The 57,671-nt window shown below is 53.4% G+C and carries 52 protein-coding genes and 1 tRNA gene (1 of these 53 running past the window's edge); 26 read left to right on the forward strand and 27 right to left on the reverse strand.

The features are described from left to right. Positions 1–91: 91 nt before the first annotated feature. The 9 genes from fusA to rplJ form a co-directional block, all read right to left on the reverse strand. Positions 92–2,209 carry an elongation factor G gene (gene fusA, locus DS901_RS16780; RefSeq protein WP_113778095.1) on the reverse strand — a complete coding sequence of 706 codons (2,118 nt, stop codon included), beginning with the start codon at positions 2,207–2,209 and terminating at the stop codon, positions 92–94. Between the two features lie 15 nt (positions 2,210–2,224). After that, positions 2,225–2,695 carry a 30S ribosomal protein S7 gene (gene rpsG / locus DS901_RS16785; protein WP_113778096.1) on the reverse strand — a complete coding sequence of 157 codons (471 nt, stop codon included), beginning with the start codon at positions 2,693–2,695 and terminating at the stop codon, positions 2,225–2,227. Between the two features lie 12 nt (positions 2,696–2,707). Next, positions 2,708–3,079: a 30S ribosomal protein S12 gene (gene rpsL, locus DS901_RS16790; protein ID WP_072901927.1), complete on the reverse strand. Its 372-nt coding sequence runs from the start codon at positions 3,077–3,079 to the stop codon at positions 2,708–2,710. A gap of 265 nt (positions 3,080–3,344) precedes the next feature. Then, positions 3,345–4,244: a DMT family transporter gene (locus DS901_RS16795; protein WP_113778097.1), complete on the reverse strand. Its 900-nt coding sequence runs from the start codon at positions 4,242–4,244 to the stop codon at positions 3,345–3,347. A 98-nt stretch (positions 4,245–4,342) separates the two neighbouring features. After that, positions 4,343–5,200 carry a hypothetical protein gene (locus DS901_RS18850; RefSeq protein WP_181820916.1) on the reverse strand — a complete coding sequence of 286 codons (858 nt, stop codon included), beginning with the start codon at positions 5,198–5,200 and terminating at the stop codon, positions 4,343–4,345. Positions 5,201–5,331: 131 nt separating this feature from the next. Then, complete coding sequence (gene rpoC / locus DS901_RS16805) at positions 5,332–9,570, reverse strand: DNA-directed RNA polymerase subunit beta' (RefSeq protein WP_113778098.1); 4,239 nt, start codon at positions 9,568–9,570, stop codon at positions 5,332–5,334. Between the two features lie 280 nt (positions 9,571–9,850). Continuing rightward, entirely contained in the window at positions 9,851–13,990 is a 4,140-nt protein-coding gene (rpoB, locus tag DS901_RS16810) for a DNA-directed RNA polymerase subunit beta (RefSeq protein WP_113778099.1), read from the reverse strand. Positions 13,991–14,234: 244 nt separating this feature from the next. After that, entirely contained in the window at positions 14,235–14,606 is a 372-nt protein-coding gene (rplL, locus tag DS901_RS16815; protein WP_113778100.1) for a 50S ribosomal protein L7/L12, read from the reverse strand. A 68-nt stretch (positions 14,607–14,674) separates the two neighbouring features. Next, entirely contained in the window at positions 14,675–15,187 is a 513-nt protein-coding gene (rplJ, locus tag DS901_RS16820) for a 50S ribosomal protein L10 (protein ID WP_113778101.1), read from the reverse strand. 374 nt (positions 15,188–15,561) lie between these two features. Here rplJ and DS901_RS16825 point away from each other — a divergent pair, with 374 nt between their 5' ends. Beyond that, complete coding sequence (locus DS901_RS16825; RefSeq protein WP_113778102.1) at positions 15,562–16,485, forward strand: MBL fold metallo-hydrolase; 924 nt, start codon at positions 15,562–15,564, stop codon at positions 16,483–16,485. Positions 16,486–16,560: 75 nt separating this feature from the next. On the opposite strand, the gene rplA is transcribed toward DS901_RS16825, so the two are convergent. Further along, on the reverse strand, positions 16,561–17,262 hold the full coding sequence (gene rplA, locus DS901_RS16830; RefSeq protein WP_113778103.1) for a 50S ribosomal protein L1: 702 nt from the start codon (positions 17,260–17,262) through the stop codon (positions 16,561–16,563). Continuing rightward, positions 17,262–17,687, reverse strand: coding sequence for a 50S ribosomal protein L11 (gene rplK / locus DS901_RS16835; RefSeq protein ID WP_113778104.1), 426 nt, complete (start codon positions 17,685–17,687; stop codon positions 17,262–17,264). Before rplK ends, rplA begins: the two co-directional genes overlap by 1 nt. A gap of 290 nt (positions 17,688–17,977) precedes the next feature. Here rplK and DS901_RS16840 point away from each other — a divergent pair, with 290 nt between their 5' ends. Together DS901_RS16840 and DS901_RS16845 are read left to right on the forward strand one after the other, a co-directional pair. Next, a complete protein-coding gene (locus tag DS901_RS16840; RefSeq protein WP_113778105.1) occupies positions 17,978–18,487 on the forward strand; it encodes a cytochrome b in 510 nt (169 codons plus the stop codon). Positions 18,488–18,501: 14 nt separating this feature from the next. Continuing rightward, positions 18,502–19,062, forward strand: a complete 561-nt coding sequence (locus tag DS901_RS16845; RefSeq protein ID WP_181820917.1) for a hypothetical protein — start codon at positions 18,502–18,504, stop codon at positions 19,060–19,062. A 55-nt stretch (positions 19,063–19,117) separates the two neighbouring features. Here DS901_RS16845 and nusG read toward each other — a convergent pair whose 3' ends face one another. The 4 genes from nusG to DS901_RS16865 form a co-directional block, all read right to left on the reverse strand. Beyond that, entirely contained in the window at positions 19,118–19,648 is a 531-nt protein-coding gene (nusG, locus tag DS901_RS16850) for a transcription termination/antitermination protein NusG (RefSeq protein WP_113778107.1), read from the reverse strand. A gap of 191 nt (positions 19,649–19,839) precedes the next feature. Beyond that, positions 19,840–20,040, reverse strand: coding sequence for a preprotein translocase subunit SecE (gene secE, locus DS901_RS16855; protein WP_113778108.1), 201 nt, complete (start codon positions 20,038–20,040; stop codon positions 19,840–19,842). 72 nt (positions 20,041–20,112) lie between these two features. Beyond that, positions 20,113–20,985: a hypothetical protein gene (locus tag DS901_RS16860; RefSeq protein ID WP_113778109.1), complete on the reverse strand. Its 873-nt coding sequence runs from the start codon at positions 20,983–20,985 to the stop codon at positions 20,113–20,115. Positions 20,986–21,025: 40 nt separating this feature from the next. Next, positions 21,026–21,101: transfer RNA gene (locus DS901_RS16865), tRNA-Trp, on the reverse strand. A gap of 125 nt (positions 21,102–21,226) precedes the next feature. Between DS901_RS16865 and DS901_RS16870 the strand changes: the two genes are divergently transcribed. Then, positions 21,227–21,916 (forward strand): lysophospholipid acyltransferase family protein, encoded by a 690-nt coding sequence (locus DS901_RS16870; RefSeq protein ID WP_258546776.1) that lies wholly within the window; start codon positions 21,227–21,229, stop codon positions 21,914–21,916. Here the strand turns inward: DS901_RS16870 and DS901_RS16875 are convergent. Next, a complete protein-coding gene (locus DS901_RS16875) occupies positions 21,890–22,483 on the reverse strand; it encodes a TetR/AcrR family transcriptional regulator (protein WP_113778110.1) in 594 nt (197 codons plus the stop codon). The two genes, DS901_RS16870 and DS901_RS16875, sit on opposite strands and share 27 nt — an antisense overlap. A 96-nt stretch (positions 22,484–22,579) precedes the next feature. Here DS901_RS16875 and DS901_RS16880 point away from each other — a divergent pair, with 96 nt between their 5' ends. The 6 genes from DS901_RS16880 to DS901_RS16905 all read left to right on the forward strand — a co-directional run bounded on the left by DS901_RS16880 (position 22,580) and on the right by DS901_RS16905 (position 29,136). Next, positions 22,580–23,149, forward strand: a complete 570-nt coding sequence (locus DS901_RS16880) for a carboxymuconolactone decarboxylase family protein (RefSeq protein WP_113778193.1) — start codon at positions 22,580–22,582, stop codon at positions 23,147–23,149. 247 nt (positions 23,150–23,396) lie between these two features. Then, complete coding sequence (locus DS901_RS16885) at positions 23,397–24,647, forward strand: sarcosine oxidase subunit beta family protein (protein WP_113778111.1); 1,251 nt, start codon at positions 23,397–23,399, stop codon at positions 24,645–24,647. After that, on the forward strand, positions 24,647–24,934 hold the full coding sequence (locus DS901_RS16890) for a sarcosine oxidase subunit delta (protein ID WP_113778112.1): 288 nt from the start codon (positions 24,647–24,649) through the stop codon (positions 24,932–24,934). The genes DS901_RS16885 and DS901_RS16890 overlap by 1 nt, the downstream gene beginning before the upstream one ends. Then, positions 24,931–27,864 carry a sarcosine oxidase subunit alpha family protein gene (locus DS901_RS16895; RefSeq protein WP_113778113.1) on the forward strand — a complete coding sequence of 978 codons (2,934 nt, stop codon included), beginning with the start codon at positions 24,931–24,933 and terminating at the stop codon, positions 27,862–27,864. The genes DS901_RS16890 and DS901_RS16895 overlap by 4 nt, the downstream gene beginning before the upstream one ends. Then, complete coding sequence (locus DS901_RS16900; RefSeq protein WP_113778114.1) at positions 27,857–28,411, forward strand: sarcosine oxidase subunit gamma; 555 nt, start codon at positions 27,857–27,859, stop codon at positions 28,409–28,411. The genes DS901_RS16895 and DS901_RS16900 overlap by 8 nt, the downstream gene beginning before the upstream one ends. A 95-nt stretch (positions 28,412–28,506) precedes the next feature. Continuing rightward, positions 28,507–29,136, forward strand: coding sequence for a helix-turn-helix domain-containing protein (locus DS901_RS16905; protein ID WP_113778194.1), 630 nt, complete (start codon positions 28,507–28,509; stop codon positions 29,134–29,136). A gap of 5 nt (positions 29,137–29,141) precedes the next feature. Here DS901_RS16905 and DS901_RS16910 read toward each other — a convergent pair whose 3' ends face one another. The 6 genes from DS901_RS16910 to DS901_RS16930 all read right to left on the reverse strand — a co-directional run bounded on the left by DS901_RS16910 (position 29,142) and on the right by DS901_RS16930 (position 34,662). Further along, positions 29,142–30,209, reverse strand: coding sequence for a heme-dependent oxidative N-demethylase family protein (locus DS901_RS16910; RefSeq protein ID WP_113778115.1), 1,068 nt, complete (start codon positions 30,207–30,209; stop codon positions 29,142–29,144). Continuing rightward, entirely contained in the window at positions 30,206–31,189 is a 984-nt protein-coding gene (locus tag DS901_RS16915; RefSeq protein ID WP_113778116.1) for a PDR/VanB family oxidoreductase, read from the reverse strand. Before DS901_RS16915 ends, DS901_RS16910 begins: the two co-directional genes overlap by 4 nt. Continuing rightward, positions 31,186–31,782 carry a dimethylamine monooxygenase subunit DmmA family protein gene (locus tag DS901_RS16920; RefSeq protein WP_113778117.1) on the reverse strand — a complete coding sequence of 199 codons (597 nt, stop codon included), beginning with the start codon at positions 31,780–31,782 and terminating at the stop codon, positions 31,186–31,188. The genes DS901_RS16915 and DS901_RS16920 overlap by 4 nt, the downstream gene beginning before the upstream one ends. An 11-nt stretch (positions 31,783–31,793) precedes the next feature. Next, positions 31,794–32,942 carry an aminomethyltransferase family protein gene (locus DS901_RS16925; protein ID WP_113778118.1) on the reverse strand — a complete coding sequence of 383 codons (1,149 nt, stop codon included), beginning with the start codon at positions 32,940–32,942 and terminating at the stop codon, positions 31,794–31,796. A gap of 135 nt (positions 32,943–33,077) precedes the next feature. After that, positions 33,078–33,248, reverse strand: coding sequence for a hypothetical protein (locus tag DS901_RS18855; RefSeq protein ID WP_181820918.1), 171 nt, complete (start codon positions 33,246–33,248; stop codon positions 33,078–33,080). Positions 33,249–33,276: 28 nt separating this feature from the next. Further along, positions 33,277–34,662 carry an ammonium transporter gene (locus DS901_RS16930; protein WP_113778195.1) on the reverse strand — a complete coding sequence of 462 codons (1,386 nt, stop codon included), beginning with the start codon at positions 34,660–34,662 and terminating at the stop codon, positions 33,277–33,279. A 211-nt stretch (positions 34,663–34,873) separates the two neighbouring features. Between DS901_RS16930 and DS901_RS16935 the strand changes: the two genes are divergently transcribed. From DS901_RS16935 to glnT, 4 genes are all read left to right on the forward strand, one after another. After that, complete coding sequence (locus tag DS901_RS16935) at positions 34,874–35,800, forward strand: class II glutamine amidotransferase (RefSeq protein WP_113778119.1); 927 nt, start codon at positions 34,874–34,876, stop codon at positions 35,798–35,800. Further along, on the forward strand, positions 35,801–36,478 hold the full coding sequence (locus DS901_RS16940; RefSeq protein ID WP_113778120.1) for a GXGXG domain-containing protein: 678 nt from the start codon (positions 35,801–35,803) through the stop codon (positions 36,476–36,478). Between the two features lie 9 nt (positions 36,479–36,487). Continuing rightward, a complete protein-coding gene (locus DS901_RS16945; RefSeq protein WP_113778121.1) occupies positions 36,488–37,831 on the forward strand; it encodes an FMN-binding glutamate synthase family protein in 1,344 nt (447 codons plus the stop codon). 68 nt (positions 37,832–37,899) lie between these two features. After that, positions 37,900–39,225, forward strand: coding sequence for a type III glutamate--ammonia ligase (gene glnT, locus DS901_RS16950; RefSeq protein ID WP_113778196.1), 1,326 nt, complete (start codon positions 37,900–37,902; stop codon positions 39,223–39,225). Between the two features lie 49 nt (positions 39,226–39,274). Here the strand turns inward: glnT and DS901_RS16955 are convergent, their stop codons facing one another. Beyond that, entirely contained in the window at positions 39,275–39,682 is a 408-nt protein-coding gene (locus DS901_RS16955; protein ID WP_258546777.1) for a hypothetical protein, read from the reverse strand. A gap of 160 nt (positions 39,683–39,842) precedes the next feature. Here DS901_RS16955 and DS901_RS16960 point away from each other — a divergent pair, with 160 nt between their 5' ends. The 4 genes from DS901_RS16960 to DS901_RS16975 all read left to right on the forward strand — a co-directional run bounded on the left by DS901_RS16960 (position 39,843) and on the right by DS901_RS16975 (position 44,293). After that, positions 39,843–41,177, forward strand: coding sequence for an NAD(P)-binding domain-containing protein (locus tag DS901_RS16960; protein ID WP_113778197.1), 1,335 nt, complete (start codon positions 39,843–39,845; stop codon positions 41,175–41,177). A 74-nt stretch (positions 41,178–41,251) separates the two neighbouring features. Further along, a complete protein-coding gene (locus DS901_RS16965) occupies positions 41,252–41,608 on the forward strand; it encodes a hypothetical protein (protein WP_113778123.1) in 357 nt (118 codons plus the stop codon). Positions 41,609–41,852: 244 nt separating this feature from the next. Beyond that, positions 41,853–42,584 carry an outer membrane protein gene (locus tag DS901_RS16970; protein WP_113778124.1) on the forward strand — a complete coding sequence of 244 codons (732 nt, stop codon included), beginning with the start codon at positions 41,853–41,855 and terminating at the stop codon, positions 42,582–42,584. 95 nt (positions 42,585–42,679) lie between these two features. Further along, positions 42,680–44,293 (forward strand): tetratricopeptide repeat-containing sulfotransferase family protein, encoded by a 1,614-nt coding sequence (locus DS901_RS16975; protein WP_113778198.1) that lies wholly within the window; start codon positions 42,680–42,682, stop codon positions 44,291–44,293. A 21-nt stretch (positions 44,294–44,314) separates the two neighbouring features. On the opposite strand, the gene DS901_RS16980 is transcribed toward DS901_RS16975, so the two are convergent. Next, complete coding sequence (locus tag DS901_RS16980) at positions 44,315–46,684, reverse strand: DUF1989 domain-containing protein (protein ID WP_113778199.1); 2,370 nt, start codon at positions 46,682–46,684, stop codon at positions 44,315–44,317. A gap of 161 nt (positions 46,685–46,845) precedes the next feature. On the opposite strand from DS901_RS16980, the gene DS901_RS16985 reads away from it, so the two are divergent. Next, positions 46,846–47,688 (forward strand): DMT family transporter, encoded by an 843-nt coding sequence (locus DS901_RS16985; protein ID WP_113778125.1) that lies wholly within the window; start codon positions 46,846–46,848, stop codon positions 47,686–47,688. Positions 47,689–47,790: 102 nt separating this feature from the next. Here DS901_RS16985 and DS901_RS16990 read toward each other — a convergent pair whose 3' ends face one another. The 3 genes from DS901_RS16990 to DS901_RS17000 form a co-directional block, all read right to left on the reverse strand. Then, the gene (locus tag DS901_RS16990; protein WP_113778126.1) at positions 47,791–48,183 is read right to left on the reverse strand and encodes a hypothetical protein; all 393 of its coding nucleotides are present in this window, start codon (positions 48,181–48,183) and stop codon (positions 47,791–47,793) included. A gap of 195 nt (positions 48,184–48,378) precedes the next feature. Continuing rightward, positions 48,379–49,488 carry a Gfo/Idh/MocA family protein gene (locus DS901_RS16995; RefSeq protein WP_113778127.1) on the reverse strand — a complete coding sequence of 370 codons (1,110 nt, stop codon included), beginning with the start codon at positions 49,486–49,488 and terminating at the stop codon, positions 48,379–48,381. Between the two features lie 9 nt (positions 49,489–49,497). Then, on the reverse strand, positions 49,498–50,208 hold the full coding sequence (locus DS901_RS17000; RefSeq protein ID WP_113778200.1) for a GntR family transcriptional regulator: 711 nt from the start codon (positions 50,206–50,208) through the stop codon (positions 49,498–49,500). 130 nt (positions 50,209–50,338) lie between these two features. Between DS901_RS17000 and DS901_RS17005 the strand changes: the two genes are divergently transcribed. From DS901_RS17005 to DS901_RS17035, 7 genes are all read left to right on the forward strand, one after another. Next, the gene (locus tag DS901_RS17005; protein WP_113778201.1) at positions 50,339–51,493 is read left to right on the forward strand and encodes an LLM class flavin-dependent oxidoreductase; all 1,155 of its coding nucleotides are present in this window, start codon (positions 50,339–50,341) and stop codon (positions 51,491–51,493) included. Positions 51,494–51,495: 2 nt separating this feature from the next. Beyond that, positions 51,496–52,386, forward strand: a complete 891-nt coding sequence (locus DS901_RS17010; RefSeq protein WP_113778202.1) for an aldo/keto reductase — start codon at positions 51,496–51,498, stop codon at positions 52,384–52,386. After that, the gene (locus tag DS901_RS17015) at positions 52,383–52,904 is read left to right on the forward strand and encodes a flavin reductase family protein (protein ID WP_113778128.1); all 522 of its coding nucleotides are present in this window, start codon (positions 52,383–52,385) and stop codon (positions 52,902–52,904) included. Before DS901_RS17010 ends, DS901_RS17015 begins: the two co-directional genes overlap by 4 nt. Positions 52,905–52,978: 74 nt before the next feature. Beyond that, complete coding sequence (locus DS901_RS17020; protein ID WP_113778203.1) at positions 52,979–54,238, forward strand: ABC transporter substrate-binding protein; 1,260 nt, start codon at positions 52,979–52,981, stop codon at positions 54,236–54,238. A gap of 23 nt (positions 54,239–54,261) precedes the next feature. Beyond that, positions 54,262–55,326 carry a carbohydrate ABC transporter permease gene (locus tag DS901_RS17025; RefSeq protein WP_113778129.1) on the forward strand — a complete coding sequence of 355 codons (1,065 nt, stop codon included), beginning with the start codon at positions 54,262–54,264 and terminating at the stop codon, positions 55,324–55,326. Continuing rightward, on the forward strand, positions 55,323–56,759 hold the full coding sequence (locus DS901_RS17030; RefSeq protein ID WP_113778130.1) for a carbohydrate ABC transporter permease: 1,437 nt from the start codon (positions 55,323–55,325) through the stop codon (positions 56,757–56,759). Before DS901_RS17025 ends, DS901_RS17030 begins: the two co-directional genes overlap by 4 nt. Then, positions 56,759–57,671 carry the 5' portion of an ABC transporter ATP-binding protein gene (locus DS901_RS17035; RefSeq protein ID WP_113778131.1) on the forward strand. The gene runs 152 nt beyond the window's last position, so the window shows 913 of its 1,065 coding nt (coding positions 1–913); the start codon lies at positions 56,759–56,761; its stop codon lies off the right edge, out of view. Before DS901_RS17030 ends, DS901_RS17035 begins: the two co-directional genes overlap by 1 nt.

Consider the following 57,671-nt stretch of genomic DNA (forward strand, 5'->3'; position numbering starts at 1 on the left):
TCAAACTTTTCCTTAGCCATGATGGCCTCCTTGGATATTCAAATTATGTTGTGCCCCGGGCGCAAACCCGGGGCGCCTAACCCTGGAAGGGTTAAGCGTATTTCTTTTGGATCTCGTCAGACAGGTTCTGCGGCACTGCTTCGTAGTGACCGAACTGCATCGTAAAGTTAGCGCGACCCGAAGACATAGAGCGCAACGTGTTGATGTAGCCGAACATGTTTGCCAGCGGCACAAAGCAGTCAATCGCAATCGCGTTGCCGCGTGTATCTTGCCCCTGAACCATGCCCCGACGTGATGTCAGGTCACCGATGATACCACCTGTATATTCTTCAGGTGTGATCACTTCGACTTTCATGATTGGCTCAAGCAGTTTCGCACCAGCTTTGCGCATGCCTTCACGCATACACATACGTGCAGCGATTTCGAACGCAAGGATGCTGGAGTCAACATCGTGGAATTTACCGTCAAGCAGTTCCACCTTAAAGTCGATCACGGGGAAGCCAGCCAATGGGCCGCTGTCCATGACAGATTTGATGCCTTTTTCAACACCGGGGATGTATTCCTTAGGAACGGCACCACCAACGATCTTAGATTCGAACGAGAAGCCTTCACCAGGTTCCGTCGGCATGATGCTCAGCTTCACTTCACCGAACTGACCAGAACCACCGGACTGTTTCTTGTGGGTGTAGCTGTGCTCAACCGCGTGACCAATGGTCTCACGGTAGGCCACTTGTGGCGCACCGATGTTCGCCTCAACCTTAAATTCACGACGCATACGGTCAACAAGAATATCAAGGTGAAGTTCGCCCATGCCTTTCATGATGGTCTGACCAGATTCGAGGTCAGTTTCCACGCGGAAGGACGGATCTTCGGCAGACAAGCGTTGCAGGGCGAGGCCCATCTTTTCTTGGTCGCCTTTGGTCTTTGGCTCAACAGCGATCTCGATCACTGGCTCTGGGAAGGTCATTGTTTCCAGAACAACAGGTTCGGCGATAGAACAAAGCGTATCACCGGTTGTTGTATCTTTCAGACCACCAAGCGCAATGATGTCACCTGAGAATGCTTCGTTGATTTCATCACGGTCATTAGAGTGCATGATCATCATGCGGCCAACGCGCTCTTTTTTGCCTTTGGTCGAGTTCAGGAAGTTGTCGCCCTTTTCCAATTTACCGGAATAAATCCGTGTAAATGTCAGGGAGCCCACAAATGGGTCATTCCAGATCTTAAACGCCAGCGCAGAGAACGCCATGTCATCATCCGCACGGCGCGCGATGTCACGAACTTCGTCTTCATCGCCGGGTTTAAAGCCCATGTAGTCCACAACATCGAGCGGGCTTGGCAGGTAATCAACAACAGCGTTCAACAATGGCTGAACACCTTTGTTTTTAAACGCAGAACCACCCAGAACAGGCACGAAGGACATAGACAAGCAACCCTTGCGGATCAGCTTGCGCAGTGTTGGAACGTCAGGCTCATTGCCTTCAAGGTATTCCATCATCGCGTCATCGTCCATTTCGACGGCGGCTTCGATCAGCTTGCCGCGCCATTCGTTTGCCATGTCTTGTAGGCTTTCACGAATAGGGGCTTTGATCCAAGATGCACCAAGGTCCTCACCCTGCCACAGCCACTCTTCCATTGTGACGAGGTCAAGCTGGCCTTCCAGCTCTGTCTCGGCGCCAATTGGGATAGCAACCGGAATAGCACGCGCACCAGTACGGTCTTCAACCATGTGAACACAGTTAAAGAAGTCCGCGCCGATCTTGTCCATTTTGTTGACAAAAACCATACGTGGCACTTTGTAGCGGTCAGCCTGACGCCAAACAGTTTCTGTTTGCGGCTCAACACCAGCGTTAGCGTCAAGAACACAGACTGCACCATCGAGAACAGCAAGAGAACGTTCAACTTCAATTGTAAAGTCAACGTGGCCAGGGGTGTCGATGATGTTCAAACGGTGCTTAGGGCTATCCGCAGTTTCACCGTCTTCTGTGCGTTCCCAGAATGTGGTTGTCGCAGCAGAGGTAATGGTAATTCCGCGCTCTTGCTCTTGTTCCATGTGGTCCATGGTTGCAGCGCCATCGTGCACTTCGCCGATGTTATGTTCTTTACCTGTATAGTACAGGATACGTTCAGAACATGTGGTTTTACCGGCGTCAATATGCGCCATGATACCAAAGTTCCGGTATAGTTCGAGAGGATACTCGCGTGCCATTTCAGGTGCTTCCTATTACCAGCGGTAGTGGCTGAATGCTTTGTTCGCATCGGCCATTTTATGGGTGTCTTCGCGCTTCTTGACGGCTGTACCGCGGCCATTGACGGCATCGACCAGCTCGCCAGCAAGGCGTTCTTCCATTGTGTTTTCGTTGCGCTTTTTCGCAGCAGCGATCAACCAACGGATGGCCAATGCTTCGCGACGCTCTGGGCGCACTTCAACTGGAACTTGGTATGTTGCACCACCGACGCGGCGCGAACGCACTTCGACGGATGGTTTGATGTTTTCCAAGCTCTCGTGGAAGACTTCCACAGGGGATTTCTTCAACTTGTCTTCAACGCGGTCGAATGCGTTGTAAACGATGCGTTCAGCTACAGATTTCTTACCATCAATCATGAGGTTGTTCATGAATTTGGTCAGGATGATATCGCCAAACTTTGCGTCTGGCAGAACTTCGCGTTTTTCAGCGGCGTGACGACGTGACATCTATAGTATTCCTTACTTAGGACGCTTCGCGCCGTACTTCGAACGGCGTTGCTTACGGTCTTTGACACCTTGGGTATCAAGCACACCGCGCAGAATGTGGTAACGCACACCTGGCAAATCTTTTACACGGCCGCCGCGGATCAGAACCACTGAGTGTTCCTGAAGGTTGTGGCTTTCACCGGGGATGTAAGAGATGACTTCGAAACCGTTTGTCAGGCGCACTTTGGCAACCTTACGCATCGCAGAGTTTGGTTTCTTTGGTGTCGTTGTATAAACGCGCGTACAGACGCCGCGCTTTTGCGGGCAGCCTTCCATATGCAGCGATTTGGATCGTGTAACTTTTGGCTGGCGCGGCTTGCGGATCAGCTGCTGAATCGTTGGCATCGTTTGATGTTCCCATCTATTCACATGTGTGCCCCCTTGCGAGGGGCGGTTTCAAAATACTTTTCGTCTTCGAAAAGCACAAAAATTCCGCAGTCGAACCCTTACCGGAGGTTCGGTGCGGTTGGGCTACAGAGGAACAAGACAATAGGCGTCCGGTTCTTGACCACTCAACTTTGATATCGGAACAAAAAAGGGAATTCCCCTAGTCCGGATGAGCGGCGTATAGGCGGAGTCGCTGAAGCTGTCAACAGGCGCAAACCCAGTGTTAACGCGGTGATGCCACAGGGTTGCGGGGCACCTGTAACCTGCTTTCGCGGTAAAGTGTGAACAGCCCCGTCGCCACAACAATCGCAGCACCAATCAGCGTCGGCAAATTGGGCCATTCGCCAAAGACAACAACCCCAAGGATCAGCGCCACAATCAGGCTAGTATAGCGGAAAGGGGCGACAAAGCTGATCTCTCCCCAGCGCATCGCGGTCACCGAAAAGACATAGCCGCCAATCAAGAACACCATCGCGCCAAACAGCTGCAATGACGCTTTGGGGGACATTGCTACCGATTCGATAAACAGCATACCAATACCACCGAACAGTGTCACTGCTGCGGCCGCAACAAGCGCCACAAAGACCGAGGGCACATCGCGCGACATTCGCCGCACAACGATATCACGCAGTGTGATACAGGCCACAGCACACAGCGCATACACACTGTAAGAATTGAAATCGCTGCCTCCCGGCTGAATAATCAGAAGCACCCCGGCAAAGCCAACGCTAATCGCCGCCAACCGCCGCCACCCCAATGGTTCACCTAGAAACATCATCGCGCTTAGACTGACCGCCAGCGGTAAAGACTGTAAAATGGCGCTGACATTGGCAATGGGCATATTAAACAGCGCGGTCAGAAAGAAATAGGTGCCGGCCACTTCGGCCAACGACCGGACAATGATCAACCACCATTCACGGCGTGGTAAATCAAACCGTAATTGCCCCAAGATCTTGCACATAATAGCCAAGCATAAAACTGCACCAAGACCACGCAAAAACACCGCTTCAAACAGCGGCATTTCATCGGCCAATGCCTTCATAAAGGCGTCATTGACCGTATAGGCACACATCCCCCCCATCATGAGAGCCGCGCCGCGTAGGTTTTCTGAAAAGGGTGTCATTCCTACGTGCCTATCACAACTTATAGCGGCTCAGTAATGTAAACAGACTGAATCCATCCCAAATGCGGCACACCTATCTCGTTGATTTAAACCTACGGTCATCCACTACTCTTTGCATTCAAAGCAGCCTTGATTTGCACCCGAATTCCGCGCGGTGCTTCTCGTAAGACCTTGCGAAGACGGTGCCGAGAATAGTTTTTTTCTCCCGTTTTTATTCGCTCTAGTATGAGGTCCAATGGAATAGTTGGGTGAACGACCGACTGGTTTGCCTCTGCAATCGGCATCGCTTCGTAGAGATGTGGCGGGTTTGTTTCAAAATAGTTCGGCGAAAACAGATTTGGTAATGAATGGAACAAGTCTTCGAACGATAGATCGTTGGAAATCAGTGCACCCGCCAAGACAGCTTCATCGTTAATACGATAATTTCCCGTGCGTTGCGCCTTTACGCGTAACGGAAGCATTTCATCAATGACATGATCACGAATGCAGGTAACCGCAAAAATGCATCCGCAGTGTGACGTAACTCCTAGATGTTCAAGATCTTTGGAATAGATCTTCGGGGCGTCAGTGCGCCCCAGCGAACAAGCAAGCGCATCGGCTTCGGTCTGCGACAAATGTGATCCAAGTATTTGCGCCGCACTCAGAGTCACGAAGACGTCGCTTTCGATCAAGACATACCAGTTCGCGTCGGGTACTGCCGCACGTGCAGCATAGCAACAAAAATCGCCGCACAGCCAACCCCAGTCTTTTGGCAAAGACGCGATCCCCCAAGACCGCACCAACTCCTCAGTCAATGATATTTTTTGGTGGCCTTGTGTCTCAATTGGCCCTGAGCGTTCATCAACGATCATGGTGACCTCCGAACCAAAGCCATCGGTCAATGTAGCGGCAAGTTGAGCGACCTGCGGTGTGAACGCATGCGTACGGATGAATACAGCAATCTTGTTGTTACGCATATTTTCACCTCCAGATGTGTCGGCGTAGTCGTATTCCGACGGAGCGCTTCGTACCAGATAGCGCGTTGAACCGCCTTACAAAAAAGGCCCCCGCGATGAACGGGGGCCTTTTCTATTTTCTGTTGCGCAGTTTACGCATCGTCGCCTTCTGGCGTTGCAACGGGTGTTGCGAACACATCGTCTTCGCTTGGCGCAACAGGTGCCGCAAGCGCTGCGGCTTGCTCTGCCTCGATCCGGCGCGCTTCAAGCACGACGTTATCGCGATCAACCGCAACTTTGCGCATTTGCTGTGTCGCGCCGCCGGTACCTGCTGGGATCAAACGACCCACGATGACGTTCTCTTTGAGGCCGATCAGTTTATCACGTTTGCCCTGTACCGAAGATTCGGTCAGCACGCGTGTGGTTTCCTGGAACGACGCCGCAGAGATGAACGAACGTGTCTGCAAGCTGGCCTTGGTGATACCCAACAAAATCGGCTCGCCCGTTGCGGGACGGTCGCCGCGCTTCAGTGCCTTTTCATTGGCTTCATCAAACTCAGCCTTATCGACGTTCTCGCCTTTGAGCAGAACAGTGTCACCGCTGTCTTGGATTTCCCATTTCTGGAGCATCTGACGCACGATAACTTCGATGTGCTTATCGTTGATCTTAACGCCCTGCAGACGGTAAACGTCTTGGACTTCGTCGATCATATAGTCAGCCAAGGCTTCGACACCCATAACCGCAAGAATATCGTGCGGCGCTGGGTTACCATCCATGATGTAGTCACCCTTTTGGACAAAGTCACCTTCCACAACCGGGATGTGCTTGCCCTTAGGCACCATGTATTCGACCTTCACGTCTGCATCATCAGCAGATTCAATCGCAATGCGGCGCTTGTTCTTATAGTCCTTGCCAAAGCGCACGTAGCCATCGATTTCAGCGATGATTGCGTGGTCTTTTGGACGACGGGCTTCGAACAGTTCAGCAACACGTGGCAGACCACCGGTAATGTCCTTGGTTTTCGCACCTTCACGTGGAATGCGCGCAACAACGTCACCAGCTTTGACGTCTTGACCGTCTTCGACAGACAGAACCGCGTCAACAGACATGCCGTAGGAAACAGGGTTGCCGTCATCTTTTGAGATAACTTCGCCATCTGCCCCAACAACGATGATCTTTGGTGCAAGTTCATTGCCTTTTGGTGCCGCGCGCCAGTCAGACACGATGCGCTGGGTCATACCCGTTGCATCATCGGTGTCTTCACGGACTGCGATACCGTTTACCAGATCAACGTATTTCGCGGTACCTGATTTTTCGGCAATGATTGGAAGCGTATATGGATCCCATTCGAACAGCTTATCGCCGCGCAGAATGTCCTGACCGTCGGTGACAAAGACCTTAGAGCCATAGCCAACCTTGTGGTTCGCAATCTCGGCGCCTTCGGCATCTGTGATCGACAGGGTCATATTCCGACCCATGACAACCATTTCACCAGCCGCATTTTCCAACAACGTGGCATTGTCGAACCGGATCTTACCCGGTTGTGATGCCTCTTGGAACGACTGTTGGCCACCTTGGGCAACACCACCAATGTGGAAGGTCCGCATGGTCAGCTGTGTACCAGGTTCACCAATGGACTGCGCCGCGATGATCCCGACTGCTTCGCCAATGTTGACGCGTGTACCGCGTGCAAGGTCACGACCATAGCACATTGCACAAACGCCATCTTCGGCTTCACAGGTCAGCGGGCTGCGGATACGCATTTTAGCGATACCAGCGATGTCGATCATGTCAGCCTTGCGTTCGTCGATCAGTTCACCAGCTTCGACGATTACTTCGTCTGTACCTGGCTTGAGAACATCATCAGCAGAGACACGACCAAGAACACGTTCAGCCAGTGAAGATACAACTTCACCGTCGTTGACGGCAGCTTCTGCGGTGATCGCACGTTCCGTACCACAATCAATTTCGCGGACGATGCAATCTTGGGCAACATCAACCAAACGGCGTGTCAAGTAACCAGAGTTCGCAGTCTTCAAAGCGGTATCTGACAGACCCTTACGGGCACCGTGGGTTGAGTTAAAGTACTCGAGAACGGTCAGACCTTCTTTAAAGTTCGAGATGATCGGTGTTTCGATGATTTCGCCGTTCGGCTTTGCCATCAAACCGCGCATACCGCCCAGCTGTTTCATCTGCGTGACCGAGCCACGCGCACCAGAGTGCGCCATCATGTAGACCGAGTTAGGTTCGTTTTCAGCACCAGCCGTATCGTGGCCAGAGTCCGAAATTGTCGACATCATCGCATCAGTGACTTTGTCGTTACACTTTGACCATGCATCAACGACTTTGTTGTACTTTTCACCCTGTGTAATCAGGCCGTCCATGTATTGCTGTTCAAAGTCTTTCACGAGATCGCGTGTTTCTTCGACCAGCGGCCATTTGGTGTCAGGGACAACCATGTCGTCCTTACCAAACGAGATACCAGCCTTAAACGCTTCGCGGAAGCCCATCGTCATGATCTGATCACAGAAGATTACCGACTCCTTCTGACCGCAATAACGGTAGACGGTATCAATGATCTGCTGCACTTCTTTCTTACGCAGCAAACGGTTGACCAAAGCGAATGGTGCTTTTGCGTTCATCGGCAAAAGACCACCAAGACGCATACGACCCGGTGTTGTTTCGAAGCGAACCATCACTTCGTTACCTTCTTCGTCGATTTGCGGCATACGCGCGCTGATTTTGGCATGAAGATGCACTTCGCCGGCGTTCAGCGCGTGTTCGACTTCCTCGATGTCTTTGAATTCCATACCTTCGCCCTTCATGCCTTCGCGCATGATGGTCGTATAGTAGAGACCCAAAATCATATCCTGTGACGGCACGATAATCGGCGCACCGTTGGCAGGGGACAGAACGTTGTTTGTCGACATCATCAAGACGCGGGCTTCAAGCTGCGCCTCGAGTGAAAGTGGGACGTGAACCGCCATTTGGTCGCCGTCAAAGTCAGCGTTAAACGCAGAACAAACAAGCGGGTGCAGCTGGATCGCTTTACCCTCGATCAAGGTGGGTTCAAACGCCTGAATGCCCAAACGGTGCAGCGTCGGCGCACGGTTGAGGAACACAGGGTGTTCGCGGATCACCTCGTCCAAGATATCCCAAACTTCGGGACGTTCTTTTTCGACGAGTTTTTTCGCCTGCTTAACGGTAGACGACAGACCTTTGGCTTCAAGGCGCGAATAGATGAACGGCTTGAACAGTTCGAGCGCCATCTTTTTCGGCAAACCACATTGGTGCAGCTTCAATTCCGGACCAGTCACAATGACCGAACGACCAGAGAAGTCGACGCGCTTACCCAAAAGGTTTTGACGGAAGCGACCTTGCTTACCTTTCAGCATGTCAGACAGTGATTTCAACGGACGCTTGTTGGCGCCAGTGATCACGCGGCCACGACGGCCGTTGTCAAACAGCGCATCTACAGATTCTTGCAACATCCGTTTTTCGTTACGGACGATGATGTCTGGGGCGCGCAGTTCGATCAGACGCTTCAAACGGTTGTTCCGGTTGATCACGCGGCGGTACAGATCGTTCAGATCAGACGTCGCGAAACGACCACCATCAAGCGGCACCAGCGGGCGCAATTCTGGCGGGATCACAGGGATCACGGTCATAACCATCCATTCAGGGCGGTTGCCAGATTCGAGGAAGCTTTCGACGATCTTCAAACGCTTGATGATCTTCTTTGGCTTCAATTCGCCGGTGGCTTCTTTGAGGTCTGCACGCAGCTGTTCTGCTTCGCCGTCCAGATCAATCTGGGACAGCATTTCACGGATCGCTTCAGCACCGATATTGGCTTGGAACGCGTCCATGCCATAAAGATCCTGCGCATCGTTGTATTCTTCTTCGGTCATCAGCTGGCCATAGGTCAGGTCAGTCAGGCCGGGTTCGATCACAACGTAGTTTTCGAAATACAAAATACGCTCAAGATCACGCAGCGTCATGTCCAGCATCAGGCCGATGCGGGATGGCAGCGATTTCAAGAACCAGATGTGCGCAACGGGTGCCGCTAGTTCGATGTGACCCATACGTTCGCGGCGTACTTTTTGCAGCGTGACTTCCACACCGCATTTTTCGCAGACAACGCCGCGATATTTCATGCGCTTATATTTGCCGCATAGGCATTCGTAATCTTTGATCGGGCCAAAGATACGCGCGCAGAACAGACCGTCACGTTCTGGTTTGAACGTCCGGTAGTTGATGGTTTCGGGCTTTTTGATCTCACCGAACGACCATGAAAGGATACGTTCCGGAGATGCCAAAGACACCTTGATTTCGTCAAACGTTTTCGCCGGTGTGAGCGGGTTAAACGGGTTGTTTGTCAGTTCTTGGTTCATTGGGTGACCTTTCCAGGCTCAATGCAATTCAAAAAGGCAGCGTCACGATACATACGCCAGCTCATTAATTTTCCTGTCTCGACGTGACGCATGTCACTCCAGCGCGGACGGCTGGTCGGGGTGCAATGTCGAAGGTCGGCGGAAATACAGGTTCCACTGCAATCCGCCACAGTGACATTCTCAGGGCGATTGGCAACCTCAAATTCTTCGACAACTGACCAACTACACCCGCTCATCGCGGTCGCAGTAGTCAGAAGTAAAACGGTTGCCGGACCTGATTTCACTCCTCATCCTCCGCATCCAGGAGTTCCATGTTGAGGCCGAGGCCCCGGACTTCTTTCACGAGCACGTTGAACGACTCTGGGACACCTGCCTCAAAGTTGTCTTCGCCTTTGACGATGCTTTCATAGACTTTCGTCCGGCCAGCAACATCATCGGATTTGACTGTCAACATCTCTTGCAGCGTGTAAGCCGCGCCATATGCTTCGAGCGCCCAGACTTCCATTTCCCCGAAACGCTGACCACCGAACTGGGCTTTACCACCCAGCGGCTGTTGCGTGACAAGGCTGTAAGGCCCGGTAGACCGTGCGTGGATCTTGTCGTCGACCAAGTGGTGCAGTTTGAGCAGGTATTTCACACCCACTGTTACCTTACGGCTAAACTGTTCACCGGTACGGCCATCAAACAGAACCGATTGACCAGATGTATCAAAACCAGCGCGTGTCAGCGCATCGTTCACATCCAGTTCTTTGGCCCCGTCAAAGACAGGTGTCGCAATCGGCACACCGCGGACGACATTGCCAGCAGCTTCGACGATTTGGCCTTCGTCCATGCCTTCGATGCCTTCGTCATAGACGTTATCGCCATAGACGATTTTCATCGCATCGCGCACAGGTGTCAGATCGCCAGAGCGACGGTATTCACCAAGCGCGTCATCAATCTGGATACCCAGACCACGTGCGGCCCAGCCCATGTGACATTCGAGAATCTGACCGACGTTCATCCGTGACGGCACACCCAGCGGGTTCAGACAGAAATCAACCGGCGTACCATCGGCAAGGAACGGCATGTCTTCCATCGGGACAACCTTGGAAATAACACCTTTGTTCCCGTGACGACCCGCCATCTTATCGCCCGGCTGCAGCTTACGCTTCACTGCAACAAAGACTTTGACCATCTTCATCACACCTGGTGGCAAATCGTCACCACGACGAACTTTTTCGACTTTGTCTTCGAACCGTGCGTCCATTGCCTTCTTCTGGATTTCGTACTGTTCGTTCAGGGCTTCGACGACCTGAGCGTCAGCTTCATCCTTCAGGGCAACCTGCCACCATTGACCACGGCTAAGTTCAGCCAGCGCTTCTTCGGTCACAATCGAATTTGCCTTAAAGCCACGCGGACCTTTGACAGCTTCTTTGCCAATGATCATCGATTTCAGACGCGCATAGATGTTGCGGTCAAGGATGACCATTTCATCGTCACGGTCACGTGCAAGCCGTTCGACTTCTTCACGCTCAATCTGAAGTGCACGTTCGTCTTTTTCCACGCCGTGGCGGTTAAAGACGCGTACTTCTACAACGGTCCCGAAATCGCCCGGTTTCACGCGCAGTGATGTATCACGCACGTCAGAGGCTTTCTCACCAAAGATGGCGCGCAGAAGCTTTTCTTCTGGTGTCATCGGGCTTTCGCCTTTTGGTGTGATCTTACCAACCAGAATGTCACCCGGCTCTACTTCGGCGCCGATGTACACGATGCCAGCCTCGTCGAGGTTACGCAGCGCTTCTTCACCAACGTTCGGAATATCGCGTGTGATTTCTTCTGGCCCAAGCTTTGTATCACGGGCAGCGACTTCGAATTCTTCGATGTGGATCGAAGTGAAGACGTCATCACGTGTGATACGCTCTGAAATCAGGATCGAATCTTCGTAGTTGTAGCCGTTCCAAGGCATAAACGCGACGACCACGTTTTTACCCAAAGCCAATTCACCGATATCCGTTGATGGACCATCGGCAATAACTTCGCCTTTCAGAACCGTATCACCAACCTTCACCAGCGGACGCTGGTTGATGCAGGTGTTTTGGTTAGAACGTTGGAATTTACGCATGCGGTAAATGTCTACGCCTGCGTCGCCCAGTTCCAAATCATGCGTCGCACGAATAACGATACGCTGCGCATCAACTTGGTCGATGATACCCGCGCGTTTCGCCATGATCGCCGCACCTGAATCGCGTGCAACCACTTCTTCGATACCGGTACCCACCAGTGGGGCCTCGGCCTGAAGCAATGGCACCGCCTGACGCATCATGTTCGATCCCATCAGGGCCCGGTTCGCATCGTCGTTTTCAAGGAATGGGATCAAAGACGCCGCAACAGAGACCAGCTGCTTTGGAGAAACATCGATCAAGTCGACATTTTCACGTGGGGCCAGTGTATAATCACCGTTCATACGTGTTGAAACAAGTTCGTTATTGAACCCGCCATCTTCATCCAAGTTCGCGTTGGCCTGCGCAACAGTGTGACGCATTTCTTCGGTCGCAGACATGTATTGAACATCGTCCGTTACCTTACCGTCGACAACCTTGCGATATGGCGTTTCGATAAAGCCGTATTTGTTCACACGGGCAAATGTCGCCAGTGAGTTGATCAGACCAATGTTCGGCCCTTCGGGCGTTTCAATCGGACACATACGACCGTAGTGGGTTGGGTGAACGTCACGGACTTCAAAGCCAGCACGTTCACGGGTCAAACCGCCGGGCCCAAGCGCAGAAAGACGACGCTTGTGCGTGACTTCTGACAGCGGGTTAGTTTGGTCCATGAACTGCGACAATTGGCTAGAGCCAAAGAATTCACGTACAGCCGCAGCCGCAGGTTTCGCGTTGATCAAATCTTGTGGCATCACCGTGTCGATTTCGACAGATGACATACGCTCTTTGATCGCGCGCTCCATGCGAAGCAGACCAACACGGTATTGGTTTTCCATCAGCTCGCCGACAGAACGCACACGACGGTTGCCGAGGTGGTCAATATCGTCCACGTCGCCTTTGCCGTCGCGCAGTTCAACCAGCGCTTTGATGCAAGATACGATATCTTCCTTGCGCAGGGTGCGCATGGTGTCTTCGGCATCCAGATCAAGGCGCATGTTCATTTTTACACGACCAACGGCAGACAGATCGTAGCGCTCTGAATCAAAGAACAGTGTGTCAAACAAGGCTGACGCGGAATCAACTGTCGGTGGCTCGCCTGGACGCATCACACGGTAGATATCCATGAGCGCAGTTTCGCGGTTCATGTTTTTGTCAGAAGCCATCGTGTTACGCATGTAAGCGCCAACATTGATGTTATCGATGTCCAGCACTGGGACCGTGGTGATGCCCGCATCAACCAGATCTTTCAGTGTGCCACCGATGACGTCGCCCGCTTTGTCGACTTCAACAGTCAACTCGTCACCAGCTTCGACATAGATCGCGCCAGTTTCTTCGTTGATGATGTCAGAAGACACGAATTTGCCGATGATCTGCTCGTATGGGACCAGCAGATCCGTCACTTCTCCAGCGTCGATCAGCTTTTTGACTGAACGTGGGGTGACTTTTTCACCGGCTTTTGCAATCACTTCGCCCGTTTTCGCATCAACAAGATCAAACGCAGGGCGGGTGCCACGCACACGCTCTGGGAAGAACTTTGTCTGCCACGCCATCGCTTTGGCATCGAGGTGATACTCAACGGTGTCGTAATAGGCATCCATGATGCCTTCTTGGTCCAGACCCAGTGCATAAAGCAGCGTTGTCACAGGCAATTTGCGGCGACGGTCAATCCGGCAGAACACAAGGTCCTTGGCGTCAAATTCAAAGTCAAGCCAGCTGCCGCGATATGGGATAATGCGGCAAGCAAACAGCAGTTTACCTGATGAATGGGTTTTCCCCTTGTCGTGATCAAAGAACACGCCGGGCGAACGGTGCATTTGGGACACGATCACGCGCTCTGTTCCGTTCACGACAAATGTGCCGTTCGGGGTCATCAAAGGCATATCGCCCATGAACACGTCTTGTTCTTTGATGTCTTTCACAGACTTGTTGCCTGTATCTTCGTCCACATCAAACACGATCAAACGCAGCGTCACCTTCAAGGGCGCGCTATACGTCATGTCGCGCTGCATGCACTCTTCGACATCATATTTTGGCTTTTCAAGTTCGTATTTTACGAACTCAAGCAAAGCGGTTTCGTTGAAATCTTTGATCGGGAACACCGACTGGAAGACACCTTTGATGCCTTCACCGTCAAGCGGTGTGTCACTGTCGCCAGAGCGCAGGAATAGATCGTACGAAGATTTCTGAACCTCAATGAGGTTCGGCATTTCAAGCACTTCACGGATTTTGCCGTAGTACTTGCGCAGGCGTTTCTGACCAAGGAAAGTAGAAGCCATAAGCGGTGTCACCTTTTGTTTGTCTCTCGAACAATGCATCGCCCGGGCCGCGACACATCACCCATTTGACCGGGGGTTTGATGTCTATTCGTGGCTGCCGTCCCACCGGTAGCCTCCCGACATCTCAAACCTACCCAAGGGGTCGGTCAGCACTGGCCGACCTCTAAGACAGGTTCGGCTGGACGCGCATTTCTGCGCGCCCAGCCATATTTTTAAGGCAAATTAATCTTTGCCAAGAACAGGCTTAGGCCAGTTCTACTTCAGCGCCAACAGCTTCAAGCTTCGCTTTAACTTCTTCAGCTTCTGCTTTCGCAACGCCTTCTTTGATCTTGCCGCCAGCTTCAACCAGATCTTTCGCTTCTTTCAGGCCAAGACCTGTAAGACCGCGAACTTCTTTGATCACGTTGATCTTAGAAGCGCCGGCGTTCTTAAGAACGACGTCGAATTCAGTTTTCTCAGCAGCAGCTTCGCCACCTTCAGCTGGGCCAGCCATCATTACGGCGCCACCAGCAGCTGGTTCGATGCCGTACTCGTCTTTGAGGATAGTTTTCAGTTCTTGTGCTTCGAGAAGGGTAAGACCAACAATCTCTTCAGCAAGTTTTTTCAGATCAGCCATTTTATGCTTTCCGTTCGTTTTAAGTGTGTTCCAACGTCAGGGCAAAGCCCCAAGTCAATTCAGATGCTTTATGCAGCGTTTTCTTCGATAGTAGAAAGAACGCTTGCGATGTTCGAAGCAGGCGCGCCAATGGCCCCAGCAATGTTCGAAGCAGGTGCACCAATGCAGCCAACGATAGAAGCAATAAGCTCCTCGCGAGACGGCATACCGGCAACGGCTTTCACACCAGCAGGGTCAAGAGCTGTGTCGCCCATAGCACCGCCGAGAACGACAAGCTTGTCGTTCCCTTTAGCGTATGTATCCACGACCTTCGCAGCAGCGACAGGGTCTTCGGAATAGGCGATTACAGTCATACCCTCGAGGTATTCCGCGATGCTTGCGCATGGCTTACCCTCAAGAGCGATTTTGGCGATCTTGTTCTTGGCAACGCGTACAGAACCGCCCGCTTCACGCATGTTCGCGCGCAGGTCCTGCATTTCAGCAACTGTCATGCCTTCGTAGTGGGCAACCACTACGACGCCAGAGCTTTCAAAGATCTGGCCGAGATCGTCGACCAGCTGTTCTTTTTGTGCTCTATCCACAGTTTTACTCCAAGTTTGGCGCTGGATTAGGCCCAGCACCGGCTCTAATTTTGTCACACGGCAAGCCGCCCGACAGTCTACAGTCCATGCAAACGGGGCGCTCAAATTGCCGAGGCGAGCCTCAAAAATCTGATCTATCCCGCCTCAGGCAGGAATTAGCGGCAAAACTGCCAACCCACCGTCTCGGACGAAACAAAACAGCGCGCGACGAATCGCACGCTGGTTTGCAAGAGTGTTTCTATGGCGAACAATGCCGATTGCCAACCCCAAAATGTACGCCACCCATTCTCACAGAGTTTTGCAAAATATTTCACTAGGGATCGCCCCAAAACACCCTAAGTTGTGGCTACTCACACTCAACACGGAGCCATTCCATGACTTTAATCACACGCCGCACTGCGCTATTCGCTGGCGCCGCTGCCCCATTTGCGATTGCCGCAGCTCCTCAAATGGCTGCAGCCGCGGGTCACAGCGCTGTGCAAAATGCCGTTCAAAACACATTTGATTTTGGAGAGTTTCAAGTATCAACGCTTCTGGCAGGCACACGCGCTGTCGAAGATGTTCAAACAATTTTCGGCATGAACGTATCCGAAGACGAGTTTGCGGCAGTCAGCGCCGAAAACTTTATCCCCGCCGACAAGGCGCAGTTTTTCTTTACGCCAACAGTGGTACGGGCCGCGGGCGAAGTTGTTCTATTCGATACAGGCCTATCTGCCGCAGGCACGACAGCCGCACTTGCCCAAGCAGGAATTGCGCCGGGTGATGTCACGATTGTGGTCATCACGCACATGCACGGCGACCATATCGGTGGCTTGACCGACGATAGTGGTGCTGAGACATTCCCGAACGCCCGCTATGTGACGGGGCAGGTCGAATATGATCATTGGGCCGCCGCCGGAAACGAAGGGTTTGATGCAAAAATGCGTCCGCTCGCGGAAAAGACAAGCTTCATCGGTGACGGCGAATCTGTGGTATCAGGCATCACCAGCGTTGCCGCCTATGGGCACACACCCGGCCACATGGGCTACATGCTTGAAAGCAATGGCGAACAAGTCATGCTGATGGTTGATGCCGCGAACCATTATGTCTGGTCGCTTGCTTACCCTGAGTGGGAAGTACGTTTTGACGCCGACAAAGAAGCCGCTGCCAACACGCGCAAGCAGATTCTCGGCATGGCAGCTGCGGATCGGTTCCCGGTGATTGGATATCACATGCCATTCCCCGGCATGGGCTATGTTGAAGAGGTAGACGCAGCGCGCTTCCGCTATGTCCCAGCGTCCTACCAGCACATCCTTTAGAAGACGCTGCACCTTAAAAGCCAAAGGCGCGCCCAAATGGACGCGCCTTTACTCGTACAAACGTTAGACTTGCGACTAGGCGTTGCCTGTCGCACTTTCTACGCTGATTGATACGCCTGGGCCCATTGTAGAGCTGACAGCGATCTTTTTCATATATGTGCCTTTGGCGCCAGTTGGGCGGGCTTTGCTGACCGCTTCAACGAATGCCAGCATGTTTTCTTCCAACTGCTTGGCAGAGAAAGATGCTTTGCCGATACCGGCGTGAACAACACCGGCTTTTTCAGCTTTGAACTGCACTTCGCCGCCTTTAGCAGCTTCAACAGCGGCTTTGACGTCCATTGTCACAGTACCCACGCGTGGGTTTGGCATCAGATTACGTGGGCCAAGAACTTTACCCAAACGACCGACAACACCCATCATGTCAGGTGTGGCGATACAACGATCAAAGTCGATTGTGCCGCCTTGAACAGTTTCCATCAGGTCTTCTGCCCCGATGATGTCTGCGCCAGCTGCTTTTGCTTCGTCCGCTTTTTCGCCACGTGCAAAGACTGCAACGCGTACAGTTTTACCAGTGCCGTTTGGCAGGTTCACTGTGCCGCGCACCATTTGGTCTGCGTGACGAGGGTCAACACCAAGCTGCATCGCGATTTCGACAGTTTCGTCGAATTTCGCTTTTGCGTTGTCTTTAACCAGTGCAACAGCCTCGGTGACTGATACATTGTGTTTGCCTTCGAATGCTGCGCGTGCGGCAGTTGTGCGCTTACCGAATTTTGCCATTACTTGACCTCCACGCCCATAGAGCGGGCAGAACCCGCGATGATCAGCATTGCGCCTTCGATGGACGTCGCGTTGAGGTCCTTCATTTTGGCTTCTGCAATTTCACGCACCTGTTTACCAGTGATCGAACCAGCAACGGCTTTACCTGGCGTTTGTGAGCCAGACTTCAGCTTTGCGGCTTTCTTGATGTAATAAGACGCAGGTGGCGTCTTGATTTCCATCGAGAATGATTTGTCCGCGTAATACGTGATGACAGTCGGGCACGGGGCACCGTTTTCCATGTCAGCTGTTTTGGCGTTAAACGCTTTACAGAATTCCATGATGTTGATGCCGCGCTGACCCAATGCGGGGCCGACGGGTGGGGATGGGTTTGCTGCGCCTGCAGGAACCTGCAGTTTCAGTTGTCCAACAACTTTTTTGGCCATGGGGCCTCTCCTTTTTCAACTCCCGGTGCGGCGCGCCGCCCGAGACCTACGTTGTGCGGTCAGGCCAGATCACGCGCGCGCGTCTCGCCTCCCACGGGGGATCCTCCCTTGCGGGTGGATTGAGCGTGCTGTTAGTGGAGTAAATCGCACCATGCAAGCTTTTTGCGCGTTTTTTACCTAATCCCGCCGATCCACCTCAGATAACTTCATTTTGATTGCAGGTGGCGTGACAAATACGCGCCGTACGCTAGTGTTAGGTACAAGCAACCGAAGTCACTGCGGCAGCCCCTATGAAGTATACCAAGCCCCAAGTCGTCTATCATTGGCTCACGGTCCTTATGATTCTTGTGATGGTATTGACTGGCCTTGCGTTTCGCTTTGACTGGACGGGAGCTTGGGTCATCCAGGCGCACCAAGTAATCGGGCAAAGCCTTATCTTGGTTTTAGGACTGCGAATCGCATCAAGGGTTGCACTCCGTGCGCTCCACCAAAGCACCCACAAGGTTTGGGAACGGGTTGCCTCCCACGTCACCCATGTGGCCCTTTATATCTGCATGATTGCGTTCGTCGTCACAGGCTATGTCTCCGCATCTGGCTTAAACACCCCCAATTTACTTTGGCCCGTTGACCAAACCTTTGCCCGTTCGGACACGGGCGAGACGCTCCTTGATTGGCACTACTCCCTAAAATGGGTGCTTTTGGGACTTGTCGCACTGCATATCTTGGGCGCGCTCAAACACCTACTCTGGGACAAAGACGATACATTCACACATATGACACTCAGATCCCGAAAGGACTAACTACGATGCATAAAATGACCCGTCGCCAGGTAATCGCCATGATCCCAAGCAGCACGGTTCTTCTTTGCCCGGCTATTTTGAACGCGCAAACGAATATCGCCACTGAATGGGCTGACATCCCGACCACGGCACCTATTGGTGAAAAAAACCTTATCGAAGTGCCTGCTGGCCCAGCAGAAATTGACGTCACGGCGCTTTTGCCCGGTGAAGTCACGGTGGTCGCGCGGCCCACCGATGATGAGTCGTATGCATCAACTGGAATGATCCAATATATTGCGGTCCATCACCGTACTGCCGATCAGATCACCTTTGGTGAAACGAATGACCGTGACGGCGCCATACAGAACCCTGCCTATTTCGTGGCAAACCTCGTATGTACACACCGCGGTAAAGCCATCGGCATCACCGGCAATCCAGAAGCGCCCTTTGCCTGTACGGATCGCGGCGATCGTCATAGCACTGTTTTTGATGCAACTGGGTTAGCCATCTCTGGCGCCTCCGAGGGTGACTACCTATCGATCCCTGAGTATGAGATTTCGGTCACAGATGGCGCCGTCGTGATCCAACTGGCCTGAACGAAAAAAGGGGGCGCATCAGCACCCCCCTTTTAAAATCTTATTTGCAGCGCAGTTACTGCTTAGTAACCTGCGTGAATTCCAGTTCGACTGGGGTTGCCCGACCAAAAATAGATACAGTCACTTTCAAGCGGCTGTTTTCTTCGTCAACTTCTTCAACCATACCGTCGAAGTCTTCGAACGGACCTTCGTTGACTTTGACTTTCTCGCCGATATCGAAGTGGATCAATGTGCGTGGGGCGTCTTCGCCCTCTTGAACGCGGCCCAAGATCGCTTGTACTTCGGCATCACGCATTGGCATTGGGCGGCCTTGCGGGCCCAAGAAGCCAGTGACGCGGTTGATAGAGTTAATAAGGTGGTACCCTTCATCCGACATTTCCATGTGGACAAGCACGTAACCGGGCATAAAGCGACGCTCGGTCGTGACTTTCTTGTTGCGACGAATTTCAATGACTTCTTCGGTTGGCACCAGCACTTCGCCGATTTGCTCGGCAAGGCCTTGCTCTTCCGCTTTCGTCATAATCGCCTCAGCGATTTTCTTTTCAAAATTTGAGAGAACGCTTACGGAGTACCAACGTTTCGCCATGTGTCAAAGCACCTTGTCGTCGCAGGCCCAGATGGGCCGCATGTTCCAATTAATCCCGGCAGGTCATCCGCCAGTCCCGAAAATAAAAGCGGCGTGAAGCTCGATTCGCCGCACGCCAATTTCAGGGTTTTGTGGCTCTTACCGCTGACACCCGCTATTTTCAAGAGGTGACGGGTAAATTCCACAGCAGATTAGTTCCCAAAGTAGTCCAGCACGCCCGTCAATCCGGCACGGATCGCCATATCAACAAGCGAGAAAAAGATCGCAGCAAGCGCTGCGAGGATAAATACCATAATCGTGGTCAATACGACCTCTCGGCGCGTAGGCCATACGACCTTTGAGATCTCAGAGCGGACCTCTTGGAAAAACTTGACGGGGTTGGCGATGGCCATGACATATCGTCCTTTGTGGAAACACCCTGCGACATACGGCGTTCGAGGTCTGAATTCAAGCCCGCAGCCGGATCAATCCACCGCTTGCGACAAGAGGGTCACACCGGGCATTTCACGGATTGCATCAACCTGCGCGCGGTAGGCCATATCGGCAAAATCGTGTTCGCGATCCGAAAACCCATCAAAGCGGGCGAACCCGTTTTCAACAGGAAATGCATTGGCGGCGTCTTTGGCCAGTTCACCCTGCATTCCAGCGTCATTCTGGGCAAGAATTTGTGCGACCGCCTGCGCTGACAGACGTGGGTTCACATGATGGGCGACCGGGGTGATCTGGGTGCCCAACATCGCAAGGCAGATATCATCGAACAGCGCTGTGTAGTCTTCATAGGTCCAAACGACCAAACGCCCCACACCGGGCGTTTCGCGCAAACGTGTCACCAGATCGGCCCAATCGCCACGCGTCATTGGGACCATTGCTTTGAAGTCCTCAAAATCCAAGATTTTGTTGCCCCGCAAAAGCTGCGAATAGATCGAATTGATCATCGCTGTCGGGTTGCGGACACTGAGAAACAAGTCAATCGGCTTGCCCAGCGCCCGCGACAGCTGCGCGATTTTGATATTTGCATTCGGGTAGCCGAATTCGATGTCCCGGCTGATCGTATGGGCAAGCGTGCCGATAAAATTCTCTTCGCTAAACACAATCCGATCCGCGCCTTTACGCATCAGCGCGAGCTGATCTTGAGGCGGGCGCTTGGCACGGCGCTCTCGCAGCCCAAACAATGCCGAAATCGTGCGCCCAGGCAGGCGAAAATGATCGGGCCCGTAGTAGCGCACGCCTTGCTCTACCAATTCATCCGACGCCCGCAACAGTGACCGCTGCAAATGCGAGGTCGCGGTCTTGTGCGCCCCAATATGGAACGCGATGCGAAAATCATCTGATGACATGGTGTTTTTGATCCTCCGGCACGGCGGCGCTGATCTGGTCTGGCAGGGGCATGGAGACTCGAACTCCAGACCTACGGTTTTGGAGACCGTCGCTCTACCAACTGAGCTATACCCCTAGGACCGGGTGTCGGACTAGTCCGAAATTCACCCCGGATCAAGAGGCAACCCGCACCAGACTTGTCTTCACGTGCAGAAATGTGGAAACAACACAAAGTATTCAGCGAAAAAGGCCGCACACCCGGTGTCACTACGTCGAAAGATCGAAAAGTCAGATTGGCTTGCTGCGCGGATCGCGACCTTGGCGGGGTGGTATCTGGGGCGCTGTAACAGGCGGATTTCTTGGAAAACCGAAGGTCTGTCAGAATTACAGGCCGCATTGGCCGATGGCCCCGTTCTTTTGGTGATGTGGCACAGTCGGTCCGTAATGGGGGCGCTGCATTGGCCCGTTGCAGACGGCCCGCTCTCAAGTTTGCACGACAGCTCGCCCGTTGGGCGGGTTTCAGGCGCGCTCCAACGCCAGGTCGGGCTACAACCGATCCGCATGTCGCGCAAAAAAGCGAATCGCGCTGCATCGCGAATGGTGCTCAAGCGGGTTAAAGAAGGGGTAAGCATTGGAATGACCGGAGACGGTCCACTTGGCCCCGCGCTTAAAGTCAAAGATGCGCCCTTAGATTGGGCGCGCGCGACGGGCCTGCCCGTGTTTTGCTATGCGTTTTCTGTCACAAAAGGACGGCGCCTGAAATCATGGGATCAAATGCTTGTCCCTCATCCCCATGGCAAAGGTGCCTATGTCTTTGCGCAGTTTGACGGGAAAGCTTCGCGCAAAATGACGCCCGAAGAAATTGAAGTGTTGCGCGCCCAGATGCACCAGTTGATGGTCGACACAACCGCGCGTGCGGATAGGTTAGCCGGACTGGACCCTGGGCCCTAGACACCCCAACTCATTCGCCATATCGCGGGCGATGTCCTGCGCCTGATCCGGCGCGCGGGCTGCAAGTACACGCAGCCCCAAAAGGTCAGACTGATAGCGTCGTGCCAATGTTTCGGGATCATACCGCGCGGCGACGTCACCGTTCACCTGCGCGGACCGGAACAAATCCGCGAATTTTTTTTCGATCATCACCAGAAGATCATTCGCGACTTCAGCCAAAACGTGATCTTGGCCTTTCAGCTCTAGAAAAGTTTTGGCCAACATACAGGCATGACCGCCCATTGTGGGATCTGCGACCAAAATCCGTGGATAGGCCTGTAACGCGCCCAACGGCCCGCATTCAGTGCAAAGCGCGTCGATCTTTTCAGCCCCTTCTTGCGCGTATTGGTTCAAAGTCAGCTTGTAGAGCGCCTCTTTCGATCCAAATGCCGCATAAAAACTGCCGGGGCGAGTGTCCAACGCCGCTTCCAGATCCTTGAGCGACGTTCCCGCCCAGCCGCGCTTCCAAAACACTGTTTTCGCGCGTTTGATCAGATCTTCACGGTCGTAGCTTGCAGTGCGGGCCATAGCGAATCTCATTTTTGAGCGATCATTCATTTCTATACTTGAATGATCACTCAAAAAAGATCAAGTATCAAGAATCATCAACAGAAAGCGAAAATAATGACTGATTTCCCATCTCACGACCTCGACAGCGCACCTGCAGAATCAAAGCCGTTGCTTGAAAAATCACAAAAAGCATTCGGTCGGCTGCCCGGCCTGCACAAAGTGATGGCTGAAAGCCCACAGATGCTTGAGGGCTACCAAGTCCTACACCACCTGTTCACGCAAACCGCATTTGACGCGGACGAAATGACTGTGGTTTGGCAAACAATTAACGTCGAAAACGAATGTCATTACTGCGTTCCTGCGCACACAGGCATCGCAAAAATGATGAAAATCGACGATGCTCTTTCCTCAGCATTGCGCGACGAAACACCATTGGCGTCAGAAAAGCTTGAAGCACTGCGCACATTCACCCTGCGTATGTTGCGTGGACGTGGCAACGTATCTGAAGCTGAAATGCAAGAATTCTTCGCTGCAGGTTACGGCCATCGCGCTGTGCTGGACGTGATTGTTGGTCTGGCACAAAAAACCATGTCAAACTACGTCAACCACGTTGCAAAAACACCGGTAGACGAGCAAATGCAGCAGTTCGGCTGGGAGCGCAAAGGCGCACCATTGGCTGTTTAACTGACACGATACATTTCTAAAGGGCAGCATTACCATGCTGCCCTAATTTTGTTTGCGACGACCCAGCGCGCATGAGCCGTCCAATTTGACGTGCAAAATTATGCTCTTTCCGGCTCAGCAAATATTTCCTGATATTAAATAATTTTTCTTTTTGGGTATATTGCCTTCCTGTGCAAAACTCTTTCATGTGGGGAAAGCAGGCGCGGATTCGTCGCCGGTTTTTACATTGATCTCGGATGGGTTTTAAATGCGGTACTCTGGATTACGGGTCATCAAAGAAGCGCTCAGCGGCCACAAAGGCTGGACACCAGCGTGGCGCGAACCCGATCCCGCGGCGCATTATGATATTGTCATCATCGGTGGTGGCGGGCACGGGTTGGCGACGGCCCATTATCTCGCCAAAGAGTTTGGACAAGCGCGGGTCGCGGTGATCGAAAAAGGGTGGATCGGCGGCGGCAACGTCGGGCGCAATACCACCATCATCCGCTCTAACTATCTGCTCGACGGGAATGAACCATTCTACGAGATGTCCCTCAAGCTTTGGGAAGGTCTGGAACAGGACCTCAATTACAATGCGATGGTTAGCCAACGCGGTATTCTGAATTTGATCCATTCCGACGGTCAGCGTGATGCATTCATTCGACGCGGAAACGCGATGATACTGAATGGGGCGGATGCTGATCTGCTTAGTACCGCGGACATCAAAAAACGCTATCCGTTCCTCAAAACCCATGATGCGCGTTTTCCGATCAAAGGGGGGCTAGCCCAGCATCGCGGCGGGACTGTGCGGCATGATGCCGTTGCTTGGGGTTATGCGCGCAGTGCGGACCAGCGCGGTGTGGAGATCATCCAAAACTGCGAGGTCACAGGGTTCCGCATCGAAGGTGGCGTTTGCAAAGGCGTTGAAACATCGCGTGGATTTATCGGCGCAGGTAAGGTCGGCTGTGCGGTGGCGGGCAATTCGTCACGGTTAATGAGCTTGGCCAATATGCGCCTGCCAATCGAAAGCCATGTTTTGCAGGCCTTTGTATCTGAGGGGTTAAAACCTGTCCTACCAGGCGTAATTACCTTTGGTGCGGGGCATTTTTATTGCAGCCAATCCGACAAGGGTGGGTTGGTGTTTGGTGGCGATATTGACGGCTATAATTCTTATGCCCAGCGCGGCAACCTACCCACTGTCGAAGACGTCTGCGAAGGTGCGATGGCAATTTTCCCGATGCTGGGTCGGGCACGTCTTTTGCGGATGTGGGGCGGGATCATGGACATGTCGATGGACGGCTCTCCGATCATCGATAAAACCCATATCGATGGTCTCTATTTCAATGGCGGCTGGTGCTATGGCGGGTTCAAGGCCACCCCCGCAAGCGGCTTTGCCTTTGCCCATCTGCTCGCCAAAGATACGCCACACCCCACCGCTGCGGCCTACCGATTTGATCGGTTCGAAAAAGGCCTGATGATCGATGAAAAAGGGATGGGCAATCAGCCCAATTTGCACTGATGATTATTGACCACCCCCTGCTTGGTCCGCGTGACAGCGCCGAATTCACCTATATGGGTGACGCGCGCCTGATTGAACGCCCATCCCCGGATAGCCCAGATGCGGCAGCGGCATTTTACGACTATGCCTACCTGCGCGATAACCCAGCCGGCTGGCACCGTGAACTGTGGTTCCATGAAGCGGGCGACCGGTCGTGGCTTGTGGTGACGCGCAACACCGTCACCCACGAGATTTCTAAGGTTGAATTCGCCAGCGATGTGGCCCGCGCAAAAGGGCGTTCTAAATGACCCAGAAGAACCGGATCGCAGGCGGTCAGATCGACCGCAACACGACATGTAAATTTACCTTTGATGGTCGCACTTATGCGGGTCATGCGGGCGATACGCTGGCGTCCGCCCTGCTTGCCAATGGCGTGCGGCTCATGGGGCGCAGCTTTAAATATCACCGCCCCCGTGGTCCGATGACTGCAAGTTCGGATGAACCGAACGCACTGGTGCATTTGCGCAGCGGCGCGCGCACAGAACCCAACACCCGCGCCACAACCACTGAATTGTTTGACGGGCTGACCGCGACAAGCCAAAACCGCCTTGGATCGCTTTCATTTGATCTTCTGGCGGTAAACGATCGCCTGTCGACCTTCCTGACGGCGGGTTTCTATTACAAGACATTCATGTGGCCTGCGGCGTTCTGGGAAAAGGTCTATGAACCAATCATCCGCCGTGCCGCCGGTCTTGGCACGCTTTCATTTGAGGATGATCCAGATGTTTACGACAAGGGTTTTTTGCATTGTGATCTGCTGATCATCGGCGCAGGCCCGGCGGGCCTCATGGCCGCATTAACCGCCGCACGCAGCGGCGCAGAGGTGATCTTAGCCGACGAAGATTTCCGCATGGGCGGGCGCTTGAACAGTGAAACCTACACAATTGACGATGCGGCGGGCGCAGATTGGGCCGCAGCGACGGTCTCCGAACTGGCCAACATGCCGAACGTGCGCTTGCTGTCGCGCACGACTGTCATCGGCGCGTTTGATCACGGAATTTACGGTGCCGTCGAAAGGGTCAGCGACCACATCGCAACGCCAGACGCAGGCAAACCACGCCAGATTCTATGGCGGATCTATACGCAAAAAACCATTCTGGCGGCGGGCGCAATCGAACGCCCGATTGCTTTTAACAACAACGACCGGCCCGGCATTATGACGGCAAGCGCCTTGCGGTCTTATGCCAATCGGTTCGGCGTTGCTGTGAACAAACGCACGGCGATATTCACGAACGATGACGACGGGCACCGCACCGCCACTGATCTGCACGCGAAGGGCGTCAAAGTCATCGTGATCGACCCCCGCGCAGACGCCCCGCGTGCGCGCGATTACGAGGTTCTTGCTGGTGCCCAAGTGGTCGACACGATGGGTCGGCTGGGGCTGACCTTTGCAAAGGTATGTCTTGCAGACGGAACTGAACGCATCATTGAATGTGGGGCCTTGGGCACGTCCGGCGGCTGGAACCCGAATGTGCATTTGACCTGCCATCAGCGCGGCCGCCCAGTGTGGAATGACGCGCTCGCCGCGTTTGTTCCTGACGATTTGCCAGCAGGGATGACTGTCGCAGGCGCGGCCAAGGGCGACATGTCGACAGCGGGTGCATTAGCAGGCGGCGCGCAGGCCGCGCACAGCGCACTGGAGCTAAAGGGACGATTGCCCGCGATACCACAGGCCGAAGATGCGCCCGTAAACATCACCCCGTTTTGGTATGTTGAAGGCGCAAGCCGCGCATGGGTTGATCAGCAAAATGACGTGACCGTTAAAGACGTCAAGCTAAGCCACCAAGAAGGGTTTCGTTCGGTAGAACACCTGAAACGATATACGACCCTTGGCATGGGGACTGATCAAGGGAAAACCGCCAATATGGGCGGGCTTGCGATCATGGCTGAATTGGCGGGGAAAACCATTCCCGAAGTTGGCACAACCATGTTCCGCCCGCCCTATACCCCTGTTGCGATCGGCGCCTTTGGCGGGCGGCACCGCGGGCAAGACTTCCACCCCAAACGGCTCACCCCCTCGCACAAATGGGCCGAAGAACAGGGCGCGGTCTTTGTTGAGGTTGGCAATTGGATGCGGGCGCAATGGTTTCCACGCAAAGACGAAACCACATGGCGCGAAAGCGTAGACCGCGAAGTTCTGGCAACGCGCAAATCGGTTGGTGTTTGCGATGTTACAACGCTTGGCAAGGTTGATGTGCAGGGGGCGGATGCGGCGGATTTTCTTAATCTAATCTATTGCAATGGATTTGCGAAACTGCCCGTGGGCAAAGCCCGTTATGGGCTAATGCTGCGCGAAGACGGGATCGCCATGGATGACGGTACAGCCGCGCGCATGGCCGAAGATCATTTCGTTGTCACCACCACCACCGCCAATGCCCTCTCCGTATACCGTCACATGGAATTCGTGCGGCAATGTCTGGTGCCTGATTTAGACGTGCAGTTGATATCGACCACCGAAAGCTGGGCGCAATATGCTGTAGCCGGACCAAACGCGCGGCGCGTATTGGAAAAAATCGTTGACCAAGATATTTCGAACGCGGCTTTCTCGTTTATGGCCTGCGCCAATATCACGGTTTGCGGTGGCTTACGGGCGCGTCTGTTCCGGATTTCGTTCAGTGGTGAACTTGCTTTTGAAATTGCGGTTCCTACCGCCTATGGCGACGCGTTGATCCGCCGGATCATGACGGCAGGGGCGGAATTTGACATTACCCCATATGGCACCGAAGCTTTGGGTGTGATGCGCATCGAAAAAGGCCACGCAACCGGCAATGAATTAAACGGCACAACCACTGCGGCAAACCTTGGTATGGGACGGATGGTAAGCGATAAGAAAGACAGTATCGGTTCCGTGCTATCGCGCCGTGAAGGGTTGAACCGCGCCGATGATCTGCGGGCCGTGGGGATAAAACCCATTGACCCGACGCAGCCCGTGCCAGCTGGGGCGCATCTGATGATATCTGACGGTCCCGTAGATGCCGCCCATGATCAGGGATATGTGACCTCGGCCTGCTATTCGCCCAATCTGGGGCATCACATTGCCCTGGCGTTTTTGAAAAATGGCGAAGGCCGGATCGGCGAAACCATGCGCCTTGTCAGCCCGCTGACTGACATCGACGTGCAGGTCGAAATTTGCAGCGCCCATTTCATTGACCCCAAGGGGGAACGGCTTCGTGCATGATTTAATACCAATACCAGCGCTGGGTGTCGCGACCCAAACCATCGGTACAATCACCATCGCAGAAAACGCTGGTGTCGCACTTGCCTCTGTCGCTGCGCGCAGAGGGCGGGCAGACATCTGCGCAGATGTCCTGACGTCGATCCTTGGGGCTGTGCCGGACGTCGGCAAAGCAGTGCTCCACGATCCAGAGGCCGGATTTTGGATGGCCGCAGGTCAATGGATGATCGGCGCACCAATGGACACGCACGAAGACCTTGCCGATCAGCTAAAAGCAAAGCTAGGCGATGCAGCATCCGTGACTGAACAATCAGGCGGCTGGGTTGTGTTCGATATCACCGGGGCTGCGATGCCTGATATGTGTGAAATCCTATGCAATGCCCCAATCCGCAGAATGGCGGCTGGCGACGTGCAGCGCACGATGATTCACCAATTAGGTTGCTTTGTTATCCGCCGCGCTGCTGATGATCACATCCGCATCCTTGGCCCGCGCGCCTCGGCCGGATCACTGCACCATGCATTGATCACGGCGGCCACCGCTGTGGCGTAACGCCTGCCAAGGACCCAAATCGGCACGCGCCGCTTGACCAACCCTTTGAAAGATTTAGAACGGATAGGACATGTAACAAAGTGAACATCAAAACCATGGCCGCAACACCATTATCCCAAGATCCCCACGGCGCCAGCGAGGTGCGTGAAAAAGTTCTTGAGGTGGCCATTGGTCGCGAAGTCCGCGCGCACAGGCGCAAACAGAATATCACCGTCGCGGACCTGTCCGAGAGCACAGGACTATCCATCGGTATGTTGTCTAAAATCGAAAACGGCAACACGTCACCATCGCTGACCACGTTGCAAACTTTGGCCAATGCCCTGTCGGTGCCAATCACATCATTCTTTCGTGGCTTTGAAGAAGGCCGGTCAGCGGTGCACACCAAAGCCGGCGAAGGCGTTGAGCTTGAACGCGCAGGCACCCGTGCGAACCACCAATACAACCTTTTGGGTCACATTGGGTCAAACACCAGCGGCGTGATCGTCGAGCCCTATATGATTACGCTGAACGAAAAATCTGACGTTTTTCCCACGTTTCAACACGGCGGAATTGAGACTATCTACATGCTTGAAGGCGAAGTTGATTATCGCCACGGCGACCAGATCTACCCGTTAAAACCGGGTGATACCCTGTTTTTTGACGCGGATGCCCCCCACGGACCAGAGATTCTGGTGAAGCTCCCGTCGCGTTACCTTTCAATCATCAGCTATCCGCAAAAAGCCTGACCTGATCAGGTCTTTAGCGGCGGTTCGGTTTCCGGCTCTGGGAAGATGCCAGGGCTAGTGGGCAAACCATCATCAAATTTCGACAGATAGTCGATCATCATCGGGCGGTTGTCGATAAACCCCTTATAGGTCGCCAATTCTTCTGGAAGATCGCGCACAACTCGGTGCAGCCGCCGCCCCCATTTTGGCATGGTCATGAGGTCCTGAAAGCTGCACAGATAGCACCGGATCGGAAATGCGAGCGCGTTGGAGCGCGGCAAGCGATAGAATGTTTGCAGTTCAACCCGCAAATGCTGTTTCGCGCCAATGTTATCGGGCGTCAAAGTCGTCTTTTGAATACCCCATTTATGATAGTTTTCCGGTGACGTATCGAGCAATGGATTCACAGTCATCGTCCAATTTAGACGCCGTCCCGGTGACCCTTGCGGAATATTCAGCAGAAACTTCAGCGCGCGCTTAAAAATCCCCATTTCATTGGCCATGGGGACAGGTGCGTGCCATTCGAAGAAATTCATCCCAATGTCAAAATCAAGCGACCAATCTGCTTGGGTCGTGATCATACCTGCATCCATCCACAGGTTGTTTTCGCGCTGATCCAACAAGGCAAAATCGCCTTGAGACTGGCGGGTAATATATTCCATCGGTCCGTAGGGCAGCGTGCTTTCATCTAGAAAGGTAAACGTATCATCAATGCCCAGCGGCTTATTCACCCAGCGCCATTGGTCGCCGTCGCGGTGCAATTCAAACAGGTCAGGGTAATCTTCGGATTTGCTGACCATGATCAATTCCAGCAAATCCCAGCCTGCCAATGTCATATGCGGCAACGACTGACAGCGCAGCGGATCGTCGGCCAAAACCTTGGCACGATCTTGCATTTCTGAGACGTAATGTTCGTCTACATCAAAACGGTTTTCGTAGACCGATCCTTCTGGCCCGCCGCGATGTTGTTCAGCATTCATCGCATACATGTAGCTGTCTTCGTGGAACGGAAATGGAAACCGTTTTATTGCCCACTCGGAATTATGGAAAGAATAATCATCGCGGAAGGTTTCGTCATTGAACTGAATGGTCATCGGTCAAGCTCCAAAGTTGTGCCGATAAAACGGCTGACACAGGGCATAATTTTTTTACCACTGGCGCGATCGTCATCGTCCAGCCAGTGATCGCGGTGAATAAAGTCGCCATCGGCGCTGACGACATTGGTTTCGCATTGTCCGCACGACCCGCCCCGACACAAAAACGGTGCGTCTACGCCTTCGCGCTCCATTGCTTCCAACAGGCTTTCATGTTCGCCCACTGTGACCGACTTGTCTGACTTGCACAGGCGGACCTCAAACGGTGCCCCGGGTGCAGGCGCTAGGAATTCTTCGGAGTGCACATTGCTGTCAGGCCAGCCAAGACCCTTTGCGGTATCACGCAACAGCTCGATCAGCCCCGCAGGCCCGCAAACATAGGCGTGGGTGCCAAGCGGTTGACCGGTCAACAAGGACTCTAGCGGAATACGAACGCCCTGGCCGCTATAGTAGACATGCACTTTGGTCGGAAATTTTTCCAAAAGCATATCAGCATAGGCGGCATTTTCTGCGGTGCGGGCCGCGTAATGCAACTCCCAGTTCCCGTTTGTCTGTTCTAATTGCCCAATCATCGCTAAAAATGGGGTTATCCCGATGCCGCCAGCAAAAAAGATGTGTTTCTTGGCGCGCCAATCCAGACCGAACAGGTTCACCGGGCAGGTGATCGTCATCGCATCACCCGGCGCGACTTGGCTGTGCATAAATGCCGAACCACCGCGCCCATTGTCTTCGCGGCGCACGGAAATGGCATAGTGCGAAAGATCGGTTGGGTCTGACATCAATGAATAGGGGTTCAACCGGGTCCGATCGCCGTCTTCCATAGACACGACCGTATGTGCGCCCCCAGAAAAGGGCGGGAAATCCGCGCCGTCTGTGCGGGTGAATTCGAAACGGGTGACATATTCAGTGACCGGAACAACTGCGCTTACGGTCACGGCAATTTTTTCTGCCCCAGCTTTCGCTTTTTGTGGCGCGCTCATTCGTATATCCCCTTTTGTGCGGGAACATTTCCGGGATCTTCTGCGTCCACGCAGACACCTTGATAGGCAGCGAGCCTGCGCGAATAGTGGTCGCGAACAAATAGGTTCAGCCCGCAGTGGCTGCACACGAAGGGGTCTGTTTCGACGTCCTCGGTAAACCCTTTGCAATGCACGCATTGCATCCGGCGCGCAGTTGACCCGCGATGTTCGGTTTGAATTGATTCAAAAGGCACCCCTGCTTGGGTGGCCTCGTTCGTCATTTGCCCCATCAGGCTTTCGGTTCCCGAAATATATACCTGAAGCCCCATCTTCGCGTCGCTTAACGCCCGTTTGATCCGTGACAACGCCGCGCCATAGCTTGGCCCTTCGTAAAATTGCGATGGGTTCAAAGCGCGTAATTTATCTGCGTAATCAGTACCACGGGTGATATAGATGATATGCGCCCCAGCCATCAATTCAGGCGTCGCAACATCAAGGATTGCTTCGGCCCCTTGTGCATCCGCGACAAACAAATGTGCCTGCCCGACGCGCGGTTCTAAAGTGCCCCAAACTGGGCGACTTCCAATGCTAAGCGGGAATTCAAACTTTGACATGGGACCCCTATCTAACCTTTTGCCGTGCGAATAGTTTTGTCCTTGTCATAGAAGGGCATTTCTTCAGCGGTCGCTGCCAGTTCGGTTCCGTCGGGTTGTTTCACCACCAAAGCAGTTCCCGGAACGGCAGCATCTGGCGCAATCCGCGCAATAGCGACCGAATACCCGTTCAGCTCGGAAGACAGACCATAGGTAATGACACCAATGTCGACACCGTCACGCAGCACGCGCGCATGCATCTCCATCTGCGCCATGCTGTCGGTCAGTTGGACGCCGTAAATCTTGAACCGCTCTTTGCCTTTCGCGGCATAGTGGTTTTCTGATCCGATGAACCCTTCTTTGCCCGGTGACACCGTGAAGTCGAGCCCAAGCTCCCACAATGTGTCGCCGCACGGCTCATCCGCAAACGGGAAGGTCTCGGAATTGTCACCGGGGTAGAACAACAGGTAGCTTTCGATGCGTAACATATCGAGTGTCGAAAACTGCACGGGGCGCACGCCCATGTCTTTTCCGGCCTCTAGAATACTATCCCAAAGATGTACGGCGTCCTTGGAGCGGCAGAAAATCTCGTATCCGCGTTCACCCGTGTAGCCTGTCCGCGAAATCATGACATCGCGGCCGTAAAGACGTGTTTGCATAAGACCAAAATAGGCCAAATCGCGAATGCTTGGAATTTCCTGTGCGAGCAGATCAACAGCGACTGGCCCTTGCAGCGACATATCGTGCAGATCGTCGTCAAACAAGATTTCGCAATTTTTACCCGCCGCCACCGAGGCTAGCTGTTCCATACCCGTTCCAGTGCCATGCACGACAAGCCAAGAATTCACAGCGACGTGGTAGATGATACAATCATCAATGAACTTACCGTCACTGTTAAGAATTGACGCATAGGTCGACCGACCCGGCGCAATTTTTTCGACATTGCGCGTGGTAACCCGGTCGATGACATAGGCGGCATCTGCCCCGACGACATGAACTTTCTTTAGCCCAGAGACATCCATAAGCCCCGCCTTGGTCCGGATTGCTTCGTAATCTGCTTTGGCGCGTTCGGGGGTGTCATCGTAGAACCATGCGGTTCCCATGCCGTTCCAATCTTCCAATTCGCCACCAATTTCAGCGTGGCGATGCGCAAGCGCGGATGCTCTCCAAAGAATAGCCATTTTGTCCCCTGTCGGTATTTGTTTGATCAGATTGAGACTCAGCCCAATTCAAAAATCAAGACTGATATTAAAATAAGTTTCCTATCAGGCAAAAAGGGCCCGCGTAACGGGCCCCTTGCATCTTTATTCAGCGACTTACTTATACTTCGCGTATTTCGCAGCTTCGGCTTTTTGGCCAATCACCAAAGCAGCGATGCACAAAATGATCGAGATGACAGTGAAAATGCCTGGCATGGCGCTCCCGTATCCCATGAAGATTGGACCGGAAACACCGTCCCATGTCGCGTTTTCAAATGGAAATCCCATAGATTTTCTCCTTTGTTAGATTTCAAGTTTAGCTTGCAGCAGGGGCAGATACTGGAATGCCCTCTGGGTAAGCTTGAGCAGGTACTTTGACCGTATCCAAACCAGCGATTTCAGCGGCTTCTGGAACGCGCAACATGCCGAACATCTTCAGAATGAAGGATGTGACATAGCCCGTACCAAGGCCGAGTGCGATAAAGACAACGGAGCCGACAAATTGACCAATAAGGTTAATAGTCGGGGCGTCTGGACCGCCCAATGCAGGGTAACCAGCGGCTGTAACGCCAAGGATCAACATGCCGTAGATGCCAACTGTGCCATGCACAGTAACCGCGCCCACTGCGTCATCGATGCCAAATTTCTCAAGAACGCCAGCGGCCGGTTTCAGCAATGCGCCTGCGCCAACAGCAATGATGAACGCAAGACCGGGCCAGTAAAGGTCCAAGCCAGACGCCGTCGAAATGATCCCGGCCAAAGCGCCAGACATCATCCAGAATGGATCCTTCGTAAATACCCAAGCGCCAATGATACCGCCACCGATGGCCATTAAGACGTTGAACGCCAAAGCGCCAAGGTTTGTTGGCGTGCCATAGATCGTTGAGTAGTTTCCACCCCACGACCAAGCTTCGCCACCAACAACGACGCAGCCCATCAAGAAGCCCCAGAAACCGACAATGATGATCATCAGACCAGTTGCGGTTAGTGGCATGTTGTGCCCCGGAAGATCGTTCGCGGTGCCGTCTTCGTTAAATTTCCCGATCCGTGGCCCAAGGTTGATAAGAACACCCAACGCAAAGAAAGCAGCAACCGCGTGTACGAGACCGGCCGCGCCAAAGTCATGCACACCCCATTGCTGAACCAACCAGCCATCGGCATGCCAAGCCCAAGCGGCAGCAATCGTCCAACTGAAGCCACCCAACACGATTGCGCAGATCACAAAGCCAACAGTCTGGATGCGTTCAATCACCGCACCTGACATGATTGACGCAGTTGTCGCGGCGAACAGTGCAAACGCGCCCCAGAAAACACCGTCAATCTGGTCTTCGGTGTTTGGCCCCATGTAGGCAGCACTTTCACCCCAGCCCCATGCGATGGCATTGGCATATGCCGCACCGGAAATCCCGTTCGGTCCTTCGGATAAAGTCAGACCTGTTGGGAAACCCCAATAGACCCACCAACCAAAGAAGTAGAATGCCGGAATAACAAACGCAAAAGCGAGAATGTTTTTGACACCCGACGACAGCGCGTTCTTGGCACGTGATGCGCCCATCTCGTAGGCTAAAAAGCCTGCGTGAATGATGATCATGAGCGGGATGGTTAAGTAATAGTAAAGCTCTGCGAACATCGTGTTCGTCAGATTGCCTTTCGTTTCTATAGCAGCGACCTGCGCTGCAAGTTCGGCGAGTTGTTCTTCCACGGTTTCGTTCCCTTGTCGGTTCATGTTGCATTTTATCGGCCTCTTACAGGCGGGCCGCTTTCCAAAATGAACCACGCCATTCTTAATCTGACCAGAATTTTTTTACCTGTAGTGAAAATTAGTTTCCCAACAGTTGATCCCTCCGTGACGTGATGTTAGCGTCGGATTCGATCAACCTGCGCTGTGCAGGACATTAAGCAAGGATGGCAATATGTGTGGAATTGTCGGGTTATTCCTGAAAGACAAAGCGCTTGAACCGCAACTCGGTTCTTTGCTGACGAAAATGCTCATCACGATGACAGATCGTGGACCAGATAGCGCGGGAATCGCAATTTATTCTGATAATTCAATAGGTAATGCAAAGCTCGTCGTGCAATCAGACACGCCAGAATTGGATTTTGAAGGGCTGACTGACGCCCTAAGTGAGGCCATCGGCGCGCCTGTGACGATGAAAATCGCGAGCACCCATGCGGTTTTAGACGTCCCGCAAAGCGCGCTTGATGCAGCCCGCACTGCACTCAAAACGATTAAGCCCGCGCTTCGGGTTATGAGTCGCGGCGGTTCACTTGAGATTTATAAGGAGGTTGGCCTGCCTAAAGATGTGGCAGCTCGCTTTGAGATTGGGCAGATGTCAGGCAGTCACGGTATCGGTCACACGCGTATGGCCACAGAATCAGCTGTCACAACAATGGGCGCGCACCCCTTTAATACCGGTGACGACCAATGCCTTGTTCACAACGGGTCTTTATCAAACCACGCCAGCCTACGTCGCAAATTGCGTCGTGAAGGCATCCACATCGAAACAGAAAACGACACCGAAGTTGGTGCCGCCTATTTGACCTGGCAAATGCAAAACGGCGCGACCTTAGGGGAAGCCTTGGAAAGCAGTCTCGACGATCTTGACGGTTTTTTCACCTTCGTCGTTGGCACCAAAGACGGCTTTGGCGTCGTGCGCGATCCAATCGCCTGCAAGCCCGCTGTCATGGCGGAAACAGATCAATACGTGGCTTTCGGGTCTGAATACCGCGCATTGGTTGACCTGCCCGGCATCGAAGACGCGCGGGTTTGGGAACCAGAACCAGCAACAGTCTATTTCTGGAGCCACACCGACCAGCCAACACAAGAGAAAGCAGCGTAGATGCAAACACTAGATATGGCGGACATCGCGCTACGCGAGATGAACGCAACCCTGCACGCACAGGCGGAAACCACCAATCAGACCGCTTGGGAAATCGTAAATCCGAAAGGCGCACATGCGATCGCATGTGGTTTAGACGCCCCGATCGAGGTCACCGTAAAAGGGTCAACCGGGTACTATTGCGCTGGGATGAACAAGCAAGCGACGATCAATATCAAAGGCTCTGCGGGACCCGGCGTCGCTGAAAACATGATGAGCGGCACCGTCGTCATTGACGGGGACGCAAGCCAATATGCTGGGGCGACAGGCCACGGTGGATTGCTGGTGATCAAAGGTAATGCATCATCGCGCTGCGGGATTTCCATGAAAGGCATCAATATTGTCGTGCATGGTAACATTGGGCACATGTCCGCCTTTATGGCGCAATCTGGCAACCTTGTGGTTTGCGGTGACGCAGGCGACGCGCTGGGCGACAGCCTTTATGAGGCGCGACTATTTGTACGCGGGTCGGTCAAATCTCTCGGCGCAGATTGCATCGAAAAAGAGATGCGCCCCGAACACCTCGCGATCCTTGCCGATTTGTTGGAACAGGCAGGCGCGGACGCCAAACCCGAAGATTTCAAACGCTACGGATCGGCCCGCGAGCTTTACAACTTCAAGATCGACAATGCGTACTAAGGAACAGCCATGACTGACACATCAAACGGCGCCCCTTTGACAGCGCCCATTCAATCCGCCACTTTTTCAAACCCCATCAACGCGGAAATTCGCCGCGCGGCGGCGACCGGCATCTATGACATTCGCGGCGGCGGCGCAAAACGCAAAGTGCCACATTTCGATGATCTTCTATTTTTAGGGGCGTCGATCTCACGCTATCCTCTCGAAGGGTACCGCGAAAAATGCGAAACATCCGTAAGCCTTGGCACGCGTTTTGCCAAGAACCCCATTGAACTCGATATTCCGATCACAATCGCGGGCATGTCCTTTGGGGCTTTGTCAGGACCCGCAAAAGAGGCGTTGGGACGCGGCGCCACGCTTGCAGGCACATCAACCACCACGGGTGACGGCGGCATGACAAGCGAAGAACGCGGCCATTCCAATAAATTGGTCTATCAATATCTTCCGTCGCGTTACGGCATGAACCCCGACGACCTACGCCGCGCCGATGCGATTGAAATCGTTGTTGGCCAAGGCGCGAAACCCGGTGGCGGGGGTATGTTGCTTGGTCAAAAGATCAGCGACCGGGTTGCTGAAATGCGCAACCTCCCGAAAGGCATCGACCAACGTTCTGCCTGCCGCCACCCGGATTGGACCGGCCCTGATGATCTTGAAATCAAGATCCTTGAATTGCGCGAAATTACCAGCTGGAAGGTCCCGATCTATATCAAAATTGGCGGCGCACGCCCTTATTTTGACACGACGTTGGCCGTGAAAGCGGGGGCAGATGTTGTTGTGCTTGATGGGATGCAAGGCGGGACTGCCGCAACCCAAGATGTGTTCATCGAAAACGTCGGCCAACCGATTTTGGCCTGCATCCGCGAATCTGTTCGCGCGCTACAAGATCTCGGCTTGCACCGCGAAGTGCAGCTTGTCGTGTCAGGCGGCATCCGTACCGGCGCGGATGTGGCCAAGGCGATGGCAATGGGCGCTGACGCCGTCGCCATCGGCACCGCGGCCCTGATTGCCTTGGGCGATAACGACCCCAAATGGGAAGCAGAGTACAATGCATTAGGCACCACCGCTGGCGCCTATGACGATTGGCACGAAGGGCGCGATCCAGCAGGCATCACCACCCAAGACCCCGAACTGATGAAACGGTTCGATCCGATCGAAGGTGGTCGGCGTTTGAGCAACTACCTTAAGGTGATGACGCTTGAAGCCCAGACAATCGCACGCGCCTGCGGCAAAAGCCACTTGCACAACCTAGAACCCGAAGACCTTTGCGCGCTGACCATGGAAGCTGCCGCAATGGCAAAAATCCCACTTGCTGGCACCGACTGGTATCCGGGCAAACCGGGTGCTGGCTATTAATTGCGAATAGGGCGCGGCCAATCATGGCACGCGCCCTTCTTTATAAAATGACGACAGGGAATAATACGATGGCAACAGACCTCGCTAAATTTGCCGAAGACAACGGCGTCAAATACTTCATGATTAGTTTCACCGACCTGTTCGGGGGCCAAAGGGCCAAGCTGGTGCCAGCACGGGCCATCGCAGACATGCAAGAAGACGGTGCCGGGTTCGCGGGGTTCGCCACCTGGCTCGACCTCACCCCTGCACACCCAGACATGCTGGCTGTTCCAGACCCAGAGGCGGTGATCATCCTGCCTTGGAACCGTGAAATCGCGTGGGTGCCCGCCGATTGCGTCATGGAAGGCGAACCCGTGGCCCAAGCGCCCCGCAACGTTTTGCGCCGCCTGATTGATGAAGCCGCCGAAGAAGGCATGCGTGTCAAAACTGGCATTGAGGCCGAGTTCTTTTTGCTCACGCCAGATGGCGAACAGGTCAGCGACCCCTTCGATACCGCGGCCAAACCTTGTTATGATCAACAAGCCTTTATGCGCCGCCTTGATGTGATCCAAGAGATCAGCGATCACATGCTGGAACTTGGATGGAACCCCTATCAAAACGACCACGAAGACGCGAACGGTCAGTGGGAAATGAACTGGGATTTCGATGACGCGCTGGCCACGGCTGACAAGCACAGTTTCTTTAAGTTCATGGTCAAAACCGTTGCCGAAAAACATGGCTACCGCGCGACATTCATGCCCAAACCGGTTGAGGGTCTAACAGGCAACGGCTGTCACGCGCATATTTCAGTTTGGGATCTGGACGGCAAAACCAACGTCTTTGCGATTGAACCCAACGATAGCAACCAAACAGCTGAACTTGGGCTATCCGAACAAGGGCGGTATTTCCTGGGCGGCATCATGAAACACGCGAGTGCGCTGCCCGCAATCACCAACCCAACGATCAATAGCTATAAACGTATCAATGCACCGCGTACAACATCTGGCGCGACTTGGGCCCCCAACACCGTCACATGGACGGGCAACAACCGCACACACATGGTCCGCGTTCCCGGTCCCGGCCGTTTTGAATTGCGGCTGCCCGACGGCGCTGTGAACCCCTATCTTTTGCAGGCGGTCATCATTGCAGCAGGCCTGTCAGGTGTCCGTAGCGAGGCCGATCCGGGCAAACGCTATGACATCGACATGTACGCCGAAGGGTTCAAAGTACGTGGGGCACCAAAACTGCCGCTTAACATGCTTGATGCATTGCGTGCCTTTGACAAAGACAAAGGCCTTAAGGCTGCAATGGGCGCGGAGTTCTCGACATCTTTCATCAAAATGAAGATGCAGGAATGGGATAGTTTCGTAGGTTATTTCAGCCAGTGGGAAAAACAGAACACATTGGATATCTGATTTAATACCATAAACGAAGGTGGTTGGCGCATATGCGCCAACCGCGATCCTAGCGCAGCCAACCTCGCGTCCGTGATGCGACCGAAAGCCAAAACAAAATAGCCGCCACGATGACCGAGACGCCGGTGCTCAAAATGGCTTCGCTCGCAAGACCGAGCGCCATCACACCGTACACAAACGTCGCCAGCGCCCCGACCAAAGCAAGGCCAAGAACCTGCACCGCGACTGCGCGACGCAACAACAACAAGATGCACCCGACAGCGCCGCCAAACACGGCAACAGCAAAGCTTGCCGTCGCCCACGCAGGCCGCTGCATGACCAAATCGTGATAGCGATCGGGCAATTTCGCTACAAAATCAGCGTCAGTTTGCATGATGAAATTCAGGCAGCCCATCAAGCTCCAGATCAACCCCATCACGGCGATCGACCAATAGCTCCACTTTGGTTTTTCCATCATGTGTCCTTTCGTTTCTTTACGACCATTAACGCAGCTAAAAAACGTGACCGAGGTCGATTTGCATACATGAACTGCTTAAGTTTTATTCACTCATAAGAATAATTATTGACTTAAGGTAATAGTCACGATGCAATCAAGCAAACGAAAAAAGGATTCCCAGATGCCCAAACGTATTGCCATTCTCGGTGCCGGTCCGTCCGGTCTTGCACAGCTTCGCGCCTTTCAGTCAGCCCAAGAAAAAGGCGCTGAAATCCCTGAAATCGTCTGCTTTGAAAAGCAATCAGACTGGGGTGGTCTATGGAACTACACATGGCGCACAGGGTTGGATCAATACGGTGAACCTGTGCACGGCTCTATGTATCGCTATCTTTGGTCAAATGGCCCGAAAGAAGGTCTAGAATTCGCCGATTATTCGTTTGAAGAACATTTCGGCAAACAAATCGCATCCTATCCCCCCCGCGCCGTGCTGTTCGACTATATTCAAGGGCGCGTACAAAAGGCGGGCGTTCGCGACTGGATCCAGTTTGAAACCGCGGTGCGTTGGGTCAAAAAGGTTGGCGACAAATTTCAGGTGACCGTTTGCCACCTGCCCGAAGATCACACCTACACCGAAGAATTCGACCATGTCATCGTCTGTACCGGTCACTTTAGCACACCAAATGTGCCGGAATTTGACGGTTTTGACTCGTTCAAAGGGCGCGTGTTGCACGCGCATGACTTCCGCGATGCAATGGAGTTCGCGGATAAGGATATCCTGATCGTCGGCACATCGTATTCCGCCGAAGACATCGGATCGCAGTGCTGGAAATACGGCGCGAAATCCATCACGGTCAGCCACCGCACCGCCGCGATGGGGTATGATTGGCCCGACAACTGGGCCGAAGTGCCGCTATTAACCCATATCGACGGCAAAACCGCCCATTTCAAAGACGGCACCACCAAAGACGTCGATGCTGTGATCTTGTGCACCGGCTACAAGCATCACTTTCCCTTCTTGCCCGACGATCTGCGCCTAAAAACCGCCAACCGACTGGCTGCTGCGGATCTCTATAAAGGGGTCACCTACGTGCACGAACCTGCGCTGTTCTACATCGGAATGCAGGATCAATGGTTCACCTTCAACATGTTCGACGCCCAAGCCTGGTATGTACGCGACGTCATTATGGACCGCATTGCGCTCCCCGATGAAGCGGCGATGAAAGCCGATGTGGATGACCGCATCGCACGCGAAGATGCTGGCGCAGATGACTATGACGCGATCTGGTATCAGGGCGATTACATCAAAGAACTGACCGCCGACACCGACTATCCGTCCTTCGACGTCGAAGGCGCGTGCAAAGCATTCAAAGAATGGAAAGGCCACAAAAAGAAAAACATCATGACCTTCCGTGACAACGGTTACAAATCAGTGATCACCGGCACAATGGCCCCCAAACACCACACCCCCTGGAAAGACGCGCTTGATGATAGTCTAGAGGTGTATTTGCAAAATTAAGGTTTTGGGCTCAAAGGCCGCTTTGAGCCCAAACCTACCTTGACTGGCAAGGACATAACCGATCTGTTCTCCGTATGGACGTATCAGCAATCTTTAAAAAGGACTTTCGCGGCGAACTCGGTGAGGCCGTTTGGCTCGTTGATACACCAGAAAATAGAAATCGGTTCGAAAAATCGTGTGACCTTGATCCCAACAGCGCTCTATTTTCTGTGAATGGTTTCAATACCTTGCAATCTGGGCTGGCCGAAACGGTTTGGAGCATCCATGATCACTATCCCGATTTGGACAAAATTATTGTCATTGGTGTCAAACTCAGTGCGTTGATCGCCAAAGAGCTGGACGGCGATTACATTCTTGAGGGAAAAAAGATGGGTTCATTTGCCGCCCAGCGAATGGCACCTAAGTCCCGCCTGTCCGCCGTCTCTCACTAAGAGCGCGGGCGTTCTTTCTTTGGATCATAACCCGCCAGATCAGGGCGGATCGCCGTGGGGAAGCGCCTTTGATGCCCGTCCAGCTTGCCGGTTTCGACATGCGTTCAAGGTTTTTTTATGGGTTATCGTTGCACAACGGCATCAAGTAGAACAATTTCAAGAAGGAATATGGCCATTTGTACACCCACGTCCCTGAGCGTGCTATAGTTTTACCATTATTATCTTAGCAGATGGAAACATATTTATGAAACACTTCACAGTCCCCAAAATGAGCATTGCCGCTTGTGCCGCTTTGCTAATCAGCAGCGCCCCCGCTTTCGCTGGCGGCTTGGGCGATGCGGTCGCCGAACCAGATCCGGTCATGCCGCCTCTTGCTGTCCCTCAGGCGAACAGCGACTATTACGTATCTGTTTTTGCAGGTGCCAATATGCTGTCGGATATCGACACCGATTATTACGGCTCTGAATATTCCGTGGGATTTGATACCGGGTTTGTCGCAGGTGTCACCGTTGGTAAAAAGATAAGTGATACGCTCCGCGTTGAGGGTGAATTGTCCTTTGCACGCGCTGCAGCCGCTGACTTTTCCGCTGGGTATAACGGCTATACTTACGTTGATTCTGACCCGGCCGACGGCGATCTGGATGCAACATATCTTTTGGTCAATCTTTGGTATGATTTCCCGTCGACTGGTCCAATGGGATACTATGTCGGCGGCGGCCTTGGCGGGGCCAAGGTCGAAGGTGACATTAGCTTCGATGGCGCCTCCTACGGCTATGGACCGGGAGAGACGAAGCTTGCGGGCCAAATCGGTGCCGGCTTGATGTACGACGTATCACAAACGCTGACTTTAGATGTTGGGTATCGATTTAAATATGTCGGTGACGTCGATTTTGACGATAACGATGGCAGCGGCGTTTACACAGGTGGCGATGTACAAAGCCACAGCTTGCAAGCCGGGTTGATGTACAACTTCTAGACGGCACTCACAAAAATTACGGGGTCCGTTTACTGCGGACCCCGACCTACATATGATACGATCTGAAGCGATCCATATTGAAGGTTTGCGATAAAGTGTCATCTGCACCTCCGACCAAAGAACACATTCTGCGCACGCTGCAAGTGGGCGTTGACCTTCAGCGTGACGGCAAATTTCTGGAAGCCGAACGCATATACCAATCCGTTCTGCGGGCTGACCCGCGACACCCAGATGCGCTCAATCTCATGGGTACCCTGGCCGTTGAAGCAAACGACGTTGACGTTGCATTAGACTATTTTGGAAAAGCGCTGCGGCGATCGCCGCGTAACGCTGTTTACCTAAACAATATGGGTAACCTGCTTTTGCGCTTGAAGCGCAATAAAGAAGGGCGCCAGCATTTACTAAAAGCCGTTCAAGCCCAACCGAATTTTGTTGAGGCGCTATGCAACCTTTCCAAGGCGCATAAGCTAATGCTGAATGGTGTTGAGGCCGAAAAGCTGCTGAGAAAGGCACTCTCAATTGACGCCGATAGCCTCAAGGCGCGGCTCGGGCTTGCTGATTTGCTGATCGACAATGGAAACTCTGACGGCGCCGCTGTACTGTATGAGGATATTCTGCGTCATCACCCTGACAGCGTCGAAGCCCTTTCAGGTCTTGCTGCTTCGCGCAAATTCGCGCCAGATGCGCCTGAGATTGACCTCGTTCTTCAACGGATCGCAATGCCGGATACATCCGATGACGCGTTGGTTCATCTTCACCATGCCGCAGGTAAGATCCTGAACGATCAGCGCCGTTATGATGACGCTATTCAGCATTTCTCCAAGGCGAAGACATATAGCAAAGGTGCGTTTGATTTAGATCGTCACCGGCAGTTTTATGGGTCGCTGATCGAAACGTTCACGCCAGAATTTTTTGCTGAAAGGACCGGTTTTGGGAACGATTCTGAACGGCCTGTCTTTATCGTTGGGATGCCACGTTCGGGCACGACTCTGACAGAACAAATTTGCGCAAGCCATCCAGATGTCTATGGCGCAGGGGAGCTTTCTGAGCTGCACAAAATTGCACGTTCACTTGGCCATTCTGCCTCTGAACCAGCGGCACTCGCCAAGGCTTTAGTTACAATGACCAAACGCGATTCTCAAAAATTGGCTGATCGCTATCTCTCTGCTTTGAAACGGCGCGATAGAAAGGCGCTTCACGTTGTAGATAAGATGCCACACAACTACGAGTTCCTAGGTCTCATCACGTTGCTGTTTCCGAACGCCAAAATCATCAACTGCAATCGCGATCCGATGGACAACTGTCTGTCGTGTTTTATGCATCGCTTCGCTGAAAGCCACGGTTATAACGCAGATCTCGAAACTGTCGGATATTATTACCGCGAGTACAGAAAGCTAATGGATCACTGGCAAGACGTTTTGCCAAGCCCCATCCTGCTCATGCAGTATGAAGAAACCGTCGCCGATTTGGAAACACGTGCGCGTGCACTTATCGACTTTGTGGCGTTACCTTGGGATCCGGCCTGCCTTGCCTTCCATGAAACTGAACGCACAGTCCGAACACCAAGCCGATGGCAAGTCCGCCAACCTATCTACACGACGTCGGTCAAACGCTGGACCCGCTATGGCGACGCAGTCGCGCCATTACAATCTGCACTTGGGGACCTGATCGTAGAGGGCGGTGCGAATGAGAACGCTTTGGCCACATAGCTACCGGCCGCTCTTAACCACCTAAGATCGTGGCTTTTCTTTTTGGGGATCATAACCCGCCAGATCGGGGCGGATCACAGCCGGAAGGCGTTTTTGGTGCCCGTCCAGCTTGCCGATCTCCACCTCCGTTCCGGCTGCGGCATGGACGACATCGATGCGTGCCATGGCAATGTTTTTGCCCAAAAGCGGCGACCGCATCGACGAAGTGACTTCACCAATTTGCGCGCGCCCGATATGGATGCAATCCCCATGCCCCACTTCAACTTCGCTACCAATATCAAGACCAACCAGCTTTCTCATCGGGTGTTCTTTGCGACGGATCAACGCGTCGCGGCCAATGAAATCATCCGGTTTTGATTTGAGAGGAACAGTAAACCCGATGCCCGCTTCAAACGGATCCGTTTGGTCAGAAAAGTCATAATCCGCAAAAATGAGACCCGCTTCGATCCGTACCATATCCAAGGCTTCTAGCCCCATGGGGCGCAGCCCATATTCTTGCCCAGCGCCCCAAATCGCATCAAATATCTCTGTGCAATGTTTGGGGTGGCACATGACCTCGTAGCCCAATTCACCCGTGTATCCGGTCCGCGAAATCACAAACGGTGTGCCTGCCTCATTGCGCAGACGTGCAGGTGTAAACCGGAACCAAGCGAGCTGATCAAATTCGGGGTTATGCGGCGCAGTCCAAACCAAATCACGTAGCAAATCACGTGATTTTGGCCCTTGAACCGCGACGTTGTGCAATTGGTCGGTCGAGGATCTGACCAGCACTTTGAGGCCCAGCTTTTCGGCCTGCTCTCGGATCCATTCGCCGCCATATTCACTGCCGCCAATCCAACGGAAATTGTCGCGTCCCAGACGAAATACGGTGCCGTCATCAATCATACCCCCGTGTTCGTAACACATCGCGGTATAGACTACGCCGCCCAACGGCAGCGTTTTCATGTTGCGGGTGAACACATACTGGCACAGCGCTTCGGCGTCTGGCCCTGTGATTTCAAACTTGCGCAGCGGCGACAGATCCATGATTGCCACATCTTGGCGGCAGGCATGATATTCCGCGATTGGACCAGCGTCAGCAAAACAATTGGGCAACCAATAGCCATTGTATTCGACAAAATTACGTGTGTGTTTTGCGAAACATTCATGGAATCCGGTTTGTTTGGTCATCTTAGGCTCCGAATTGGGCGTCGCGCGTGTCGCGATGGATTTTTGAAAGGTTTCTTTGCCAGAATAAGTCCGCACATGGATATCCGTTGGGTTCCAACCGTTGGCAGCGGTCGTGTCATCTGGGCAAGCACTGCTGACGCAAACAATGTCCGTTAATGCGCGCAACAGCACATAGTCCCCCGGCCGTGACCAAGGTTCGTCCGCGTACATGACCCCGTGATCATCGATGCGCGTGTTGAAAAAAAAGTTGATAGCCATCCACCCCGGCCGCCCTGTGACGCCATATTCAGCCAGTGCGGCATTGAAATTGTCCGAACAGTTCGCGTGGCCAGGATAGCCGATGTCATCATAGTATTTGGAGGCACAAGCCATCGCAAAGGCATCGTGGCGCCCGCAGGTGTCTTGGATAACCTCCACGAGCGGCACCATTTCCTGATCGTAGTATTTCGCATGTAGGCCCGGCATCGGGTAGGCATGGCCCATCAAGGTGCGCGTGGTCGTCACATCCAACGCGTGCTCAATTCCCTCGTCTAGCTTACGCGCGCTGAAACATTCGAAATCTGTGCACTGCCTACCATCGACATCAAGAATTTGGATGTAGTCGCCCGCCTTTACAAAATAGGCCTCGGCGGTTTGGGTATAGACCCGAATATCTTGCAGTGGATCGGCAAGCGGCGTGGGTAGCGCAAACCCCACACGGGGTTTTATGACCGCCCGTTTTATGGTGACAGTCAACGGTGTTGCCGTGTTCTGTGTTTCAAAATCCATTATGCCGCCGGGTGCTGCGATCACGACGCAACCATCGCGTTGCGCAGTAAAGCTAGCTTCGGTCTTGGCGGGCGTTGTAGCCTCAAACAGATGCACGGCATGCGCGCTGGCGACATCGATGTTGCGCGCGTTCAGCCCCATCCGAAGTCCGCGCAAAGAACGGTCGCTACTTTCCAACAATGACTGCAGGCCCAACGCGGGCCCTTGCGCTGTCGCGCCGACAATGCTCGGGTCAACCACGCCCTTTGGGTCACAGACCAACAGCTCGCAGGGTTGACCGCCTTCGTCGTTAATTACTGTGATCTTATCTCCGGCAGAGATCGGCACAAGAACCGCACCGCAGGCTTCGACCACATACCGTTCGGTCCCCGCAGGCAGCGAGAAAACGCGCGGCTCGTAGATCGCGCTCGGCTTTGGAGGGCCGGGGCGTATATTCAAAATTTCGTCCCGCATCATCGCCCCGTCTGTTGCATGAATGGAATATTTATTTAATATGATGAATATAATTGAATGTGACGCCTCGCAAACACAATCGACAGGGAACATGTGAATAATTACATCACGTTTTTGAAAACCTGCGCGCTGTGGTCCCTTTCCGCTCCGGTAAACACCTGATGTCACTCGTTTTAGGTTTAATCGCAGCCGCCTGTTGGGGGCTTCATGATTTTTGCGTCCGCATCATCAGTCAAAACGCCCCTGTAAGCGCCTGCTTGTTTGCCGTCATGGTGTTTGGACTGATCTTTCAGGCCGGGCTTTTGGTCACAACTGGAAGCTATGCGCGCATCCCTGCGGCGAGCGTCGGACCATTAATCTGCGCTGGCGCTTCTTTTGCGATTGCTAATTGCGGGCTGTACATCGCCTTTCAGCGCGGCCCAGTCTGGCTAGCCGCGCCGCTAGTTGCTTGTTTCAGTGTCTTTTCTGTCGGCATCGCGTTGATCGGTGGCACCGCCGTTTCATTAAAACAATGGGGTGCAATTGCGATGATCTTTGGCGGCATCACGATGATCGCTACCCTCGCGGACCGGGGTGACGCGCAAGACAATGGAAAATTTTTGACAATTGTGAGTGCGTTGATCGCGGCGGCCGGGTTTTCAAGCACGTTTTACTTTGGGCAAACCGCCACGGAAATGACCAACGGGCTCGTGTCTGCCGTGGTCACGCGCATCGTTGCCATTGGCGTTTTCCTTACCGGAATTCTCGCCTTGCGTCTGCCAGTGTGGCCTAAATCAGACGCGCTCGGTGTGCTTATAATTATGGGGATCCTTGACGGTATTGCCATCCTGTCCATCATGATTGCAGGCAATCACCCGCACCCCGAATACGCCGCGGTCACAACGGCGATGTACGGGTTGCCAACCATATGGCTAGCCGCATTTTTCCTAAAAGAACGTATCAGCCCGATGCAATGGTGGGGCTGCGTCATCGCATTTTTGGGTGTCGGTTATCTCGCATTATGACGCCCTTGATAGTCTTGTTTCATGGGCTCTTTTGTGCCCGCACAAAAAAGGCCCCGATGCTTTCGCACCGGGACAGCTTGGGACAGGTCGAGGGCAGGTTCTTTAGCGGCGCGTTGATGCACCAGTTGGATAACGAGGTTCATCCGTCGGGCGATGGGATGCTTCGCGACCATCGTCGTCATAGTCGCCACGATTGTGAATTTCTTCCGGCTCTGAAAGGATTTCAAAGCGCAAGCTATAGGTTTCATCTTCGCGTTGGGTGGCAAAGATACCTTTGATGTCGATTCCGCCAACAGAGTTCCCGAAGACTTGGTCGCAATCATCGAGACCGCTTGTTTGGCTACAATCTTGGTCGGGGAAAGTTTCCGAACACCAATTGATGACCGCTTGGTAACATGCGCCCAAGGTTGTAAATTCGGCGTGCGCTTGGATAGGCGCAAAAGTTGCTGCAGTTAGTATCGTACCGATCGAAAATGTTTTGATAAAATTAGGCATAATATAGATCCAGTTTTTTATTTTGTAGCAACAGTTACCTGCGCTACAGTTATAGGTCGCTGGAGGTCTGAAAATGGTTCAAAGAAAATACATGTTTTTTCGGAAAAATATAAACCATTGATATTAATAATTTTTATGGAATGCTTGATGCCGTGGCGCCCCCGATCCTGATTATATAGGGCCGGGGGCAACCGATTAATCAGTGAGTTCGCTCATGTGAACTAAGCGATGTTCGCGGATCGATATTTGCGCAGCCATGCCCATCAGCACGGCGATTTTTCCATCGTTAAGCGATACATCAGGCTGGTCGCGCTGCCCACGCACCAATTCAAGGAACCCTTTGTGTTGATAATAGGTCGATCCATTGTGATCGCCTGCGTCAAGCAGGGTTGGATCAACGGGGATATCTTTGTGGGCCGGCCCTTTGGGGGTGCGGGGACTGACGATCAGTTGCGGCACGGGCGCGTCACCCAAATGGTCCGGCCAAAAACGGCCGGGTCCCGGCACCAAGGCTTCGACCTTACCGTTTGGACCAACCGCCGAGATTTCCTCTTGGTACTGCGCGCCTTCGGCAAACATGCAGAGTTCCAGCAAGGCGCGGCTCCCGTTTGCAAAATCCACAATGACATAGCCATTGTCCAAAATATCCGGCTGTTCCCCATTATACCGTTCGTCAATGTGGTTCGCATCTTGGCCGCCAGAGGCCATGACCCGGATCGGTTCGGATTTCAAAACCAACCGCATTAGATCAAAGAAGTGACAGCATTTTTCGACAAAGGTCCCCCCTGAATAGCGATCAAAACGATTCCAATCGCCGACTTTTTCCAAGAACGGAAAGCGGTGTTCGCGGATTGTCAGCATTTTGATCCCGCCTGTGGCGTCATCCGCGCAATTCAAAAGCGCGGTGATGGGAGGCATATAGCGGTATTCCATCGCGACCCAAACCGGCGATGGGTATGTATTTGCGAATGTGTTGATACGTTCAATTTGGTCAATGTCGGTAAATAGCGGTTTTTCAACCAACACCGGCAGGTGCCGTTTCGCGGCCAGCATTTCAAGCTGTTCGACGTGCCGAAAGTTCGGGCTAACAATCAGAATGCAATCCAATTCAGGCATGTCCAACAACGCGTCAATACTAGCAGCCATTTGGGCGTCAGGCGCGATTGATTGGGCGATTTTTGCCATTTCCTCGTCAGGTTCAAAGACCCCGGCAACGCGCGCATTTTCCAACAACGCGATGTTGTGCATGTGTTCATGGCCCATCATGCCGCAACCGATGATGCCGTAGTTTGTGGTGTTTGACATATTTCCTCCCTAACGCAGGCGCTGCACATAGCGGGCGCGCTGCGGGTCAAACCAAGTTCTTGAAAACTCAACCGAACCATGTTGTTCGGTATGGCTTATCCGCTCAATAAACCCGACGGTTTCGCCGGGTTCTGGCGTGAATTCTGTGGGGGCCCAATCGGGGACCTTTCCGATGGAAACATAGTCTTCGGCGTGTGTGATCCAAAACCCAAGTCGCATTTTGTAATAGCGGTACAGCGAATCAGATAGGTCTGCGGGCACGATTTCCCCCGCGCAACAGTCGAGCCAGATTTCTTCGACAGCGATAGGTTCGTGATTCAAAAACCGCAACCGTTTGATCCGCGTGCCCCGTTCCGACTGCCCGAATTGCGGCAGATCGTCGGGCTTTTTCAATTCATCAACAGTCAAAACTTTCGCCGTTGGCAGACCACCACCACGCAGCAATTCCAGCCGGAACATCGAATAGACGCTGGCGACGTCAGGGGTCTTTCGGACATAGTTTCCCGACCCTTGAATACTTTCGATCAGGCCGTTTTTTTCAAGTATTGCGAGCGCTTTGCGCAAGGTCCGTACGGTCGTATCATGCTGTTTTGCAAGCGTGCGCTCTGGCGGCAACCGTTCCCCGTCCAGCAATTGGCCAGACGCGATTTCGCGGATCAAGACCTCACTGATCTGCACATAGAGCGGCAGTGCAGATGCTGTTTCGCTTTTAACATACATCGCGGGGAGGGTTGCTTTCGAAAATAATTGATACACCATTGATCCAGATCAAAGACACTGTTAGCCGTAAAGAAAGTCAAGCGGTTTTCTTGGGGCAATCCCGAAAGCCGCATCAGGGAGGATGACCAAAATGACCGTCGTGCCGGTAACGTCTGCTGATCTTGATGCCGCCGAAGTGTCGTGGTTTGCGGCCCTTTGTTCAGATGACTATCAATTTTTGGGGCAACCTGATGGGGCGCTCCGGTCATCGTGGGATCATTGCTCTGGCATTGTGAAAACGGCTGAAAAGCAAGGATTTCGGAATATCCTATGCCCGTCATCCTATCAGGTTGGGCAAGATACGCTAAGCTTTGTGGCTGGCTGTGCGCCAATCACATCGGACATCAATATGCTGGCCGCTGTGCGTTGCGGGGAAATGCAGCCGATTATGCTAGCGCGCACAATCGCGACGCTTGATCATATGCTGAACGGTCGTTTGACCGTGAACATCATCAGCTCCGATTTTCCCGGACAAGTCGAAGAAAGCAGCTACCGCTATCAGCGGTCACGCGAGGTCGTTGAGATACTCAAACAGGCGTGGACCCAAGACGAAATAAACCACAAAGGCGAGATCTACAATTTCTCAGGCCTGACCTCGGACCCGGTGCGCCCCTACCAAACAGGCGGGCCGCTTTTGTACTTTGGTGGCTACTCCCCTGCCGCGCTTGAGCTTTGCGGTGAGCATTGTGATGTTTACCTCATGTGGCCTGAAAAGGTCGAAGAATTGGCGGGCCGAATGAAGGCTGTGAATGCAGTCGCCGAAAAATACGAACGTACTTTGGATTACGGGCTACGCGTACACGTGATCGTGCGCGATACAGAGGCCGAGGCGCGTGAATATGCGGATTATATCGTCTCTAAACTGGATGATGATCAAGGTGACGCGATCCGCAACCGTGCGCAGGATGCGAAGTCACTTGGTGTTAGCCATCAGGCAAAGAACCGTGAAATCGCGGATGATTCCGGCTACATTGAACCCAACCTTTGGACAGGCGTTGGCCGTGCCCGGTCTGGCTGTGGTGCGGCGCTTGTTGGGTCAACGGATCAGGTTTTGTCAAAACTTAAAGCCTATCAAAAAATGGGTATCCGTGCGTTTATCTTGTCAGGCTATCCGCATATGGATGAGGCCGAACACTTTGGAACACGCGTATTACCGCAGATGAAAACTTGCTCTTTACCACATGAATATGGACGCGTGCCTGCCAGTGTGCCTGCAACCCCCCTTGGAAATGGAGTCCGCCGCTAATGATGCCGCGTATTGATATCACCCCTGACCTTTCGTTTAGTCAGATCGTTTATGGCATGTGGCGGATCGGCGATGACGCTGACACATCTGTCGCCCATATCGAAGCGAAAATTCAAAGCTGTCTTGCGCAGGGAATTACGACATTTGATCAGGCTGACATTTATGGCGGCTATGCTGCCGAAGACATTTTAGGCACCGCATTAAAGGCGAACCCTGCGCTCCGCCCGCAAATGGAGATCGTCACCAAATGCGATATCGTCGCACCAATGGGCCGTTATGAAGATGCGAAATGCAAACATTACGACACCTCACGGGCGCATATCACATCATCTGTTGACTATTCGCTTGCGGCGATGGGAATTGAGCAAATTGACCTTCTGCTTATTCACCGCCCAGACCCGTTGATGGATCACAATGAAACCGGCGTTGCGCTTGACGAGATAGTGAAATCGGGCAAGGTGCGCGCTGTTGGCGTGTCCAACTTTAAGCTTTGGGATTGGGAATTGCTGCAATCGGGCATGAACGAAAAACTGGTCACGAACCAGGTTGAGATTTCAGCCTCCGCAATTACCCCATTCACCAATGGCGATATCGCATTTCATCAACGCCACGATCATCCAATGATGGCGTGGTCCCCATTGGGTGGCGGCGATTTGATGACAGGGCAAAGCGCGCTGACCGACCGTATGGATGAAATCGCCAAAGATCAGGGCGTAGACCGGGCGGCCGTTGCCGTTGCGTTTTTGCTGCGCCACCCGGCCAAAATATTACCGGTATTGGGGACAAATAACCTTGAACGGATTGGCCGCCTGTCAGATGCTCTTTCTGTTACAATTAGCCGTCAAGACTGGTTCTATCTATACGAATCCGCATTGGGTACCGAAGTCGCATGATCGCAACCGAAACAATCGCAACCGAGACATCATTTGTCCCTGACCCAAGCAACCCGCGCCAACTGCGGGATGCATTTGGTCGGTTTGCGACTGGCGTGACGATTGTGACAGTGGCCACGCAAGATGGTCCGATGGCAATCACGGCGAATAGCTTTTCATCATTGTCGCTGGAGCCTCCGCTTGTGATGTGGGCACCCGATAAATCATCACGCCGCTATGCGCATTTTGCGCAGGCTGAACATTTTGCGATCCATGTTCTGGCATCTGATCAAGAAGACCTGTGTTGGCGGGTTGCCCGCGATGGGGCCGGGTTGTTGGCAAACGAACTGACCACAAACGCCGAAGATGTACCCGTTTTGTCAGGCTGTCTCGCGCGCTTCGAATGCCGCCGCTACGCATCTTACGACGGAGGGGATCACGACATCGTCGTGGGGCAGGTTCTGCGTGCCGCCCAGCGCGAAGACGGCGACGCATTGACGTTTTTTAAAGGAAAGATGGCTGGTCACATCGCGCGGTAATGCGGTGTAAGAGGAGGCAGCCAACAACAAGGACCAAAACTGAAATCTGAATGTCTGGGGAGGACACCATGAAGATGAAAACGAACAAATTGATGTTGGCGGCGCTGATGCTGTCAGGCGCAAGCAGCGCATATGCGGACGAAGTATCGTTCCTATGCTACCAAGACAGCAATGAATGCGATGTGATCGCAGAAATGTTGCCGACCTTTACCGCAAATACGGGTCACACGGTGAACTTGGAAACTGTCGCCTATGACGTGATCCGCGATCAGCTTGAAAACCAATTGCAAACCGATGCCGCCCCTGATGTGGCGCGTGTGACCAACTTGGGTGGTTTGAACCAGTATTACCTTGATCTTGCCCCTTATGTGGACGGCGCGGCTTGGGAAGCCAGCTATGGCGCGACATTGCCGTGGTTCCGCACACCCGGTGGCGAAGATGCTGGCATTTACGGTTGGATGACCCAACTGACCGTGACCGGCCCCTATGTGAACGTGACGCTTTTTGAAGACGCAGGCGTAGACATGCCCGGCGCGGGCGCAACATGGGACGATTGGGCAACCGCCCTGATGGAAGTCAAGGAAATGACAGGCATCACAGCGGGCCTAGCGATGGATCGCACCGCACACCGCCTTGCTGGCCCAGCGTTCAGCTATGGCGCGCAATTCTTTGACGACGCGGGCCAGCCAATGTTGGTTGACGCGGGTTTCCGCGATTTCGCCGAAACATTCGTGGGTTGGCACGAATCCGGCTTGATGCCCGCCGAGGGTTGGCCAGCTGGCGAAGGGACACAGTACCGTAACGCGGCACCATTGTTCCAATCAGGCGATGTTGCAATGCACATGTCTGGGTCATGGATGATCAACAGCTATGCTGACAACATCTCCGACTTTGATTGGATCGCAGTTCCGGCACCATGTGGCACAGGTGGTTGTGGTGCAATGCCCGGTGGCGCTGCGATTGTCGCGTTTGAATCAACAGACGTGCCTGAAGCGGCCGCTGCCTTGATTGATTTCCTTGCGATGGAAGAAAACGCAGCACAATTTGCGGCCGCGACCCGCAACATCACGGCACACCAAGGTCTGCAAGCATCCGGCATTGACTATGCAGATGCATCCCCAGCGGTTGCGGCGGCTTTGTCAGTCTTTGCAGCCAATGCAGGCGTTGCGGCGGAAACAACCCCGCAAGCCTACACATTGCAAGGGTACGCGAAGAACTTTGTCATCTATGGCGCGGTTCCAGATTACCTGACACAGGCAATCACGGGTGAGCTGACGCTAGACGAAGCGCTTGATGCGATTGATGCGGATGTTGCCGCCAAGATCGCCGAGTAAGACGTCTAACAGGGGGTCACGGCATGTCTGAGGCATTATCTGCTGCTTTTTCCGGCTCGCCGTGGCCGCTTTATCTGCTGATCTATTTGATCAACGGTTGGGCGCTCTTGCGCCCTTCCGGGCCCATCTGGGATCGCTGCATTAGCACGCTTGGCTGGCCCATTGAAATGACCCAGCGCCTGTCGGGCGCAACCGGGCTTCCTTATCTATTCTTGCTGCCCAATATGATCATTTTTGGGCTGTTCACCTTTGCGCCCCTGTTCATCAACATGGGTTTTTCGGTGACCGAAGGGCAATCAATTCTGTTTTCTGATCGCGAATGGGCGGGGTTAGACAACCTGCGCCGCCTGTTGTCGGAAACCCAAATCGACACCGGGGCTGCGAACCTCGAAGATGATAAATTTCTTAGCGCGGTCTATGACACGGCAACATTTGTGGTGTTCCAAGTGCCGATCATGATCGCGGTCGCGCTGACGTCGGCTTTGGCGTTGAACCGCAAAATCGTGGCGCGTGGGTTATGGCGCGCGGTATTCTTTTACCCGGTGATGCTATCGCCCGTAGTTGTTGGCTTTCTCTGGAGCCTGATCCTCAAACGCCAAGGCGTGCTTTCTGAAACACTGATGCGCTGGGGCTGGATTGACGCGCCGGTACAGTGGCTGACCGATCCGTCTTGGACGATGTTTTGGTCCGTGTTTGTCTACACGTGGGCGCATCTGGGGTTCTACATGTTGATCCTTTTGGCCGGGCTTCAGGCGATCCCACGCGATGTCTATGAGGCCGCCGAAATGGATGGCACCCCTGCATGGCGGCAGTTGACGCGGATCACGATCCCGCTTTTGGCCCCTACATTACTGGTGGTGACGGTGCTATCGCTGGTCAAAGCCTTCCAAGCATTTGAAGAGCTCTACGCGATGTCAGTGCGCTGGACGTCGCTTGTCGGCTATATTTTTGAAACCTCTGGCCTGCGCGGGCAGCCAACGGCCAATGGGCTGGGCATTGCGGCGATGGCGTCGCTATTGGTTGCGGTCGTGCTGATCATGTTGTCGCTGCTGCAAGTCTATCTTTCATCGAAATCGAGCAAAAAATGACAGCACTCGCAACATTTCTGACGCGCAAAGCGGGCGGTCGCCAGGCGAATTGGCTTGATTGGCTGACCTATGCCTATCTGTTCACTGGGTTCTTGGTCATTGTCATTCCGGTGATGTGGCTTGCGCTCAACTCGCTCAAATCCGCATCACAGCTTGAAAAGCAAGACCTATCACTGTTGCCTTCCAGCTTTGAAAGCGTGGCACGCGCCACAGTGTCCGGCCCTGACGGTAAAGAAATCTTTTTCATTCAGGACCTGCCTGATTGGGTGCTGGGATGGAATGATCTGTCGGACGCAGAACAAGCCAGCCATGACATCCCAGCGTTTCTTGCCGATTGGTCGGGCAATGAACTATACGCCGTGCGGTCGCAACTGGGCTATGTGCCAACATTGGTCCGTGAAATGGTCGCAGCGCAGGATTTGCCTGATTGGTTGCTGCGGTATCCGTCCATGTCAGCTGCTGCCAAACAAGATTTCGACCCCGCCGAAGTGATCGCGGCCCTTGCGCCTGAAGATCAGCGGCTATTGTCTGAATTTCTGGGCGTCGGCGGATACGAGCCTTCGCGGCTGACCCTACAAATTCTAGCGCGCGCACCAGACCCCGAAACAGGTGAAGAAACCCTATTTGGCATTTCAAATTTTAAGGCCACGCGCGCACTAACCCCTGCCCGCTATGTCGACAATCGCAGCGCTGACGTCGTGCGTCTGAACACCGCGGATATCACAATGCGCCGTCCGCTTGATCCGTCATGGAACAATTTCACCGACCCGCTGACCGGAAATGCCTTTGGTGTGAACGTAAACTTTGCGACGTGTTTCACTAACTCGGTCCTGGTGACGTTGATCGCGACGGTATTGACGCTCTTAATCAACTCTATGGCCGCATTTTCGTTGGCAAAGTATAAATTTCGCGGCCAAGTCGCGTTCTTTATCGTCATTCTGGCCACCTTGATGGTGCCGCCAACCATTACGCTGGTTGGTGTGTTCAAGGCGGTCAACGCGACCGGGTTATCAGGATCCATTTGGGGTGTGATCATTCCAGGCGCGGCAACGCCAACAGGGGTGTTCTTGCTGCGCCAATACATGCTGTCAATCCCAGATGAATTGATCGAAGCCGCGCGTATGGATGCGGCGTCGGAATGGAAAGTCTATTGGCGGATCGTGCTGCCACTTGCAATGCCTGCATTGGCCGCGCTTGGGATTTTGTCGATCATCTGGCGCTGGAACGATTTGATCCTGCCGTTGGTCGCGATTGCCACCACCAAAGAAGCCTACACCATCCAACTTTGCCTGCTTGAATTCCGCGGCGAACATCTGTCGCAAGAACATTACCGCCTTGCGATGACGATGGTCAGCCTTGTGCCATCGACGCTCGTCTTCGTGTTTTTGCAGAAATACATCACCACCGGTATTGCCAATACAGGACTGAAATAATGACCAAACTTGTCCTTAATAACGTCAAGAAATCCTATGGTGATGTTGATGTCATCCATGGGATCGACATGGAAATTCAATCCGGCGAATTCTGCGTTTTCGTTGGACCGTCTGGTTGCGGAAAATCGACCCTATTACGGGTAATTTCAGGCCTAGAAGACATTAGCGCGGGTGACATTGAAATCGACGAAACCGTGGTCAACCAAGTACCCGCGGCCCAGCGCGGGCTGGCGATGGTGTTCCAGTCTTATGCGCTTTATCCGCATATGTCGGTGCGCAAAAATCTCAGCTTTGGATTGGAAAATCTTAAGACCTCAAAAGCTGAGATTGAGAAGCGCGTGACCGAAGCCGCCCGGATGCTGCAGATTGACCCTTACCTTGATCGCCGTCCCGGCCAGCTATCTGGCGGGCAACGTCAGCGTGTTGCCATTGGCCGTGCGGTCGTGCGCGAACCCAAGGTTTTTTTGTTTGACGAGCCGCTGTCCAACCTTGATGCCGAATTGCGCGTAAGCATGCGACGCGAAATTGGTGCGTTGCATCGGCGGCTTGGCAACACAATGATTTACGTCACCCATGATCAAGTCGAAGCCATGACAATGGCCGACAAGATCGCGGTCCTGCGGGCCGGCAAGGTTGAACAATTTGGTACCCCCTTGGACCTGTTCAACCATCCCAAGAACCGCTTTGTTGCAGGGTTTATTGGATCTCCCGCGATGAATTTCTTGCAAGGCAAGGTCGGTCCGCAGGGCATTATTTTGGATGATAAAACGGAGATTGCAGTTGATCCGGCACGGTTACACGGGCCCGAAGGCACGCCCGTTGAACTGGGTGTCCGACCACGCGACTTGATCATCGATCCGACTGGACCGATCAATTTGTCGATTTTGGAAGTAGAGCAACTGGGTGCTGAAA

The sequence above is a fragment of the Loktanella sp. D2R18 genome (genome assembly GCF_003318235.1).
GTDB lineage: Bacteria > Pseudomonadota > Alphaproteobacteria > Rhodobacterales > Rhodobacteraceae > Yoonia.

What these genes read in the sequence shown, in the direction of transcription:
- fusA (WP_113778095.1), bottom strand. Translation starts at nt 2,209, where the DNA reads ATGGCACGCGAGTATCCTCTCGAACTATACCGGAACTTTGGTATCATG.
- rpsG (WP_113778096.1), bottom strand. Translation starts at nt 2,695, where the DNA reads ATGTCACGTCGTCACGCCGCTGAAAAACGCGAAGTTCTGCCAGACGCA.
- rpsL (WP_072901927.1), bottom strand. Translation starts at nt 3,079, where the DNA reads ATGCCAACGATTCAGCAGCTGATCCGCAAGCCGCGCCAGCCAAAAGTT.
- DS901_RS16795 (WP_113778097.1), bottom strand. Translation starts at nt 4,244, where the DNA reads ATGACACCCTTTTCAGAAAACCTACGCGGCGCGGCTCTCATGATGGGG.
- DS901_RS18850 (WP_181820916.1), bottom strand. Translation starts at nt 5,200, where the DNA reads ATGCGTAACAACAAGATTGCTGTATTCATCCGTACGCATGCGTTCACA.
- rpoC (WP_113778098.1), bottom strand. Translation starts at nt 9,570, where the DNA reads ATGAACCAAGAACTGACAAACAACCCGTTTAACCCGCTCACACCGGCG.
- rpoB (WP_113778099.1), bottom strand. Translation starts at nt 13,990, where the DNA reads ATGGCTTCTACTTTCCTTGGTCAGAAACGCCTGCGCAAGTACTACGGC.
- rplL (WP_113778100.1), bottom strand. Translation starts at nt 14,606, where the DNA reads ATGGCTGATCTGAAAAAACTTGCTGAAGAGATTGTTGGTCTTACCCTT.
- DS901_RS16825 (WP_113778102.1), top strand. Translation starts at nt 15,562, where the DNA reads ATGACTTTAATCACACGCCGCACTGCGCTATTCGCTGGCGCCGCTGCC.
- rplA (WP_113778103.1), bottom strand. Translation starts at nt 17,262, where the DNA reads ATGGCAAAATTCGGTAAGCGCACAACTGCCGCACGCGCAGCATTCGAA.
- rplK (WP_113778104.1), bottom strand. Translation starts at nt 17,687, where the DNA reads ATGGCCAAAAAAGTTGTTGGACAACTGAAACTGCAGGTTCCTGCAGGC.
- DS901_RS16840 (WP_113778105.1), top strand. Translation starts at nt 17,978, where the DNA reads ATGAAGTATACCAAGCCCCAAGTCGTCTATCATTGGCTCACGGTCCTT.
- DS901_RS16845 (WP_181820917.1), top strand. Translation starts at nt 18,502, where the DNA reads ATGACCCGTCGCCAGGTAATCGCCATGATCCCAAGCAGCACGGTTCTT.
- nusG (WP_113778107.1), bottom strand. Translation starts at nt 19,648, where the DNA reads ATGGCGAAACGTTGGTACTCCGTAAGCGTTCTCTCAAATTTTGAAAAG.
- secE (WP_113778108.1), bottom strand. Translation starts at nt 20,040, where the DNA reads ATGGCCATCGCCAACCCCGTCAAGTTTTTCCAAGAGGTCCGCTCTGAG.
- DS901_RS16860 (WP_113778109.1), bottom strand. Translation starts at nt 20,985, where the DNA reads ATGTCATCAGATGATTTTCGCATCGCGTTCCATATTGGGGCGCACAAG.
- DS901_RS16875 (WP_113778110.1), bottom strand. Translation starts at nt 22,483, where the DNA reads ATGGCCCGCACTGCAAGCTACGACCGTGAAGATCTGATCAAACGCGCG.
- DS901_RS16880 (WP_113778193.1), top strand. Translation starts at nt 22,580, where the DNA reads ATGACTGATTTCCCATCTCACGACCTCGACAGCGCACCTGCAGAATCA.
- DS901_RS16885 (WP_113778111.1), top strand. Translation starts at nt 23,397, where the DNA reads ATGCGGTACTCTGGATTACGGGTCATCAAAGAAGCGCTCAGCGGCCAC.
- DS901_RS16890 (WP_113778112.1), top strand. Translation starts at nt 24,647, where the DNA reads ATGATTATTGACCACCCCCTGCTTGGTCCGCGTGACAGCGCCGAATTC.
- DS901_RS16895 (WP_113778113.1), top strand. Translation starts at nt 24,931, where the DNA reads ATGACCCAGAAGAACCGGATCGCAGGCGGTCAGATCGACCGCAACACG.
- DS901_RS16905 (WP_113778194.1), top strand. Translation starts at nt 28,507, where the DNA reads ATGGCCGCAACACCATTATCCCAAGATCCCCACGGCGCCAGCGAGGTG.
- DS901_RS16910 (WP_113778115.1), bottom strand. Translation starts at nt 30,209, where the DNA reads ATGACCATTCAGTTCAATGACGAAACCTTCCGCGATGATTATTCTTTC.
- DS901_RS16915 (WP_113778116.1), bottom strand. Translation starts at nt 31,189, where the DNA reads ATGAGCGCGCCACAAAAAGCGAAAGCTGGGGCAGAAAAAATTGCCGTG.
- DS901_RS16920 (WP_113778117.1), bottom strand. Translation starts at nt 31,782, where the DNA reads ATGTCAAAGTTTGAATTCCCGCTTAGCATTGGAAGTCGCCCAGTTTGG.
- DS901_RS16925 (WP_113778118.1), bottom strand. Translation starts at nt 32,942, where the DNA reads ATGGCTATTCTTTGGAGAGCATCCGCGCTTGCGCATCGCCACGCTGAA.
- DS901_RS18855 (WP_181820918.1), bottom strand. Translation starts at nt 33,248, where the DNA reads ATGGGATTTCCATTTGAAAACGCGACATGGGACGGTGTTTCCGGTCCA.
- DS901_RS16935 (WP_113778119.1), top strand. Translation starts at nt 34,874, where the DNA reads ATGTGTGGAATTGTCGGGTTATTCCTGAAAGACAAAGCGCTTGAACCG.
- DS901_RS16940 (WP_113778120.1), top strand. Translation starts at nt 35,801, where the DNA reads ATGCAAACACTAGATATGGCGGACATCGCGCTACGCGAGATGAACGCA.
- DS901_RS16945 (WP_113778121.1), top strand. Translation starts at nt 36,488, where the DNA reads ATGACTGACACATCAAACGGCGCCCCTTTGACAGCGCCCATTCAATCC.
- glnT (WP_113778196.1), top strand. Translation starts at nt 37,900, where the DNA reads ATGGCAACAGACCTCGCTAAATTTGCCGAAGACAACGGCGTCAAATAC.
- DS901_RS16955 (WP_258546777.1), bottom strand. Translation starts at nt 39,682, where the DNA reads ATGATGGAAAAACCAAAGTGGAGCTATTGGTCGATCGCCGTGATGGGG.
- DS901_RS16960 (WP_113778197.1), top strand. Translation starts at nt 39,843, where the DNA reads ATGCCCAAACGTATTGCCATTCTCGGTGCCGGTCCGTCCGGTCTTGCA.
- DS901_RS16965 (WP_113778123.1), top strand. Translation starts at nt 41,252, where the DNA reads ATGGACGTATCAGCAATCTTTAAAAAGGACTTTCGCGGCGAACTCGGT.
- DS901_RS16970 (WP_113778124.1), top strand. Translation starts at nt 41,853, where the DNA reads ATGAAACACTTCACAGTCCCCAAAATGAGCATTGCCGCTTGTGCCGCT.
- DS901_RS16980 (WP_113778199.1), bottom strand. Translation starts at nt 46,684, where the DNA reads ATGCGGGACGAAATTTTGAATATACGCCCCGGCCCTCCAAAGCCGAGC.
- DS901_RS16985 (WP_113778125.1), top strand. Translation starts at nt 46,846, where the DNA reads ATGTCACTCGTTTTAGGTTTAATCGCAGCCGCCTGTTGGGGGCTTCAT.
- DS901_RS16990 (WP_113778126.1), bottom strand. Translation starts at nt 48,183, where the DNA reads ATGCCTAATTTTATCAAAACATTTTCGATCGGTACGATACTAACTGCA.
- DS901_RS16995 (WP_113778127.1), bottom strand. Translation starts at nt 49,488, where the DNA reads ATGTCAAACACCACAAACTACGGCATCATCGGTTGCGGCATGATGGGC.
- DS901_RS17000 (WP_113778200.1), bottom strand. Translation starts at nt 50,208, where the DNA reads ATGTATGTTAAAAGCGAAACAGCATCTGCACTGCCGCTCTATGTGCAG.
- DS901_RS17005 (WP_113778201.1), top strand. Translation starts at nt 50,339, where the DNA reads ATGACCGTCGTGCCGGTAACGTCTGCTGATCTTGATGCCGCCGAAGTG.
- DS901_RS17010 (WP_113778202.1), top strand. Translation starts at nt 51,496, where the DNA reads ATGCCGCGTATTGATATCACCCCTGACCTTTCGTTTAGTCAGATCGTT.
- DS901_RS17015 (WP_113778128.1), top strand. Translation starts at nt 52,383, where the DNA reads ATGATCGCAACCGAAACAATCGCAACCGAGACATCATTTGTCCCTGAC.
- DS901_RS17020 (WP_113778203.1), top strand. Translation starts at nt 52,979, where the DNA reads ATGAAAACGAACAAATTGATGTTGGCGGCGCTGATGCTGTCAGGCGCA.
- DS901_RS17025 (WP_113778129.1), top strand. Translation starts at nt 54,262, where the DNA reads ATGTCTGAGGCATTATCTGCTGCTTTTTCCGGCTCGCCGTGGCCGCTT.
- DS901_RS17030 (WP_113778130.1), top strand. Translation starts at nt 55,323, where the DNA reads ATGACAGCACTCGCAACATTTCTGACGCGCAAAGCGGGCGGTCGCCAG.